The 57,671-nt window shown below is 54.8% G+C and carries 53 protein-coding genes and 1 pseudogene (1 of these 54 running past the window's edge); 27 read left to right on the top strand and 27 right to left on the bottom strand.

Features of this window, described 5'->3' with window-relative positions:
• Positions 1–2,663, top strand: the 3' portion of a protein-coding gene (locus IGW03_RS18740; protein WP_194724092.1) for a PDDEXK-like endonuclease domain-containing protein. Its footprint begins 1,858 nt before the window's first position; only the last 2,663 of its 4,521 coding nucleotides appear in the window; the start codon falls outside the window, past its left edge; its stop codon occupies positions 2,661–2,663.
• A gap of 14 nt (positions 2,664–2,677) precedes the next feature.
• Positions 2,678–3,301 (top strand): J domain-containing protein, encoded by a 624-nt coding sequence (locus IGW03_RS18735; RefSeq protein ID WP_228535768.1) that lies wholly within the window; start codon positions 2,678–2,680, stop codon positions 3,299–3,301.
• Between the two features lie 245 nt (positions 3,302–3,546).
• Here IGW03_RS18735 and IGW03_RS18730 read toward each other — a convergent pair whose 3' ends face one another.
• Positions 3,547–3,834, bottom strand: a complete 288-nt coding sequence (locus IGW03_RS18730; protein ID WP_194724090.1) for an HU family DNA-binding protein — start codon at positions 3,832–3,834, stop codon at positions 3,547–3,549.
• A gap of 1,053 nt (positions 3,835–4,887) precedes the next feature.
• Here IGW03_RS18730 and IGW03_RS18725 point away from each other — a divergent pair.
• The gene (locus IGW03_RS18725) at positions 4,888–6,078 is read left to right on the top strand and encodes an AAA family ATPase (protein ID WP_194724089.1); all 1,191 of its coding nucleotides are present in this window, start codon (positions 4,888–4,890) and stop codon (positions 6,076–6,078) included.
• Between the two features lie 108 nt (positions 6,079–6,186).
• On the opposite strand, the gene IGW03_RS18720 is transcribed toward IGW03_RS18725, so the two are convergent.
• The 9 genes from IGW03_RS18720 to IGW03_RS18680 form a co-directional block, all read right to left on the bottom strand.
• Entirely contained in the window at positions 6,187–6,624 is a 438-nt protein-coding gene (locus IGW03_RS18720) for a PACE efflux transporter (RefSeq protein ID WP_194724088.1), read from the bottom strand.
• Between the two features lie 219 nt (positions 6,625–6,843).
• The gene (locus IGW03_RS18715) at positions 6,844–9,999 is read right to left on the bottom strand and encodes an error-prone DNA polymerase (protein ID WP_194724087.1); all 3,156 of its coding nucleotides are present in this window, start codon (positions 9,997–9,999) and stop codon (positions 6,844–6,846) included.
• 11 nt (positions 10,000–10,010) lie between these two features.
• On the bottom strand, positions 10,011–11,504 hold the full coding sequence (locus IGW03_RS18710) for a Y-family DNA polymerase (RefSeq protein WP_228535766.1): 1,494 nt from the start codon (positions 11,502–11,504) through the stop codon (positions 10,011–10,013).
• Positions 11,443–12,294, bottom strand: a complete 852-nt coding sequence (imuA, locus tag IGW03_RS18705; protein WP_194724086.1) for a translesion DNA synthesis-associated protein ImuA — start codon at positions 12,292–12,294, stop codon at positions 11,443–11,445. Before imuA ends, IGW03_RS18710 begins: the two co-directional genes overlap by 62 nt.
• Positions 12,295–12,815: 521 nt before the next feature.
• Entirely contained in the window at positions 12,816–13,667 is an 852-nt protein-coding gene (dsbG, locus tag IGW03_RS18700; RefSeq protein ID WP_194724085.1) for a thiol:disulfide interchange protein DsbG, read from the bottom strand.
• Positions 13,668–13,717: 50 nt separating this feature from the next.
• Positions 13,718–15,460, bottom strand: coding sequence for a protein-disulfide reductase DsbD (gene dsbD, locus IGW03_RS18695; RefSeq protein ID WP_194724108.1), 1,743 nt, complete (start codon positions 15,458–15,460; stop codon positions 13,718–13,720).
• Between the two features lie 74 nt (positions 15,461–15,534).
• Positions 15,535–15,849, bottom strand: a complete 315-nt coding sequence (locus tag IGW03_RS18690; protein ID WP_194724084.1) for a DsrE family protein — start codon at positions 15,847–15,849, stop codon at positions 15,535–15,537.
• Complete coding sequence (locus IGW03_RS18685; protein ID WP_323744997.1) at positions 15,816–17,303, bottom strand: dihydrolipoyl dehydrogenase; 1,488 nt, start codon at positions 17,301–17,303, stop codon at positions 15,816–15,818. The genes IGW03_RS18690 and IGW03_RS18685 overlap by 34 nt, the downstream gene beginning before the upstream one ends.
• 52 nt (positions 17,304–17,355) lie before the next feature.
• Positions 17,356–18,168, bottom strand: coding sequence for a TlpA disulfide reductase family protein (locus IGW03_RS18680; protein WP_194724082.1), 813 nt, complete (start codon positions 18,166–18,168; stop codon positions 17,356–17,358).
• Positions 18,169–18,434: 266 nt separating this feature from the next.
• Here IGW03_RS18680 and IGW03_RS18675 point away from each other — a divergent pair, with 266 nt between their 5' ends.
• The 4 genes from IGW03_RS18675 to IGW03_RS18660 all read left to right on the top strand — a co-directional run bounded on the left by IGW03_RS18675 (position 18,435) and on the right by IGW03_RS18660 (position 21,321).
• A complete protein-coding gene (locus IGW03_RS18675) occupies positions 18,435–19,100 on the top strand; it encodes a response regulator (RefSeq protein WP_194724081.1) in 666 nt (221 codons plus the stop codon).
• Positions 19,097–20,446 carry an ATP-binding protein gene (locus tag IGW03_RS18670; RefSeq protein ID WP_194724080.1) on the top strand — a complete coding sequence of 450 codons (1,350 nt, stop codon included), beginning with the start codon at positions 19,097–19,099 and terminating at the stop codon, positions 20,444–20,446. Before IGW03_RS18675 ends, IGW03_RS18670 begins: the two co-directional genes overlap by 4 nt.
• Positions 20,447–20,572: 126 nt before the next feature.
• Positions 20,573–20,965, top strand: coding sequence for a DUF302 domain-containing protein (locus IGW03_RS18665; protein WP_194724079.1), 393 nt, complete (start codon positions 20,573–20,575; stop codon positions 20,963–20,965).
• A gap of 59 nt (positions 20,966–21,024) precedes the next feature.
• A complete protein-coding gene (locus IGW03_RS18660) occupies positions 21,025–21,321 on the top strand; it encodes an EF-hand domain-containing protein (protein ID WP_194724078.1) in 297 nt (98 codons plus the stop codon).
• Between the two features lie 21 nt (positions 21,322–21,342).
• Here IGW03_RS18660 and IGW03_RS18655 read toward each other — a convergent pair whose 3' ends face one another.
• The 5 genes from IGW03_RS18655 to IGW03_RS18635 all read right to left on the bottom strand — a co-directional run bounded on the left by IGW03_RS18655 (position 21,343) and on the right by IGW03_RS18635 (position 24,179).
• A complete protein-coding gene (locus IGW03_RS18655; RefSeq protein ID WP_194724077.1) occupies positions 21,343–22,038 on the bottom strand; it encodes an MBL fold metallo-hydrolase in 696 nt (231 codons plus the stop codon).
• A 36-nt stretch (positions 22,039–22,074) separates the two neighbouring features.
• Positions 22,075–22,875, bottom strand: a complete 801-nt coding sequence (locus tag IGW03_RS18650; protein WP_194724076.1) for a sulfite exporter TauE/SafE family protein — start codon at positions 22,873–22,875, stop codon at positions 22,075–22,077.
• Positions 22,876–22,958: 83 nt separating this feature from the next.
• Positions 22,959–23,396, bottom strand: a complete 438-nt coding sequence (locus IGW03_RS18645) for a YeeE/YedE family protein (RefSeq protein ID WP_194724075.1) — start codon at positions 23,394–23,396, stop codon at positions 22,959–22,961.
• Positions 23,397–23,406: 10 nt separating this feature from the next.
• Positions 23,407–23,838: a YeeE/YedE family protein gene (locus IGW03_RS18640; RefSeq protein WP_194724074.1), complete on the bottom strand. Its 432-nt coding sequence runs from the start codon at positions 23,836–23,838 to the stop codon at positions 23,407–23,409.
• Complete coding sequence (locus IGW03_RS18635) at positions 23,835–24,179, bottom strand: ArsR/SmtB family transcription factor (RefSeq protein WP_194724073.1); 345 nt, start codon at positions 24,177–24,179, stop codon at positions 23,835–23,837. Before IGW03_RS18635 ends, IGW03_RS18640 begins: the two co-directional genes overlap by 4 nt.
• A gap of 600 nt (positions 24,180–24,779) precedes the next feature.
• On the opposite strand from IGW03_RS18635, the gene IGW03_RS18630 reads away from it, so the two are divergent.
• The 9 genes from IGW03_RS18630 (at position 24,780) to IGW03_RS18590 (ending at position 30,378) form a co-directional block, all read left to right on the top strand.
• Entirely contained in the window at positions 24,780–25,580 is an 801-nt protein-coding gene (locus IGW03_RS18630; RefSeq protein ID WP_194724072.1) for a substrate-binding domain-containing protein, read from the top strand.
• A 45-nt stretch (positions 25,581–25,625) separates the two neighbouring features.
• On the top strand, positions 25,626–26,456 hold the full coding sequence (locus IGW03_RS18625) for a c-type cytochrome (RefSeq protein ID WP_194724071.1): 831 nt from the start codon (positions 25,626–25,628) through the stop codon (positions 26,454–26,456).
• 55 nt (positions 26,457–26,511) lie between these two features.
• Positions 26,512–26,724: a YgaP family membrane protein gene (locus IGW03_RS18620; protein WP_194724070.1), complete on the top strand. Its 213-nt coding sequence runs from the start codon at positions 26,512–26,514 to the stop codon at positions 26,722–26,724.
• A gap of 214 nt (positions 26,725–26,938) precedes the next feature.
• On the top strand, positions 26,939–27,361 hold the full coding sequence (locus tag IGW03_RS18615) for a DUF2892 domain-containing protein (protein WP_194724069.1): 423 nt from the start codon (positions 26,939–26,941) through the stop codon (positions 27,359–27,361).
• A 10-nt stretch (positions 27,362–27,371) separates the two neighbouring features.
• A complete protein-coding gene (locus IGW03_RS18610; protein ID WP_228535764.1) occupies positions 27,372–27,821 on the top strand; it encodes a hypothetical protein in 450 nt (149 codons plus the stop codon).
• A gap of 59 nt (positions 27,822–27,880) precedes the next feature.
• Positions 27,881–28,630 carry an MBL fold metallo-hydrolase gene (locus IGW03_RS18605; protein ID WP_194724106.1) on the top strand — a complete coding sequence of 250 codons (750 nt, stop codon included), beginning with the start codon at positions 27,881–27,883 and terminating at the stop codon, positions 28,628–28,630.
• Positions 28,631–28,648: 18 nt separating this feature from the next.
• Positions 28,649–29,077, top strand: coding sequence for a protein tyrosine phosphatase family protein (locus IGW03_RS18600; protein WP_194724068.1), 429 nt, complete (start codon positions 28,649–28,651; stop codon positions 29,075–29,077).
• Between the two features lie 21 nt (positions 29,078–29,098).
• Entirely contained in the window at positions 29,099–29,551 is a 453-nt protein-coding gene (locus tag IGW03_RS18595; RefSeq protein WP_194724067.1) for a methyltransferase family protein, read from the top strand.
• Positions 29,552–29,565: 14 nt separating this feature from the next.
• Positions 29,566–30,378 carry a DUF2243 domain-containing protein gene (locus IGW03_RS18590; protein ID WP_194724066.1) on the top strand — a complete coding sequence of 271 codons (813 nt, stop codon included), beginning with the start codon at positions 29,566–29,568 and terminating at the stop codon, positions 30,376–30,378.
• A gap of 1,620 nt (positions 30,379–31,998) precedes the next feature.
• Here IGW03_RS18590 and IGW03_RS18585 read toward each other — a convergent pair.
• The 8 genes from IGW03_RS18585 to IGW03_RS18550 form a co-directional block, all read right to left on the bottom strand.
• Positions 31,999–33,018: an ATP-binding protein gene (locus IGW03_RS18585; RefSeq protein WP_194724065.1), complete on the bottom strand. Its 1,020-nt coding sequence runs from the start codon at positions 33,016–33,018 to the stop codon at positions 31,999–32,001.
• A gap of 157 nt (positions 33,019–33,175) precedes the next feature.
• Positions 33,176–34,918 carry a Mu transposase C-terminal domain-containing protein gene (locus tag IGW03_RS18580; RefSeq protein WP_194724064.1) on the bottom strand — a complete coding sequence of 581 codons (1,743 nt, stop codon included), beginning with the start codon at positions 34,916–34,918 and terminating at the stop codon, positions 33,176–33,178.
• A gap of 223 nt (positions 34,919–35,141) precedes the next feature.
• Positions 35,142–35,846, bottom strand: coding sequence for a hypothetical protein (locus IGW03_RS18575; protein ID WP_194724063.1), 705 nt, complete (start codon positions 35,844–35,846; stop codon positions 35,142–35,144).
• Between the two features lie 676 nt (positions 35,847–36,522).
• Positions 36,523–37,323: a hypothetical protein gene (locus IGW03_RS18570; protein ID WP_194724062.1), complete on the bottom strand. Its 801-nt coding sequence runs from the start codon at positions 37,321–37,323 to the stop codon at positions 36,523–36,525.
• Between the two features lie 497 nt (positions 37,324–37,820).
• Positions 37,821–38,135 carry a hypothetical protein gene (locus tag IGW03_RS18565; RefSeq protein ID WP_194724061.1) on the bottom strand — a complete coding sequence of 105 codons (315 nt, stop codon included), beginning with the start codon at positions 38,133–38,135 and terminating at the stop codon, positions 37,821–37,823.
• 27 nt (positions 38,136–38,162) lie between these two features.
• Positions 38,163–38,501: a hypothetical protein gene (locus IGW03_RS18560; protein ID WP_194724111.1), complete on the bottom strand. Its 339-nt coding sequence runs from the start codon at positions 38,499–38,501 to the stop codon at positions 38,163–38,165.
• A gap of 559 nt (positions 38,502–39,060) precedes the next feature.
• Positions 39,061–39,369 (bottom strand): hypothetical protein, encoded by a 309-nt coding sequence (locus IGW03_RS18555; RefSeq protein WP_194724060.1) that lies wholly within the window; start codon positions 39,367–39,369, stop codon positions 39,061–39,063.
• A 562-nt stretch (positions 39,370–39,931) separates the two neighbouring features.
• Complete coding sequence (locus IGW03_RS18550) at positions 39,932–40,351, bottom strand: hypothetical protein (RefSeq protein WP_194724059.1); 420 nt, start codon at positions 40,349–40,351, stop codon at positions 39,932–39,934.
• A gap of 291 nt (positions 40,352–40,642) precedes the next feature.
• On the opposite strand from IGW03_RS18550, the gene IGW03_RS18545 reads away from it, so the two are divergent.
• Entirely contained in the window at positions 40,643–41,068 is a 426-nt protein-coding gene (locus tag IGW03_RS18545) for a hypothetical protein (RefSeq protein ID WP_194724058.1), read from the top strand.
• Positions 41,069–41,278: 210 nt separating this feature from the next.
• On the opposite strand, the gene IGW03_RS18540 is transcribed toward IGW03_RS18545, so the two are convergent.
• Complete coding sequence (locus tag IGW03_RS18540; protein ID WP_194724057.1) at positions 41,279–42,301, bottom strand: site-specific integrase; 1,023 nt, start codon at positions 42,299–42,301, stop codon at positions 41,279–41,281.
• A 171-nt stretch (positions 42,302–42,472) separates the two neighbouring features.
• Here IGW03_RS18540 and IGW03_RS18535 point away from each other — a divergent pair, with 171 nt between their 5' ends.
• On the top strand, positions 42,473–43,531 hold the full coding sequence (locus IGW03_RS18535) for a DNA-binding protein (protein WP_194724056.1): 1,059 nt from the start codon (positions 42,473–42,475) through the stop codon (positions 43,529–43,531).
• Between the two features lie 47 nt (positions 43,532–43,578).
• Here the strand turns inward: IGW03_RS18535 and IGW03_RS18530 are convergent, their stop codons facing one another.
• Complete coding sequence (locus IGW03_RS18530; RefSeq protein WP_194724055.1) at positions 43,579–44,082, bottom strand: hypothetical protein; 504 nt, start codon at positions 44,080–44,082, stop codon at positions 43,579–43,581.
• A 626-nt stretch (positions 44,083–44,708) separates the two neighbouring features.
• On the bottom strand, positions 44,709–45,701 hold the full coding sequence (locus tag IGW03_RS18525; protein WP_194724054.1) for a phospholipase D family protein: 993 nt from the start codon (positions 45,699–45,701) through the stop codon (positions 44,709–44,711).
• A gap of 591 nt (positions 45,702–46,292) precedes the next feature.
• On the opposite strand from IGW03_RS18525, the gene IGW03_RS18520 reads away from it, so the two are divergent.
• The 6 genes from IGW03_RS18520 (at position 46,293) to IGW03_RS18495 (ending at position 53,241) form a co-directional block, all read left to right on the top strand.
• Positions 46,293–47,471 (top strand): hypothetical protein, encoded by a 1,179-nt coding sequence (locus tag IGW03_RS18520; RefSeq protein WP_194724053.1) that lies wholly within the window; start codon positions 46,293–46,295, stop codon positions 47,469–47,471.
• Entirely contained in the window at positions 47,471–49,729 is a 2,259-nt protein-coding gene (locus tag IGW03_RS18515; protein WP_194724052.1) for a hypothetical protein, read from the top strand. Before IGW03_RS18520 ends, IGW03_RS18515 begins: the two co-directional genes overlap by 1 nt.
• Before the next feature lie 295 nt (positions 49,730–50,024).
• The gene (locus IGW03_RS18510; RefSeq protein WP_194724051.1) at positions 50,025–50,861 is read left to right on the top strand and encodes an abortive infection family protein; all 837 of its coding nucleotides are present in this window, start codon (positions 50,025–50,027) and stop codon (positions 50,859–50,861) included.
• A 16-nt stretch (positions 50,862–50,877) separates the two neighbouring features.
• Complete coding sequence (locus IGW03_RS18505) at positions 50,878–51,858, top strand: hypothetical protein (protein ID WP_194724050.1); 981 nt, start codon at positions 50,878–50,880, stop codon at positions 51,856–51,858.
• Between the two features lie 423 nt (positions 51,859–52,281).
• Complete coding sequence (locus IGW03_RS18500; protein WP_194724049.1) at positions 52,282–52,620, top strand: hypothetical protein; 339 nt, start codon at positions 52,282–52,284, stop codon at positions 52,618–52,620.
• 78 nt (positions 52,621–52,698) lie between these two features.
• A complete protein-coding gene (locus IGW03_RS18495) occupies positions 52,699–53,241 on the top strand; it encodes a hypothetical protein (RefSeq protein WP_194724048.1) in 543 nt (180 codons plus the stop codon).
• A gap of 440 nt (positions 53,242–53,681) precedes the next feature.
• On the opposite strand, the gene IGW03_RS18490 is transcribed toward IGW03_RS18495, so the two are convergent.
• Positions 53,682–54,413, bottom strand: a complete 732-nt coding sequence (locus IGW03_RS18490; RefSeq protein ID WP_194724047.1) for a hypothetical protein — start codon at positions 54,411–54,413, stop codon at positions 53,682–53,684.
• A gap of 556 nt (positions 54,414–54,969) precedes the next feature.
• Here IGW03_RS18490 and IGW03_RS38185 point away from each other — a divergent pair.
• The 3 genes and pseudogenes from IGW03_RS38185 to IGW03_RS18480 form a co-directional block, all read left to right on the top strand.
• Positions 54,970–55,152: pseudogene (locus IGW03_RS38185) on the top strand (IS6 family transposase); the annotation flags it as partial.
• A 444-nt stretch (positions 55,153–55,596) separates the two neighbouring features.
• Positions 55,597–55,851, top strand: coding sequence for a hypothetical protein (locus IGW03_RS18485; RefSeq protein ID WP_194724046.1), 255 nt, complete (start codon positions 55,597–55,599; stop codon positions 55,849–55,851).
• A gap of 181 nt (positions 55,852–56,032) precedes the next feature.
• Positions 56,033–57,079, top strand: coding sequence for an IS110 family RNA-guided transposase (locus IGW03_RS18480; RefSeq protein ID WP_228535761.1), 1,047 nt, complete (start codon positions 56,033–56,035; stop codon positions 57,077–57,079).
• The last annotated feature ends 592 nt before the right edge of the window (positions 57,080–57,671 follow it).

The following is a 57,671-nucleotide window of genomic DNA, read 5'->3' as shown; positions in this document are numbered from 1 at the left end:
CCCGAGCGCTCGTCACGTTCCTGGAGGACCGGGCCGAACTCAAGCAAGCGCTTGCAAGCACGAACCAGCGCTGGATTTCGGCTTTCACGAGGCGCCTTTCCCAAATGCTTCCGGACGACCCGCTCCTAACGGCGCTACAGCAGTTGATGGCGGACGTGCGCGTGCTCGACAGTACCAGAAAGGAACTGCTCGCCAGAGCCGTGGAAGTGCCTGCGGGAGCAGAATCGCACGAGGACTTCAATGACGCCCTTACGCGTCTGGTAGCAGGAAAAAGCGCATTCTCTCTTCCGTTCGGAAAAGGTGACGCACGAAAGCTTGTGGCTGCAGTGACGACCCTTGGAGTGCCGCCGGCGGCCAAGGAAGACTGGGAATGTGTCCGCCGGCTCTGTGCATGGCGCATTGACGCGCGCAAGGCCATCGCGCGGTGGAACGCACTGGCAGGTGAGTTCGGGCTGGAGCCTGCAGCTGACACGACCGACGGGACATTCAAGATCATCGTGGCAACACAGGAACATATCGAGACCGCACACCGGCTCGTGTTCGAGTTCAACGGGAAACTGCACGGGCGCCTGACCGAAGTTTTTGGAAAACAGACGGCGGACCGCATGAACAACGGCGGAGAGGCAACTCTGTGCATTGTCCTCGAAAGCCTGCATGCCCATGCCGACAAGGAGCGTCTGGCCTATGCCATGAAACGCCATCGGGAGTTATTGCAAAAGCTGGAAAGCCACAGTGCAGACATTGTGACCAACCTGCGTATTTTCTTGTCAAAGACCATCGGGCAGGCCTCCACTGATGAGGCAGCACTGGAAGTGACGTGGGCTGCAATGTATGAAGATCTTGCCCGCGTGTTCAAGCTGCAACCGGCACTGGGCGACATCAAGCGTGTCACGGCGGTCATCGACGCTGCTGGTGCGACTAACTGGGCCAATCGTCTGCGCACACAGCCCGCCGGGTGCGACAGTGACCCGGTGACGCCAGTGCGATGGATGGAAGCATGGCAATGGCGGCAAGCCGTCATGTTTCTCGAGCAAATCGACGAGCACAAGAAGCTGCGGACGCTATTCGAAGAGCGACGAAAACTTACTGCTGCCCTGGCGCGGACTTACCAAGACCTCATCGCCGAAAAAACTTGGCTGGGTGTCCATAACAACTCGCCCGTCAGTGTGCGCCAGGCGCTGCAGGCCTATCTCAACGCCGTCCAGGCAATCGGCGCTGGCACGGGTGTCAAGGCGGTCCGATTCCGAAAGGATGCACGTGAAGCGATGCAGCGCGCATATCAAGCCGTTCCCTGCTGGGTGCTTCCACAATGGCGCGTTTCCGAGACCATTCCACCTATCGTAGGTCTGTTTGATCTGGTGGTGGTCGATGAGGCGTCGCAGTCCGACATCTGGGCGTTGCCTTCGCTGTTGCGTGGCAAAAAGCTGCTGGTCGTTGGCGATGATAAACAGGTTTCACCTTCCGCCGTAGGTGTTGCGAACGCGCATATCATGACGCTCATCAGTCGCTTCTTGCGCCACCAGCCACACGGCGCCCAAATGACCCCGGACAAGTCGATCTATGACTTGGCCAAGGTAGTGTTTGCTGGTAATTCAGTGATGCTGAAAGAGCATTTTCGTTGTGTGCCAGCCATCATTGAATTCTCAAACCGTGAATTCTATAAGGGTGACATCAAGCCATTGCGCTTACCAAAAGCAAACGAGCGGCTTGATCCGCCTCTGATCGACGTTTTCGTCAAAGGCGGATACAGGAAAGGCGATGTCAACCCTGCCGAGGCTGAGGCGATTTTGGCTGAAATCGAGGCGATCCTCGCAGATAAGCAGCTTGCCGGCCGCAGCCTCGGTGTGGTCACTCTGCTAGGCACTGCACAGGCAGCCCATATTCAGGAGCTAGTCAGCAGGCGGATCGCTCCAGCCGATGTACTGGAGCGTAAGATTGCCGTCGGGCCTCCACCCGTCTTCCAAGGGCGCGAGCGAGACATCATGATGATTTCCATGGTGCTCGCGCCTGGGGACCGTGCCGCACCAAACAGGCCAGACATGAATCAACGATTTAACGTAGCGTTGTCACGTGCCCGTGACCGGATGTACTTATTCAGGTCGGTACCGGAAAGTAGCTTCAACGACGACACATTGAACTCGCGACTCATCCGGCATTTCCGTCAACCCTTCCATCAGGACAGCGTCAAGGTACAGGTACTGCGCGAAAAATGCCAATCCGGTTTTGAACTTGAAATGTTCGATGAACTAGTCAAACGAGGATACCGTGTGCAGCCGCAGGTACCGTGCGGGGGATACCACATCGATTTTGTCGTGGAGGGTAACGAGGGAAGACGCCTTGCCATCGAGTGCGACGGAGACCGATTCCATGGACCCGGGAAATGGTCTGACGACATGTTGCGCCAGCGCGTCTTAGAGCGTGCCGGCTGGACTTTCTGGCGGTGTTTCGCCTCAAGCTTCGTGCGTCGCCGAAACGAAGTGCTTGAGGACCTCGAACAAACTCTGGAGCGACTCGGCATTGAGCCACTTGGCGCAGAGTCGGTCGACAACACGATCTGGGTCCACTACAAGGAAGTAGATCCGTTCGGCGTCGACGAAGGCCAAGATAACGAGCAGATAACGGGGATCGATGAGCCCAACGAAGAGTCGGAGGTCGCCGAATAATGCCGCGTCCGCTGATGCAACTCAAAATAACGGACCTCGAAGCGATGTTCGCCGAAGCGGGTACCGATACGAAACAGTTAAAAAAGTTGGAGGCCGAGCTCCAGTACCGCAATGTTCCGCGGGCTATTGCTTTACTTGACAAGGTACAGAAGGCGATCAAGCTCGCCAAGACTGCTTCCCTGGCATCGCCGGCCCCATGCAAAGCGGCGCCCGACTTGGAGCAGCCGTTAACGCCACCTCCAGGGCGACAGCCTCAATTATGGGATGAGCCCAAGTCTCCCCTGCCCGTTGCCGCTCCGGTATCGTCAGCGCCCGCTCACGCTGTTGCGAAACCTTCAACCAGCCTGCCGCCTGCAGCAGCGCTTCATCCTGCAAAACCGGCGACGCCCGTCACCACAGTCGAGGACGATGATGTCGAACAGGTACCTTGGCCGCTACCAGAGGAGGCCTACAAGATATTGAAGGTCGCTCCAAGCGCGAATTGGGAATTGATAGAAAAGGCGCGGCGGCAATTAGTACAACACTCGCATCCCGATAATCTTGCCACCTTAAGCCCGGATCGGCGCGCCCAGGTCCGTTATGAAGCGAAGCGAGCCAACGCTGCCTGCCAGGTTATATGGCAAAGCAGACAAGGATAACGGCGTAGTACAGCCCCTCAACACAGTGCTCTATGCCGGCTCCGTGCACTCAGTCAGTCCCACGCTTAACGCTACACGCAGACCCCGCCCCCGATGCGAGCACAAGCGGACATGGTGGTCTGCCGTAACTGCTGCGGACCGTGGAGATGGCTCCCGCCAGGGACGGGGCGCGTCCAGCAAGAGCGAGGATGCATTGTCATGAAACGAGATAAAGGACAACGGGCGCCGCCCGTCGGCTAGCTGCTTTATTTCACTTTGACCTTGGCAACGAGTTCTTTAAGGGCTGGGGCAGCCTTGAAACGCACGTTCTTCGACGCTTTAATTTTGATGGACTCTCCGGTCGCCGGGTTGCGGCCTGTACGGGCTGCACGCTGCGACACTGTAAAAGTCCCCAGATCTGGAAAGGAAAAGCGTCCTTCCTTCTTCAGGTTGGTGCCGACAAAGCCAAAAAGTTGTTCCACGATTTCTTTCGCTTTCACCTTGGTCAGCTCATGGTCGCCTGCAACTTTGTCGATGATTTCAGCCTTGTTCACTTCATTCTCCAGTCATAATTTTGAAATGGGTACCGTAAACAATGGTCGTTTTACGATCCGGTATCTGCGCACAAGTCATTGTAGGGTGAGTTTTAGCAACTGGCAATAGTGCCTGATCGTACGCGCGTCCCCGAAAGCACGCTGCCTGTCGTTGGCGGACGTCTTCAGTGCATAGCAAGGACTTAAAGCGTCCACAGTGACCTGCGTCGCCGATTCAAAGCAAGCTTAATTGTACGGTCGCCAGCTCAGCCTGTTCGCCTACCCACCTTTTAGCAACGCGTAACGAAACCGTTTTGTGTAGAAGCGAGCCGGCCTCACACCAATAGACTGTGTTACCCAACTCTCTGACGACCCGTATACGTCCGATACATATGGATCCACGCCATAAGGTATGACCGCGATACCCTCGCTGCCATACCGGCGATGTCCTGGCGCCGTTACGCTTGATTGTCCTGCGCTTTCGGATCGAATTGCCAACAGCAAGTTGGATTGCACTTGATCGCTCTTCCTCTCCACCTAATGTGAGAAAACCCGCTAGTTGCGTCTGCATGGGATTGGCATGGAAAGGTTCAAAAGAGGAATGGTGTTCACGATGACCTGTGGAGTTCGATATTGCTGTGCTGCCTTCCGCGGCATCAAAGCAATACCGCCATCCCTTGCAATATACCGTAACACACGGGACAGCGCATGATGAAACCGTTAGCTCGCGATCCGAGTAAATTGGGACGCAATTGAGATGGCTGGCGTTTTGTCTCGAGGCGGTTCCGTACAGATATGCCGTCGGTATGTCATTAGTGGATGACATACCTTCTTGCGTGCTTGATCAACAAGGTAGAAAGAGGGAGCGGTGCCCATGACGTTTGATAAGCGACGAGGTGCATGAACCGGCAAGTCGTCTCCATCTATCGAAAGGGACGAGGGTGGAATGGTCTTGGGGTATGCCATTTGTCCTTGACGTTTTAAAGTCGGTGAATAAACTGAAGCGCACATAACGGCCTCGAATCATGCCAGGCCATTCCCCCTGTATCGCCTATGGCTTATTGGAGATTGTGCATGAACGCAGCACCGCCTCACCAACCAGTGGAGTTGCACCTGAATTCTTATGATCAGGACGACCTGCCATTCGACTTCGATCCTACTCCTCAGACAATCGAGGAAAGCACATCAAACACCGAGATCGAAGACAGCGCGACCGATGGTACTACCGCAGAAGACGTAGATACGGCGTCACCGTTATTCGACGATGCCGTTGTGCCGACTGGGTACGATCGTGATGACAATCTGCCCTCTTTTAAACTGTATAGTGAAGAAGATCTACAAACACTGGGCAACTCATGCGCGACGATGAAGGAAGAAGAGGAATTAAACCGCGCACGCCGTCTGTTGGTGCAGTTAAGGACTTCCGGACCTGATCGAAAACTCATCACGTTGCCCGCTGACTGGGAGCGTAATCTCGACGCTCTGGCCTATACAATGCCGAATTTTGAGGAAGTCATTGATATCGTGCGAAGCGCATTGATGATCCAGGCGGCGAACACCCGGATCGTTCAGTTCGACCCGCTACTCTTAGTGTCGCGACCAGGTGCAGGCAAGACGCTCTTCGTCGAACGGCTTGCTCAGGCATTGCAATTACCGATGTCGGTGCACCGTATGCAAGACGCTCAAAGCGCATCCGGGTTATCGGGTTCGGAAGCACATTGGAGCAACGCTAAACCTGGTCTGGTAATGCAGAACCTCGTCAACGGTCAACACGGAAATTTCCTGCTCTTTATCGACGAGCTTGATAAAGCGAACAATGGGTCCAATGGGTACAACCCGACCAGCCCGCTGATTACCCTACTCGAGCCTTACACAGCACAAAGTTTCACCGATTTGTGCTTCCCGCAATTGCGTCTGAATGCAAGTCACGTTTGCTATATCTCTGCTGTGAACAACGTGCATTTGCTTTCCGAGCCGATTCTCAGCCGTTTCAGAATCGTCCACGTTCCACTGCCTACGCCACAGCAGGCAGTACAGATCGCACAAACGCTGATTGCAGCATTGCAGCGCGACTTACTCGGCGAGCGTCTGCACATTCAGTTTTCAGAAAGTGCATTAAATCGACTAAGCACCGAGTCGCCGCGACGCATGCGATTGCTTGTCAAGGAGGCGATTGGCCGCGCGCTGTGCGCCCAGCGTACCGTAGTCCAAGCCGAGGACATCGCAATTGGCGAAGCACCCCGCAGGTCGATCGGGTTTATGTGAGTGCTTGTGCCAGGCGTTGCAAGCGCCCTACATTTGCCCGGTGTCTGGCGCCCCTGCCATTTGTTTCAATAGGCTTTACCAGCAACGGGGACAAGTCGCGCGCCAAGGCTAGGGACGTGTGGGATCAGCGCGCGCTGATACCGTTAATCCAAAGACCCTGTCGAAAGCCCAGTTGAAAATGAATGTATAGCAGAGGAAAAAAGCAGCCAGCCCAAGATTCATCGCGAACGCCTGCCCCAGGCTGACGTTCAACCACCAGGTAATTGTAGGCACCAGGATGATGAGTAGGCCGCTTTCGAAGCCCACGGCATGCCCAATACGGCGTGTGATACTACGGCCGTGCCTGGCTTGCCGAGACTCCCACGCTTCGAATACGCTAGTGAAGAAATAATTCCAGGTTACCGCGATAGTGGAGGTGATCATTGACAGAATGGTCGCTGACGCCAGACTGCTGTTGGAGAGCGTTGAAAGGCTCAGGCTGCAGATGGCAATGGCGATCGTTTCAAAGACACCCACATAGACGATTTTGCGTTTGTAGCCCTGCACTGTTACATTCCATTCCTCTGTACGAAAAGACTATTCTACGCGAGCAGTCGGCGCGAACTAAAGTGCTCGACGGCACTTCGACGTTTCGCGCGTCGTATATAAGACGAGCATCAGACATCGAAAGCCCAGTGATTTCGCACTCATGTTCGACGTATAGCGTGAATGGATTGCCATTCGGTTTTTCCGGCAGTATGCAACCCTTGGCAGAACTCACGGACGTCAATGAAAATCCCGGCTTTTGACCGTATTCAGCGCTCCCAGCAGTGCTGTGTGATCAACGAGTCGTTTGGCGATCAGGTGCATTGAGGCGCCATCGCGCTGCCAGACGCCATAGACAGTCAGCAGCTTGGCGTCGAGCACTTCCCTCTTCTGCTTGTCAACCAGACTCGGCCAGACAATCACCTGCGTCGTCCCGGTCTCATCCTCGATGGTCACGAACATGACACCGTTGGCCGTGCCTGGGCGCTGGCGACCCGTGACGATGCCGGTGGTTCGGGCTAGCTTGCGGTCCGGAAAGGTCTGCAGCTCTTCGGCCGTATGAAGATTCATTGCAGTGAACCGCTCACGCAACAACGCCAGTGGATGCCGCCGCAGCGTCAGGCCGGTGCTGTGGTAGTCGGCGACGATCTCCTCGCCTTCAGTTGGCGCCGGCAGCTCGAGCGGTTCATCCTGGATGGGAGCGTCCCGTAACAGTGCAGGCATCGGCCGCATGCCTGCGACTTCCCATGCTGCCTGCCGCCGGTGGCCGGCCAGTCCGATTAGCGCATTGGCTTTGGCCAACGCTTGAAGATCGTGTGTGGACAAATTCGCGCGCCTGGCCATGTCGTCGACGCTGGAAAACGGCCGCATCGCGCGTGCCATCGTGATGTCATCGGCCCCCTTGATCGACAATCCTTTCACGAGCCGCAGCCCTAAGCGTACGATTGGCTGCCCGCTGCCATCGCCAGAGTAACCCTCTCGTTCTTCGAGCGTGGCGTCCCATTGGCTGACCATAACATCGATCGGGCGCACCTTGACCCCGAAGCGTTTCGCATCCTGGATCAGTTGGCTTGGCGTATAAAAGCCCATTGGTTGCGAGTTCAGTAACGAAGCGAGAAAGATCGCCGGCTCATGACACTTGAGCCATGCACTCACATAGACCAATAGGGCAAAGCTTGCGCTGTGGCTCAATGGAAAACTGTAGGACGCAAAGGCTTCACCGAATTTGGCCATGCGCCTCGCATAGTCTTCCGAGTAGCCTCGCTCCAGCATGCCGGTGACGAGCTTGCCGGTATATTCCTCGAGCTGTCCTTTCTTCTTCCACGAACCGAGCGCCCGACGAAGCTGGTCTGCCTCGTCTGCACTGAAGCCGCCGCAAGCCATTGCCAGCTGCATCAGCTGTTCCTGGAAGATCGGTATGCCCAGTGTTGGCCCCAGGATCTCGCGCACTTCCTCGCTGGGGTAGTCGATCGGCTCCAGACCCTGGCGCCTGCGCAGATAAGGGTGCACCATCTCGCCATGGATTGGCCCCGGCCGAACCAGCGCAACTTCAACGACCAGATCAAAGAACGAACGTGGCTGCATGCGGAGAAGCATCGAGCGCTGCGCGCGTGACTCGATCTGGAAAACGCCGACCGTTTCGCTCCGACATATCATCTCGTACGTTGCCGGATCTTCGCTGGGAACGTCCTGCATCGTAAAGATTTCACCGCGGCGCTCGCTGATCATGTCCAGCGCCCGCCGAATTGCCGAGAGAATGCCGAGGGCCAGGATATCAACCTTGATGAACCTGAGGTGCTCTATGTCGTCTTTATCGAATTCGATGACCGTGCGGTCTGTCATTGCGGCATTCTCAATCGGCACCAGTCGGCATAGACTGTCCTGCGCGATCACAAAGCCGCCGACGTGCTGCGATAGCTGGCGTGGAAAGCCCAGCAGGGTTTCGCTGAGGGACACCAGCTTCTTGACGACCGGTGAATCGGGGTCAAGGCCGTGCTCACGCAGGCCTTCCTGATCAATCGTCTTGCCATTCCACCAGTGCTGCGATGACGTCAGCGCGTTCAGCTGGGTGAAGTCCATCCCCAATGCTTTGCCGACATCCTTGATCGCCGAGCGTGGCCGGAACGTAATGACCGCGCCGGTGAGCGCAGCACGATGGCGGCCGTAACGCCGGTAGATTTCTTGAATCACAATCTCGCGCTTTTCGTGCTCGAAATCGATGTCAATGTCAGGCGGCTCGCTTTTCCGGCTACGACTGACAAACCGCTCGAACAGTAGGTTCATGCGTGACGGATCGACCTCCGTGATGCATAGGCAATAGGCGACGACCGAATTCGCGGCACTGCCGCGTCCTTGACACAAGATCTCCTGCCGGCGCGCAAACGCCACAATATCGCCTGCCACGAGAAAGTACATGTCGAACTCGAGTTCAGCGATCAGGGCCAGTTCGTGTTCGATGAGTTCCTGAATTTTTGTGGGAATGCCATTGGGATAGCGCTGGAATGCGCCCTGGTAAGTCAACTTGCGCAGATGGCTGGTCGGCGTCTCGCCGATTGGGACGATGTCATCGGGGTAACGGTAGCTGACCTCGTCTAGCGAGAAGGTGCACCGCGCGGCAATGTCCAATGTCTGCTCCAGAAGCGGTCGCGCATAAACCTGTGCAAGGCGGATGCGCTGTCGCAGATGCTGTTCGGCGTTGGGGTGCAGCTCCAGCCCGCATTCGGCAATGGACTTGCCAAGGCGGATCGCTGTGATCGTGTCATGCAGTGGCTTGCGCGAGCGCACATGCATGTGTACATCGCCGGCGGCGACCATCGGCAGCTGCGTCAATTTGGCCACGGTGGCAAGTCGCTCCTGCCACATATCATCATCAGGCATCTGCTGCAGTTCAACGGCGATCGCGACACGGTCGTGAAATGCCGCTGCGACCCACTCCGCCTGTTCTTGGATCGCCTCGTCCGGCTGCGTGCGGTCACCGATGTACAGAACATAGCAGCCCATTAAGTTTCGCAAATGCGCAGCATCGTGCCGAGGTTTGCCGTTGAAGACGATGTCGTCGCGCCGGAGAAGGTAAGTCCCCTTTGGCGCGCGGCGTCGTCCGACCGTCAGTAACTCGGCGATGTTTCCATAGCCGTCACGATTCATGGCCAGCAGCACCAGCTTGAGGCCGCACTCCAGCGTGATCTCGGTGCCGATGATCAGGTGCAGCCCGTACTTCTTTGCTTCCACGTGAGCGCGCACAACGCCGGCAAGTGAACCTTCGTCAGTAACGGCCAATGCGGTGTATCCAAGCCTGGCGGCGCGTGCCACTAATTCTTCAGGATGCGAAGCGCCACGCAGGAAACTGAAACAGGAGACAACATGCAACTCGGCATAGGCCGGTAGGATACTCAACATGTCTGGCCACGCTATGCAAAAAAACCATGCAGGTACCAGCCGGGTTCCTCGTCGTCGATGCTAATGCGGGCGCGGAAGACCCATAGCACCAAATGGCAGGATTCATTGAGCGCAACAAAATAGTCACGCTGAATCACTTCATCATCCCACCAGCCCGTCTCGATTCGCTCAGGTCCTATCAGCAGGCGCAACTCTGCCCCATAAAACGGCCGGTTGTGGCGGGTGATCAGCGGAATCGGATCTTTCAGTAGCCATGTCGGGCGCGGCGGGAATGACGCGCCGGATAATGGGCTCGGTGGCCGTGCTCCCTTGACCGGGACAGGCGCGGCATGGACGGTGCACTTCTCGGGCCGGTGATCCGCACTGATAGCGATCCTGGTAACCGCGTCGGGCCCGAGGCGGCTGGTCAACCGCTCGATCAGGCGGCCGAGCATTTCCGACTGGCTGGTAGCAGTCGGGAACAGTTCATTATTCGGCGCGGCGCGCTCTTCCAGTGCATCCGCCGACAACGTCATCTCAACCACAGACGACTCGAGAACGAGTTTCGCCAAGTGCTCTTTCATCAGCAGCGTCAGGTGTTCGAGGTCACGGCTGGGAGCGCCTAACTTGATGTCGATGCGGGTCGTCGGACTCTTGCCGAGGCGCACGGTTTCATGGTGCAGCGACAGGGAAAACTGGGTCACTGCGCAAAATCGCGCTGACAGAAAGCCTGTCATTTGCAGCAGTAATCGGCGGGCCGAGTGCAGCAGCAACTCCGTGGTCTCAATCCGGGCCCCTAGCTCGATGCGCTGGCAGAACCGCTCCGGCGCCTCGTACCAGGTGAACAACTCGGGCTCGCTGCCGAAGCAGCGATCGAGTTCGGTCAAAACGGCCTTGCCGAACCGTTTGACGATGCCACTGCGTGGCAGGCGGCGGAACTGACCGATGGTCCTGCAGCCGATAGCCTTCAAGGACTCGGCATGTGGCATCAGCGGCTCGATTAGCGTGGGCGGCAGGCTGTCGACAAGGTCGGCATACTGAGCATCGCCGGCGATGATGCCGTCGTGGCTTTGCGCGAGCCACCATGCTGCTGTTGCTGTTGGCGCCGCCGCGATATTGGCAGTTAATCCAAGCTCATCGAGCCCGTTCCTTAGTCGCTGTGCGATCGTTTCCACACCGCCAAACAGGCGCAGGCTCGCCGCTACGTTGAGGATCAAGCCAGAATGGCGTACTGCAACCTCGGGCGTGAAGTGCAGCGCCCACAATGCCGCTTCGGTGACCGCCCTGCCTTCGGCCTCGATGTCGCGCGACACCGGTATGACGCTGGCCGATCGTGTACGCGCGCCCGACTCTGACATGCCGGGCACGATGCCGGCTTGCCCCGCGCCGGCGCTTACCCACCCTACCCGCCCGGATTCGATGATGACGATCGGGAGCGTGGACCGCAGGTTGTCCTGCAGCGCCTCAGGCCAGCGTCGGAATGCCAGGTCGAGCGGCAGCTGGGGAAGGAACGAGGCGATCCACATGGGAACTTTCTACTGGTGGTGCGACGGCATTGCGCTGCGCCCGGTCGAGCGCGCGCTTCATGGAAGGTGAAAACAATGCTGGCAGCAGCACGGGCGCGGCGGCAGCAGGACCGCGACGCTTGAAGACGTCAACGGACAGCTGCCCGTAAGGCGCCGGCTCGCAATGCAGGCGCAACGGCGACGGCGACGGCTCAACCTTGGTACTGGCCGGACGCAGGATGAACGTTAGACTATCGACTGCGGCGGCGGCCACCTGCAGGCGGCGCAAATGCTCCGCTTTGACCGCTGGGTGCCAGCTGACCAGCGCTCCTGCACTCGCGCTTCTGAGGATCTGTTCTGCCGTCCACAGACGGTCGGCAGGCTTGTCCGCATGCACGATCAGGAGGTGTTTGATATCAATGCCATACTGGTCGAGAGCAGGCGCACTCAGCTCATGTGGAGAACCCAGCAGGACGACGGTCTTACCTGCCTGGGACACCATTTTCAGTGCTGGTGCCAAAACGCGGAACTCTCCGCCACCCTGGTATGCCCAGAGAAGCTCGGTCAAAACGGAGACGTTCCAGCCCTGGCCAGGTAACTCAGTATCTAGTGCGGCATAACCAGTGGAGATAGCCGATACTCTGGACCGTCCGAGGGCGTCAGCCCGCCAGATTGAATCGCGCAGAGTCTCCGCCAGTGCAAAAAACCGGTCACGCTTCTCTGATGCCGTGCTGTCGCTGCCCGATAAAATTGCCAAGTCTGCCTCTTCGATGTTTATTTGTACACGTTGCCACGTGTACACGAAACCCATGTATATTTATACAGTGTTTACGGCAGTATAGCGACGGTATGAAAGAAGTAAACTGTTGACCGCCTCAACGCTGGCGACATATTAGCGCTCGGAACTAAAAGTTGATCATTCTGCGAACTAAAACCTGTCCAATTAGCTGTAGCACTACCCGGGCATCATTTAGTTCATGGTCGAACTAGAACTCGATTCGCGTAGCTTTTTAGCCACATGTCTACATTGGGCGAGTGGCGAGCATAAGAATTTGCATAGCGGCGCGTTCAAAAAAGCGGGGCCACTGAGTGAAAAGAAATGATTGACCGCACTCACGCTCTGCAGATGACGTGGCAAATCGTTCCGATCAGTTAATTCGCGCCGATATCACCTATACTCTTCTGACGAAACGCGGCTTTGTGTACCCGTTTGCGATGATGGACCGAACCAGCTTGCCGGCGCTGTCATGGCTCTACTTACCGCAATCGGATTTCTATCCGTATAAACGGTAGCACCTCTTTTTTTACACGATCCCATCGCAGCATTACAGGTTAGCGAAACTTTGCAAGGGCAGGATCATCCATTCTCTGTTCAGGCAATCCAGTTATCTGCGGGATTTCGGAAAGGCGCGGCATGCCCGCCTTAACGTTGACTTTGCCTTGTCTGTCTTTCCAGATAATTCCCGGCGTTCCGCCGATTCCAAATGCACTCATGATTTCCCCATTACTCCGGATTTTGTCGGCGATATCCGGCTTGGCAGTTGCCGAAAATTGCGGCGACGCTATCCAGGCTTTGCCGTGGTTTTCTTCCATCTTACGGAATGCAGCAGTTTGGTCCGCCGTGGCGAGCACTTCTATCGCTTTGGGCATGCTGGTCGGCCCAAGAGTGTCTACGAGGATCCAACGCACCTGCAGGCCTGCCTTTTCATAAGGCTGCAAGGCTTTCCATGTGTAATGGCAGAATGGGCAATTGGCGTCAACAAACACATAGAGCAAACTCTTCGGGTCAGACGTGGTGCCTTCGACTACGTAGGATGATTTTTCCAGTGTCTGAAAGACCGCTGCCATATCTGGCTTTGGGACAAACTGCGCTTCATATTGCTCAGACAGGTTCTCCCCGTTTTCCCCGATCAAGGCGCCGGCCAACAGCGTCTTCTTGTCCGCAGTGGTGAAAACGATCGAATGACGTCCACTCTGCGACAACACCCAACCGGTCAAGCCGGATGCCGCAGGAAAGGTTTTGACGACTTTTAAGCCAGCGTCTACGGCTTCTTGTATCGCTTTCGGGTATTTCTCCGTCGAGCAGGCGCTTAATGAGGTGGTTGCCAGCACAGCAGCCATGGCAAGGCGGGAAACCAGAGTGAATCCGGTTTTTTTCTGATTAGAGGTTATGTTTGACAGCATGCAGGTACCCAAGTAGCAGTTAAGTGATTAGATTGGTTGATCTTATGTGCCTACTTCTGGCGGGCACGCGCCAAAGATTGAAGAAACTTTGCCGGGTCCTGATACCCGATGACGCGGGCGCCGGTGACTTCGCTCCCGGTCTGATCGAAAAAGACAATGCCGGGCGGCCCAAACAGCTTGAACCGCTTGAGCAAGGCCTTGTCGTCGGCATTATTGGCCGTCACATCAGCCTGCAGCAGAAGCATCTCGGCGAACTGCGTTCTCACCCGTGGATCGGAAAAGGTGAATCTTTCCATCTCCTTGCATGACACGCACCAGTCGGCGTAGAAATCAAGCATCACTGCCTTGCCGGGACTCGAGGATAAAATGGCATCGAGCTCCCCGATCGACCGGATCCGCTTGAACTCTGTGGCATGAGGCGCTTGGCCAGTGAAATGGGCAAAAGGTGCCAAGGCATCCCGGCCACCTGTCGCCACTCCGACAAACTGAACCAGGCCAGCCACCGCGAACACTAGTGCCCAGGCCTTCGCCAACCAGCCACCACGACCCCGCGAGAACAGCCAAACAGCGTATCCCACGCCAAGTGCGCCCCAAGCCAGCATTTGCAATGCCGCCGGAATCACTGGCGATAGCATCCACAGCGCCGTCGCTAGCATCAGTACGCCAAAGAAGCGCTTCACGGAATCCATCCATGCGCCTGCCCGCGGCAGCAACACACCCGCAGACGCGCCGACCAAAAGCAACGGAATGCTCATGCCGACCGCCATTGCAAATAACGCACTCCCGCCGATCAAAATGTCGCGTGTATGGCTTATGTAGACGAGCACACCTGCCAGCGGCGCGGCCACGCAAGGGCCTACGATAAGCGCCGAGAGCGCGCCCATAATAAAAACGCCGACCAGCTTTCCGGCCGCCTGTCGTTCCGAGACTTGCAGAAGCTTTGATTGGATGGCGGATGGCATCTGCAACTGGTAGACACCAAACATCGACAGCGACAGCAGCACCATTAGCAATGCGAAGGTGCTGAGCACCCAGGGGTTTTGCAAACTAGCGGCCAATCCTTCTCCTGCAAGCCCAGCCGCAACACCGAAAAGTGTGTACACGATCGCCATCCCAAGCGCGTAAACTGCTGCTAGCAGCAATCCGCGTGCACGGCTCACCTTCGCCTGGTCGCCCACGATAATTGACGACAGGATCGGGACCATTGGCAGTACGCAGGGCGTGAACGACAAGCCAAGGCCAAGTAGCAGAAACAACGGCAATATGACCAGCAGGCGCCCGCTATTAAGCGATCCTTCAATCCTTCCCATTTCCGTGTCCACCGATGGGCTGGCGTTCGCGGACGTAGCACCGGTGACCGGAGTCAACCGAGCGGTGGACTCCATCGGCGAGTAGCACAACCCCTGATCGGCGCATCCCTGGGACGTGGCCCTTAAGCTGAAAGGCCCGTGCGCTTCTACCGGTATCCGGATCGTGATCGTTTTGCGGTAAGTCTCGACCTCCTTCTGGAACGTCTCGTCGAACTTTACCTTTCCTGCCGGGAGATGGGGTGCGCCGAGCTGCGCGCCCACTGCGGTGAAGTTGAACCGCTCACGGTACATGTAGTAGCCGTCAGCGATGGCGTAAGTAACTTCTGCTGTCCCTGCATCGACCATTCGTGCAGAAAACCTGAAGGCCACTTCTGGCGCAAGATAGTCATCCTCGGCGTACGCGACTGGCGACAGCAATAAGACGATGACTGCAAGCAGCATAATCACCATACCAAGCAGACTTTGTCCGTCTCTTTTTTTCATGATGCCGATAAAAAACGTTCTGCTTACTTTTGTTATCAAACTCATCCCACATGGGTCGGCGCTAGCATTGAGCATCAGGCACGCACGTAGCACCAGCCGTCACGCTGCATCTCTGCAAGCGCCAGAATCGATGCCGGTACCGTCTGCAACGGGCTAGGAGCGATTCGCTGGATGCGCTTTAGCGTGTTTTCACATATCAGGGTCAGGCAATCCGTGTCAGGCCGTGGTGTGTCCAGCACCGCAGCCACGCCATCGGCATTGACAAGAATTCGCACCTCCGCACCAGGAGCGGCTTGTCGCAGGTTGGCAGCATTGTTTCTGGCTCGATTAACAGCTTCTGCAGTTGGCGCATGAATCAGGACGCGTAGCGGTTGGGATGTTGGTTCCATATATTGTGATCGAAATTTTTAGTTGAGCTGTTCAAGTCTTCCCGATCCAGATGGCGTACGCCTAGCGGCTCTGCCCTTCTGACGCCTTGCTGGGCGACGATGTCGGAAAGGGCCGACTGCACCATTTCCTCAATCGTCGGATGGTAAAACGGCATTTCGAGCAGGCTTTCTGCTGTCTCGTTTCTTTGCATTGCCCATGCCAATAAATGCGCAATGTGTTCGCCATGGACAGCAAAAATGCTCGCCCCCAGCAAGTTGCCGTTGATGCGATCCGCGTAGATCCGGACAAGGTTGTCTTCCGTGCCCATTACACGGGAACGTCCATTGCTCTGGCCGGACGCGGAACCGATGATGATGTCCTCCGGGTCGAGCTGGTCAAACGGCGTGCCGACGAAAGCGATGTCCGGATCGGAAAAGACGATTGATAGAGACACACGCCGTTGGAACCGGATTGCTGCACCGTGTCGCGCGGCATTGAAGCCTGCGATCATCCCTCCATCGGCAGCCTCATGCTGCAGAGGTCGGTCTGCGGTGACATCTCCCGCGAAATATAAAGCGGATTGTCCTGCGCGCAGGGTGGCTGGATCAATTTGCGGCTGCCCATGTTCGTCGAGCGCAACACCTGCGGCTTCGAGATGCAGGCTATCGAGTGCCGGCTTCCGGCCAAGCGCAGCCAGAATCCAGTCGACCTGTTCAGTCGCCACACCATTTGAAATTCCTATACCAACCGCCGTCCGAGTCACATTGATAGGCTGTCCCAGCCACATGGTCAATCCCTTGGCGTGCTTGAAATGCTGTACCGCTCGGGCGCCGATCTCGGGATCGGTAATGCCAGCAGGCATGCTTTTGAGATCACCAGCGACGATTCGCACGCCAAGCCTTGACAGCGCCAAACCGATCTCCAGGCCGATGGCACCGACCCCCAGAATGCCGACTGCGCGCGGCAATGTTTCAAGTTCGAATAAGGAATCGGTAGTCAAAATCCGTGCCTGAATGTCGCGCAGGAACGCCGGCACGATCGGCGTGGACCCGGTTGCGATCACGAATGCTTTAGCCCTTACCGTTCGGCCGCCTACGGTTACGGCATCGGGAGCAATAAAGCGTGCCTGGCCCATCAGTAGTCGTTCCCCTGCGGCGGCGACAGTTCTGGTTGCCGCCCCACTGGCGAGCGCGTCACGCGTGCTTCGCGCGGCGCGCCAGAGATCATCTGGCCCGGTGACATCCAGCATTTGCCGCACGCCGCCGCCGATAAAGGCCTGTCCCTGCCATAACCCCCCAGCATGCAGCACAGCCTTGCTAGGCATGCAACCGACTCGCGCGCAACTTGTGCCAAGTGGTCCATGATCGATCAAGACATAGGTTTTACCGGCACGTTTGATCTCTTTTAATGCACTCAGCCCTGCAGTCCCAGCACCGATAATTGCGACATCAACGTCAATATCAGTATTTCGCACCGTATCTCCTAAGTGAGTTGACATGTATCGGGAATGACGTCATCGACTATCGCTACTCCGGGTTGCGCAGCAATTTGATGCGCTGTTCCAGAGTGGCAGCAGATAGTTCGCCAAGACGCCGATCAACAAGTCTTCCCTGCGCGTTAAAAAACAAAGTGGTTGGCATTGCAACTGATCCGAGTTGCTGGCCTACTTGCAGACGCGCGTCGAGCAAGACATTTTTGAGGTCCAGCCGTTCAGACTCCAGGTAATGCCGCACCGCCTCCGCCGCTTCCCCTTGATTGGCGAAAATGAAATTCACGTCGGGATGACGGACCTGCGCGTCACGCAAGACAGGCATTTCGCGACGGCACGGGGGGCACCAGGTTGCCCATAGATTAAGCACAATCGGCTTGCCCGTTAGCGTCTGTAGTGGTACTGGCGTACCATCAAGGCGCGTCAACGTGACTTGAGGCATCTGCGCCGGCGGCGTGTACCACACTGCTGTGGCCACCGTTGCGGCCACCCAGAACGACGCGCCGGCGGTCACGGCAAGGAGTACTCCTTTTCTTTTTCCCCGCTCGCGCCAGGCATACCATGCGGTCACGGCGAAAGCGATGAGCAAACCCACCGGGACAACAAACCCGCCATCACGGATGTCGAGCATGCTCAATAGGTTTGTCTTGTAGATGTCGATATATAACAGTACGAACGCAAGTCTCGCGCTGAAAAGGCTGGCTAGCGCAATCTTCCAAAGCAGCGGCTCAATATCGATTTGTCCGGACCGTCCAGCCCACTTTCCTACAGCCACGCCAATCACTCCAGAGCCAAGCAGCACGAGGGGAGGAATCGGAAGGGCGAGCGGCCCAATGTTAATCACGTCCATTTTTATTCGCTGTCATTTTAGTCGTGGACAGGGCGCAGCATGGCGTGACCCTGAACTCCTATGAAAACGCAATCGACATGGCGAGTTCACTCATATACGAGGGTCGCCGCTCCCTAACACCAGCTCAACCGCGCTCTGTGCTATGGGAAACTTCAATTACAGTACGCGATGCTACGCCTTGTACGTTAAGGAAGCGTTAACGCCCATTTAATCGCGAGGTCTTATACTGAGCTTCTTTTTTGAACCTGTTTCACCTCGTTTGAACCATGCGTATTCTATTGATCGAAGATGATGCTCTGGTAGCAAGTGGAATTGTTGCCGGATTGCGTTTGCATGCGATGACCGTTGACCACGTCACTACTGCCAAAGCGGCCAGAACTGCGCTTGATACAGGTCATTTCGATGTTGTTGTGCTTGATCTCGGCCTGCCGGATGAGGATGGCATGGCCTTTCTAACGCGGTTGCGCGGCGCAGGGAATTCCCTGCCGGTTCTGATACTCACTGCGCGCGATGCGATCGAGCATCGGGTGGCAGGCCTGCAGACAGGAGCCGACGACTACCTGCTCAAACCTTTTGATCTCAGCGAGCTAGTTGCCCGGCTACACGCGTTGCAAAGACGCATGGTAGGGCGCAGCACAAACTTGATTCGGCATGGCTCGCTTTGCTTTGATCCTGCGAGCCGCATTGTGACGCTGGACGGTGTGCCTGTCGAGCTGTCTCGACGAGAATTGGCTCTGCTCCAGGCATTACTGAACCATCCCAGGCGCGTACTGACCACAGAGCAGGTCAATGACAGCTTGTATGGTTTTGAAGAAAACGTAGAGAGTAATGCGATTAGCGTCCATATCCATCACTTGCGGCGCAAGCTGGGGCCGGGGATCGTCGAGACGGTTCGTGGGGTAGGCTATCGGCTTGGGGAAGCCGGGCCATGACGTTACGTTTGCGGCTGATGGTGATCATTGGCGTGTCCTTCACGCTACTGTGGAGCGTGACGTCGGTATGGATGTTCCTGGATGTCCGGGCGGAATTTCGTGACGCCCTGGATGAACGCTTGGCAGCGTCTGCGCGTATGGTCGCCGGTCTGGTTTCACAGTTACCGGAGGTTCAGGGAGCGCCGTCCTCTGTGCCGCAAGCCATGCTTGACGTGGCTACCAGGGACGGCGTCGCGTGCGAAGTCAGAATGCAACGCGGTGGACTTATTGCCCGTACGCACAATAGCCCGCAGGGACTCGGCATGGTCACGTCCGGGTATAGCACTCGTACTATCGATGGGTTGGAATGGCGAAGTTACACCCTTGAGCAAGGTGGTAAGCGTGTTACGACTGCCGACCGAGTCGACAAGCGCTTGGCCTTGTTGCGCAATATTATGCTCGCAACAGTGGTCCCCTTTATCGTCGCCATGCTGGGCAGCCTTGTTGTGCTATGGTTTGGCATTCGGAGGGGATTGGAGCCACTTGAGTTTATCCGGCAGGCTTTGGCCGATCGTAAGCCTGATGCAGCGACGCCCCTTCCAGCGGCGAAGTTACCGGCAGAACTGGTGCCCTTGATTGAAACTATCAACTTACTGCTCGGCCGTACGCAGAGCGCGATTGAACGGGAGCGCCGATTCACGGGTGACGCAGCTCATGAATTGAGGACTCCTCTTACCGCAGTCAAGACGCATATTCAGGTAGCCCGGCTCACAACGAACGATGAGCAAACTGCCATGTCTCTTGAGCATGCGGAGGAAGGCGTGCAGCGGCTGCAGCATACGCTGGAGCAACTATTGACCCTCGCACGCGTCGAAGGCCCGTTTTCCTTTGAGGGCGAGAAAACCGCAAGCGCCTTTGAAATCGCGCAGATTGCCTTGAATGAAATTCCGCCCGAGCCTAGGAAACGCATCGTCATCGACACGGTAAATGAGCAAAACGGACTGGCACTGCCACCGGTGCTCGTGGTAACGGCGCTGCGCAATCTCTTGGACAATGCCCTGCGTTACTCTCCGTCGGATTCGCCGGTTATCCTCCGCCTAAGCAGTTCAAAGGACACCTTCTGCTTTTCAGTGCTGGACTTGGGGCCGGGGATGGACGAACTTGACCGTGATCGTGCAGCACATCGCTTCTGGCGTAAGGGAACTGGCCAAGGGAGTGGACTCGGTTTGTCCATCGTGGAAGCCATTGCCAGGCGCTTTGGTGGCAGCTTCCGTTTAGTTAAACGCATGGAGGACGGGATGATGGCGCAAATCGAGCTGCCCTTGGTGAAATCGCCAAGGGCTTCAAGCACGACGCTTCAGCACTAACGTATATTGCACTGATGCAGTTTCGACCATTCCCGTCGTGCCTTTTGCTTTATCACAGTGGAGCATGAACACATGTCCGCATGGCCTGTCTAAACCAAAAGTTTTTAAGGTGAAGGCAGGCCCACTATGGCAATTAAATATGGTTTTGGAAAAATGGTTGACTTCTCTTTCGCACAAACAATCGACCGGGTTACCCATGTCTTGCAAGAGGAAGGCTTTGGCATACTGAGCGATATTGATGTGGCAGCTGCACTGAAAAAGAAGCTCAACAAGGACATTCCTCCGTACCGTATTCTCGGCGCGTGCAATCCACCGTTGGCCGACCGCGCCATCGCGGCCGAGCCATCCATCGGCTTGCTTTTGCCCTGCAATGTGGTGGTGCGTGAAGACGGAACCGGAGCCGTGCACGTCGAATTCATGAACACTGACGCGGTCCTGCAGCTCGTAGACAAACCCGGCATCGCTGAACTGGCAAGCGATGTACGACAGCGTCTTGAACGCGTCATGGCAGCCGTCTAGGTAACTTGGCTTAAGCGTATTTATTGTCGGTAAAAAAGCATACCTTTGAAGAGTCTCTTATGAACAAACTTGTCTTCGCTATGGGCGTGGCAGTCGTATTCGCAACTGGTTGCGCTGGTATGAGTGGCCAGCACGAGCCAGGTGGACCTCATGAAATGCAGGCACAATCCGGCCATCGCGGAATGGATGGCATGATGTCGAGGATGGACGGTAATGGTGATGGCATGATCTCAAAGGAAGAGTTCATGAAAGCGCACGAAGCCATGTTCGATCAAATGAAGGGCTCCAATGGCATGATCTCACTGCAGGATATGCAAATGCGCCGGCAAAGGATGATGGAGCAAAGAACGAAATAGCCGACCTGTTTTGGTCTGGTCTCAAGCACCTTGCGGCAGCCCCAGGTTTTGATTGGCCGGGACCGCGATGTCGATCAGTTTCGGCCTGGGCAGGTTCAGGTTGCCCATCAGTTCGATAAAGCTCTGCTTGTCCCGATTGGCCAGGCGACTGTTATTTCGCTTTTCCCAGCCTATAGTCGACACCGATTGCCCACTGTAATCGTGCCCAGGCCAGACCAGGTTCTCGTCGGGCAAGGTAAACAACTCGTTCGTGACACTGCCATACAGCGCACCCGCGCTACCGCTTTGGAAATCGGTGCGGCCACAGCCATTGATCAACAGCGTGTCGCCCGTAAAGACGTTGCCGTGCCAGACAAAGGACATGCTGCCGGCGGTGTGTCCGGGCGTATGTAACACCTTAATTTCCTCGTTGTCGCCGAAGCGCAGCACATCGCCGTGATGGAGTTGCACATCGGCTGGAGGAATGCAGCAACCGCTCGGCACTGCTGCCTTCGCGCCCGTCATCTCACGCAGCTTGCCTGCTGAAGTGACATGATCCGCGTGGGCATGCGTTTCCAATACATAGGCAAGCTTAAGTCCCAACCTATCCAGCTGAAGCGTATCGCGTTCCCATTGCTTATCGACCGGGTCAATGATCACGGCTTCCCTGCCGCTTGCCGCACGCAGGATGTAAGTGAAGGTGGACGATTCCGGGTCAAACAACTGAATCGGATGCATGCTTCATTCCTTTCAAATAAACAAACCAGTCGGCGATCATGCAAGGCTCTTCACAATCATGCCAATTGCCACCATGCCAGATACGCCTGCAAAGCCCTTTTGCAATTGAGGACCAGCCAGGTATACGGAGACACGGCGTCCGGCCAGCATGCCGGCGAGCGCGCCGCCAGTAAAAGGCATGGCAGCGTCCCAGTTCAGGCTGCCCGCCAAGGCACTGGAAGACACGCCGCTGATCGAAACCAGTGCAATGACGGCCAGCGAGGTGGCGACAATTGATTGCATGGCCAGATCGGTGCTGCGCTTTAGCGCTGGCACGATCACAAAGCCGCCGCCGACTCCGAGCAAGCCAGACAACAGCCCGGCGACCGTGCCTGACACGGCGAGCGCACGGGCGCAGCGGGTCGTCCAGATAAACCGACCTGTATCGCTGCTCCGAATGCACGGCAGCGCCGGATCATCTTTCACCCCACTGTTGGCCTCATCTGTACCCGCTTGGCGGAAAGTCCTGTATGCAACGATAAGCAGGATGAATGCAAACAAGACGCTCAGCCAACGGTTGTCGATCAGGCCACCGAGCCAGACCCCCGCAGGAGCAAGCAGCATGCCGGTCGCTGCCATGAGCAGTGCCGCCTTATAGCGCACGACGCCCGCCTTTAGACCAAGCGCGGCGCCCAAGGCGGCCGATATACCGACCGCCAATAGGCCGATTGGGGCGGCCTGTGACAATCCCAGGCCAGCGCCGAAAATCAGCAAAGGAACGGCCAGTATGCCACCGCCGGCACCGGTCAGAGCCATGATCGCACCTACCAGCAGCCCCAGTCCCAGCATCAGTACCATGATAAAGATCCGATTAATGCATCAATGTGGAAGCACACTTGGAGCGCATTGTCGCGAGATGTGCATACGCCTCATCTGCGGAATTAAGCCGCCTTTTGTTGCCGCTGAGCGGCCAACCGATCTTGGATTTCATAAATCGCCATGCCTGCAAGCATGGCCGTCACAAAAATCAGCGGCTTGCTACCGCCTTGGGCAAGTGACGCCAATGCAGGGCCTGGACAATATCCGGCGAGTCCCCAGCCAGTACCGAATGCCAATCCACCCAGCACGAGCCGCTTGTCAATCTGTGTCGCGGTCGGCAGCCGCATCACATCGCCCAGCCATGCCTTGGTGCGCCCCTTGGCAAATTGAAAGGCAATACTGCCAACCAGGACAGCTCCTCCCATGACAAATGCCAGTGATGGATCCCAGTTGCCTGCCAGGTCAAGAAATCCGATTACCTTGGACGGATCCGTCATACCAGAAAGAATGAGACCTAGGCTAAATACCAGACCGGTGATGAACGACATAACGACTTGCATGATGTGCTCCTTAGCCAAGCAGGTGACGAACAACATAAACCGTCACAAAGCCAGCCAACATGAAGGACGCGGTGGCCACAAATGAGCGTGGCGAACGGCGCGACAAGCCACAAACGCCGTGACCGCTCGTGCATCCCGACCCATAGCGCGTACCGACACCGACTAACAAACCGGCGGCAATCAAAGTCACTGTGCCAGCGTCGATCTGCACCTCCGGTAGCGGCGCAACCAACCCAAAAGCCAGCGGTGCGACCACTATCCCGAGGACAAAAGCGACACGCCAGGCGACGTCACCGGTGGCAGGGCGCAGTAGCCCTCCAACGACACCACTAATGCCGGCAATTCGCCCGTTAAACAGGAGAAACATAGCCGTCGCCATTCCGATCAGTAGACCGCCTGCAAGCGAGGACCATGGGGTAAAGTTTGTCCAATCAATCGTCATTTCCTGCCTCCTTTACTTCCCTTGCCGTCCCCGCAATACAGTTCATAGAGGACTTTCATAACCGCTAACGCTTCCTTGCTCGTGATGCTGTAGAAGATTTGCTTGCCCTCGCGCCGCGTGCTGACCATCTGCTCATCGCGCAAGACGGTTAACTGCTGTGAAAGCGTCGGTTGCCTGATGCCGGTAAGTTCTTCCAAGTCGCTTACGCAATACTCGCCCTGACTCATCTGACATAACAGCAGCAGACGGTCTGGATTGGCCAATACCTTCAGCAAGCCGCAGGCTTGTAAGGCAGCCTTTTGCAGTGCTTCCAAATCAATTTTCTCTGTCGACAGTGCCATGTCTCCATTTCCACGCTGATTCAACCCAATACATTATATTATTCTTGAATATATTATTCAATATTTTGTTCCTGCTTTTTGCGCGGGGCGTGTCCTCAAAACGATGCCTACCTAGGTTGAGCATAAAGCGTTCCAAGCCACACAAAGGAGAAATCATGCCTAGATGAACAATAGTTGGTGTTTAGCACCATCTGGTCTTAGCGTAATTACTTTCGTTCTGCGAGCGTTGATCCATGCCCGCTCTACTCGGACTGGCGATGCGGTAGAGAAAGCTAATCGACAGGCCCAATCACGTCAGTTCTTGCGCTGCATGTTAGTTCTCAAAAATTTCCGGGCAACCAAGTGCTTTTCCGCATACACGTTCCAGAGGAGTGCTATTCAAGCCGCGCTCATGTTGCAGTCACCCCATGAAATAAACAGTACCTGTTTAAAAAAGGTATAGAACTTTCGACAATCGCTAAGAGTCACAGTTTCAATAGTTATAGATTGTGTTTGGTGAGAGTTTTGGCAGCATCGTGTTTGGCACGTGAGTGGCAAGTTAATTAAGCCCGTATAGCTGACGATTACCATACTGGCTTCTTCCAGGAAGGCGCAACGACCATGAACAAATTTACACACCCGTTTGTTGCTGCGATATTTTTTCTGTGTAGTGCATTGTCCATGGGCACCGCGTCAGCGCAGTCCGCAGTGGGATTGAAGATATACGGCCCTGGTGGCCCCGCCCCGGCAATGAAAGAGGCCGCAAAGACGTTTGAACAAAAAATCGGTACTGCAGTTGTTGTCACATCCGGCCCCACGCCAGAGTGGATCGACAGTGCCAAGAATGATGCGGACATCATTTATAGCGGGTCGGAAACGATGATGACCGATTTCGCACAGGCAATGGAAGGTCGCTTCGACGAAACGAAGGCTGAACCTCTGTTTCTGCGACCCTTGGCGATCCTGGTTCGTCCAGGCAATCCAAAGAAGATCACAGGATTAGCAACCTTGTTCAAACCGGGTTACCGCGTGCTTGTTGTCAATGGGGCAGGCCAGAATGGAGTCTGGGAAGATGCGGCTGGTCGCAAGGGTGACATCGCTTCTGTCCGGGCACTCCGCAAAAACATTGTGAAGTACGCGAAAAACAGTGCAGCGGCGAAGCAGGAATGGACCAGCGACCCTTCACTGGATGCCTGGCTGATCTGGAACATCTGGCAGGTTGCCAACCCTACGTTGGCCGACGTGGTGCCTGTTGAAAAGGATTATGTCATCTACCGCGACACAGGCATTGTGGTGACCAAAAAGGGCGAGCAAAATGCGGCCGCGAAACAGTTCGTCGAGTTTATCAAGTCTGCCGAAGGCACGGCACTCTTCCAGAAATGGGGCTGGATGACCACTTCAGAAAACGGGAAGAAGAAATGATGTCATGCATATAGGTAGGACATAACGTGACCTCAGGAGACAATCATGAGAAAACTAGCAGGCTTGGTATTTGTCACGGCTGGATGTATTGCTTTGCCGAGCGTTCATGCCCAATCAGCAGCCGTGCGCCCGACTGCCGAATTCAAGGTGCCGGCCGAATCCACGATTCCCAGCGGTCCACAGGGCGACGCGATCCGTAATGGCAAGCTCCTGCTCACCGAAACGCATCAGCGCCTGCCCAACAATGTTGGCAATAAACTGACCTGCGCAAACTGTCACATTGGTGCTGGCACAACGCCGAACGCGTCACCGTGGGTGGGTATCTGGGGCGTCTTTCCGGAATATCGGTCCCGGGGTGGTCAGATCAACTCCTTGCAGCAACGGGTGAATGACTGCTTTCAACGCTCGATGAACGGCAAGGCACTGCCATACGATTCCAAGGAAATGAACGACATCCTGGCATACATGCAGTGGTTGTCGACTGGTGTGCCGACCGGTGTCAGTGTCAAGGGGCGCGGCTTTGGGCCGATCAATCGCGAGTTAAAGCCCAATGCTGACAATGGCAAAGCCGTGTACGCAGCAAAATGTGCCAGCTGCCATGGCGTTAACGGCGAGGGCATGAAGGATGCGAAGGGTGCCTATACCTTCCCCGCCTTATGGGGCAAGGATTCATTTAACGTCGGCGCCGGGATGGCGCGCACCTACACCGCTGCCGCATTTGTCAAGCACAACATGCCGCTGGGGCAGCCAAATACGCTAACCGACCAGGAAGCTGTCGATGTGGCTGAGTTTTTCACGCATCAGCCTCGACCTGACTATGCGCCAAAAGTCAAAGACTGGCCGAAAGGTGACAAACCGAAGGATGCACGAAGCTGAAGTCTTAAAGAAGGTCAGACGAAGTTGTCGTCAAACATCCATTGAGGAGAACGCCATGTCCTTAGATTGCAATGTTGGAGGCGCAGATAAAACCCTGCGCATCATCATCGGTATCGCGCTGGTGGCATTTGTCGTGCTGGCACAAGTCGAAACTTTATGGAAGGTGATTGCTGGCGTCGCGGCCGCTATCGCGCTCGTTACAGCTTTTGTGGGATTCTGCCCTTTGAACCGTCTGATAGGCGTGGACACCTGCAAGAGGCGCGTATAAAAGATTTTGTCAGATTCAAATTTATACGCCTTGACACTCTTCCTGGTGCTCGCGCCGATCTTTCCAGCACTCAGGTTCCAGTACCTCCAGCAAAAAATTGCCTGCTAAACGGCCGCCAGTGTCCCCTGGTACACGGACATCAGCCGATGAGGCTGGTCTAGCAGTTATAGAGCTGCGCAATGTAGTCATTACACGAAACAAATCTCAAGGAGCCATGATGCTTTCAGACACTACCCGACGAGTCGAACTCAATACATCACCCGTTCTTACCCAAGAATTTGAATCTCAGTTAAAGGAGAACCTTTCGAGATTTGTTGGGGCAGATCGGCAAGCCATTGATCAACGCTTGCAAGAACTCGACCGCGAGTGGGATATCGAAAGGGCCATTGAGAGCGAAGCGCCCACGATGATCGGCTTGGGAATCGCATTGGGCATATTTCATAACCGAAAGTGGTTCGCGGTGTCGGCGATGGCAGCAAGCATGGTCATCCTGCATAGCCTGCAAGGCTGGTACCCGCTGCTGCCGCTTTTCCGGCGTCTTGGGTTGCGCTCGCAGCAAGAGATTGAGCAGGAACGCATGGCTTTGAAAGTGCTGCGCGGCGACCACGAAGCCTATCAGGTTCGTACCATTCATTGAGGAGGCATCCATGATTTCCGATACTGCGACACGAGTGGAACAACACACTGCGCCACAAATCAACGAGCTTATCCACCATGAAACTCAGGAGCGCATTGCCGCATTCGAAAGCAATAACAGAAACGCCCTGATCACCCAACGACTAAAGCAACTCGATTCCGAGTGGGATGTTGAACGAACGCTGCAAACGAACTTTGCGATTCTGTCCCTGGTCGGATTGGCGCTGGCAACCAAAGTCAACAAGCGCTGGTTCGCCTTGGCGCTCGGCGTTCCTGCCTTTATGGTGCAGCATTCGGTACAAGGCTGGTGCCCGCCGCTTCCTGTATTGAGGCGGCTCGGCCTGCGCACAGCTAGGGAAATCAACGAGGAGCGTTTTGCGTTGAAATCTTTGCGTGGCGATTTCAGTCAGTTCTCCGACTCAAATGATCCTGACGCGTTATTCAAAGCAGTCAGGTCGTAAAACGTCAAATCGATACAGATGATTCTTTCCAGTTGAAATCTTCATACAGCGTGACAACCATGATTTTCCGTCAATTGTTTGAGCCTTTATCCAGTACCTATACGTATTTATTGGGATGTGAAGAAACCGGCCAGGCGGTGCTGATTGATCCGGTGATTGCATCTATGGACCGTGATCTGACAGAGCTGCAAAGGCTGGGATTGACGCTCGCCTACAGCGTGGATACGCATGTCCATGCCGACCACATTACCGCTGCACTGGAATTGAAAAAGAAAGTCGGCAGCCAGATCGCCGCGCCTGCCGCCGAACAGGTACCGTGTGCGGACTTCAATCTCGAAGAAGGCAAGCCGTTCCAGGTGGGCACAATCGTTCTCCACCCCCTGCATACCCCGGGTCATACCTCCGGGCATTTCGCCTACAGCTTCAATGACAGGGTGTTTACCGGCGATGCACTATTAATCGAAGGATGCGGACGCACCGACTTTCAGCAGGGCGATGCTGACGCGCTCTACAGGAGCGTCAGAGAAAAATTGTTCGCTTTGCCGGACGATACCTTGGTATATCCGGCGCACGATTATAAAGACCGGTATGTATCCACCATCGCGCAGGAAAAAAAGCGCAACCCTCGTCTTGGACAGGAAAAGACCTTGGAGGAGTTCAGGGAAATCATGGCTAACCTGAACTTGCCATATCCGAAGTTCATCGACTACGCCGTGCCGGGCAATAAGCAATGCGGTGTTTGCCCATGTGACCTCCCCGAAAACCTGGAGAAGTACTGCCAGCAAATGACAGAAAGCCCTCAAGGCTAAATAACGAGGTAACGCATCATGGATCGTTTCAAACAATTGGAAGACAGCATGCTGCTCGGCCCCCAGCCGACCGAGCAGGATTTGGAGCAAGCCAAGCAGCTAGGCATCAAAACGGTGATTGATTTCCGTCTACCGAGTGAGACGCCAATGCCTAACGCCGAGGTAGCGGCACGATGCGGCCTCGGCTATGCCAATATCCTGGTCAACAAGGCAAGCCTGTCCAAGGAACAGATTGATGAACTGGACCGTGTCATGCGGGAAAAGGAGGGGCCGTTCCTCATTCATTGTGCCAGCGGCGCGCGTGCGGCCATGTTGTTGGCGCTGAGCCGGGCAAAGAAAAACAATTGGACGGCGGAACGCACGTTCGAAGAAGCTCGGAGCATGGGATTCGACTTGCAGACTTCACCGGAATTTGCCAAGTTCGTGGTCGAGGCGACGACAAAATGAACGACGCCAGATAGAAGCAGCATGGGAAAGCGTGGTGAGATTTGGGTGCTGATGCAGGCGTTGTTGCTGGTGTCATTCATCGCTCTGCCTTCAGATGCGGTCCCCTGGTCCTATTCCAAGGAATTTGGTATTGCAGGCTGGATCTGTGTCGCATTTGGCTTGCTGTTGCTGTCATGGAGCGCGCTCAACCTCGGACGCTCGTTGACACCATTTCCCCGCCCCACAGAAAATGGCGAACTGATCACCAGCGGCGCCTATCGAATAGTCCGTCATTCTATCTATCTCGGCGTTCTGCTTACCTGCCTCGGGTTTGCGCTGGCGACCGCTAGTTCCGCCCGTCTAGGCCTGACTCTTGTTTTGTTCGTCTTTTTTGATATGAAGGCGCGCCGGGAGGAATTTTGGCTAAAAGAACGCTATCCAGATTATGGGCTCTACCAACAACGCGTGAAGAGATTGATTCCGTGGCTTTACTGAAAAGGAGATGATCGATGGCAGCTGCAATAGACCTGAATAACGCCCGCCGTTTTTCCGGACGGTTATCGTGGGCCGGGTATCTATTGGGCTTTGGCCTGGGCGGCTTCTTTGACGGCATCCTGCTGCATCAGGTTTTGCAATGGCATCATCTGCTGATCAACGTAGAAGGGCCGGTCTTCGAGGACATGAAGGTACAAATCCTTGCCGACGGCCTGTTCCATGTACTGATGTACATCATTGCCATAACTGGCCTATGGCTGTTATGGAAAGCGCGGAAAGAATACGCCGAACGCGCGGCGGACCGCCTGCTGTTGGCGAATGCGTTTATTGGATTTGGTGTTTGGCACATCCTGGACAGTGTCCTGTCACATTGGATTCTGGGGATTCATCGTATTCGGGTCGATGCTGACAACGTCCTGTTCTGGGATCTCCTGTGGTTCGTTGTGTTTGGCTTGATTCCAGTTGCTATCGGCATCATGCTCAAAAAGCGCACACAAACCGGTGGTAGCTCTGGCTACCGAAGTAAAGCAACCGCACTGAGCCTGGCTCTGGCGGTGACAATCGCCGGACCCATTGCCGCTTTGCCGCCATCGGACGTAACGACCGTCATGGTGTTCTTCAAGTCAGGGACTTCTCCCAATGAGATATTCAAAGCAATTGATGCTGTGGACGGTCGTATCCTATGGGCAGCGGGTTCAGGGGACGTCTGGGCACTCGATGTAAAGGATAGGTCTCAAACCAACGTGTTTTACAAGCATGGAGCTTATCTGGTGAGCAATTCGGCGTTGGCCATTGGTTGTCTCGCATGGTCTTCTGTTGGCTCCTAACTTACCTTTACGTTCTAGGAAGTTTGGTTTTTATTGCAAAACGCCAGCCGCGGTTGACGATCTTGCCGACTTAGTCCATTGATAGATAACGATGAGGGTTGCGTTCTGCAAAGACATTCAAGTTTAGAAAAGGAAGGGATTAGATTTCGATGCAGGTTCGCCCCGTTAGATTGCCTGCTTCAGTCCTTCGAAGCAAAACATAGTATTGACGCCATTGATAGGTTGTATCGTCAAAGGCATCTATAGGGCGGTACGGCCGATCACCGGACACCAACACTTGCCGTAACCGAGTCTTTGAGCATAGATTTTCCCGTTCGGACGGAGCCGTCATTGGCACCATTGCTATTACGTCAGCGATTACCGGTTCGCTGAAATTTCGTTCTACGTCACCCTGAGCAAATTTGATCCTCGTCTGTAAATAAATCTTGCTCTGGTCGGTGAACGAAATAATTATTGTGCACTTTCGTAGTGCTGTATACAGCTGGTCGAGAATGCCGAAAAAGTTAAGGTAACTTATACGTATCCGACTTGAGTTTTCCATATTCGTACCGGGTGCGGAAGCGAATTTCAAATTAGCCGAGGAAAGCGTAGCCCTTGTGCCCACGCATCGCCTAGGTCCCTCAATCGATGTCTTCCAGGACAGGTAGGTCAACGCCACTGGGCAGACCGCATCCGCATTTAATGAAAGCCTTTCATTGGCGGTCAGCTGTTGCAAAGCAGTGAGACATCTTTCGTGTCCCTTGAGGTACCGTTTTAAAATTTGGCGCCGGATGCTCCGGTAGCTTCTTCCCAAATCAGAGGCCATTAAAACTGGCTGCGCTATGCCGGGGTATGGAGCCAACTCTGCTTTCCAAACTGCCACTTTATATGTCTTGTTGCTTCTTCCTCTGGTCCATTGCGAAATAACGGGCCACAGCGCTCTCGCGTATGCAAGATTCTGTTCCCGCTGCCTTCGCTCCAATGTTCCGCCTGATCTGGGTTCGCATATCCTTTCAATCACATCAGCGAATGGATTTCTACTTTCCGACACTATTTTCCACCAACTTAAGAAAGCGTTACAGGAAGTATCTACAGCTGCGCATTTCGTAGCGGTGAACCAGGCATGGGCATGTGGCAGTGTATGTATGGGCGGTTTGAAACCACAACGAGAGCACATCGTCCCTCGTTGCATTAGATATGGACTTGCGCAGAGCCGGCATCCGCGACTTAATGAAACATTATGCCATGGACATACTTGAATAATGGCCAAGTCAAAAAGTGAACAATGATAGCCAAGGGAGAGGCATGCTGGGCAGTGACGGACGGCATAGTGAGGCTTGCGTGTTTTGGTATGTACTTGAAATCCAAGCCGGTCCAAGAAGCCCGTTTGCAGTTGAGTGACCTCAACGCCGAGCAACTCTGAAAATTTTGAGAAGTCGACCCAATCACTCTTCAAAAATAAGCGCGGATGCACATGTTCGACGCGACCATCCGACTTTTGAATGAGCCTCACCAACTCGATGAACGAGATGTGATTTAACGCCAGCACCTTGGCTATGATTGACCAGGACGATTCGAATGGTAGTGGGCCACTTTGGTGCCAAGTTAGTCGGTTTTTCAAAAAATGATCTCATTATCAGTTTAGACAGAGACCTTCGGTCCCTGCAAGATCGCGCTAAACGAGGCAAGGTTCGATGCGTCTACGGCCGCCTCGATGTCCGGATCACTCAAAGTGAAACTTGTGCAATCCTGATCTCTACTAGCTAACAGGAGAAATTCCACGCTGAGACAAATGTGTTCCATCGGAATGGCGCATTTGCCACCGAAACCAGCAACATTTGTCAATTCCTCCCATATGCGCCGGTAATATCTACTTAGTCGAAATCCTGCGCTATATGCGAGTGGAAGAAAGAATCGCGTATAACTCCAGTTCGAGCCTTCCGGAAAATCAGAGAGGTCATCATACGCCACCAACAAGTCTTTCAATTCAGTGGCAGATGAGCATCCTTCGAACGCAATTGGCTCACTGAGAAATCGAGCAATTATCTGTAACTGTGACGCGGTCAGTAACGCCGTTCTGCGGTGCAGTATCTCCGGTTGTGCAAACGCAATCGTCGTCATCTTGATTTGCCTAGCAGTCAAGGCATTGTGAAAGACGACCAGCTGCTGGAGGTCTGTTTGGCTCAATAGATGGGCTTCATCGATAATGAGCACAAACTGAGACCCGCCTCGTTTAGATATTTGCAATACAACGTCCGTGGTGGCATTCCTGAACAAGAGATCGGCTCCGGAGCGGCTTGCCAAAACGTGATGCGAAGCTTCTAGGAGTAAGCGAAACATGTGCATTTCCGATGCTCTTGCCGAAGCACGAGCACTGACGAAAAGGGTATACACACTCGGAAACTCCTCGATCAAAGTCGCCTGTATTTCTAATGCGGATTTCGTCTTCCCCATCCGCGGAGGAGCATAGAAGACTACGCTAGTGCGGCGAGCCCAAACGCGTTCCCGAACGATGTTGTAGGTTCTGTTCATCATGGGCGTGGGCAGTGTGTACTCCCTCTGAACGACCGGATGAGTATCTATTGCCGCAGGGCGCACATCAAAGGAACTGCATGCATCGTTAGGCGATTCCTGGTCTGAATTCAGTCCTATCTGCGACATTACATCTCCCGGCTAGATTTTTTCGTACCAACCTTAAGCATGTTCAGCCTGCGCAACCACTTCTTGCCTAGCTATTCCACCGCCAACAAACTTCCATCGATGTCAGTGCATTTTACGTATAGACACCCTTTTCTCTAGAATTTGAGATGTTTTCAAATCACGTACGGTTGCGCACTTTCCCTATGAACGGTACCGAGCTCGCCAGCAATGAGCGTCGTGTGCTGACATCGCTTACGGTTGGAGTCACAACAGTTCCTCCCGACGCTGGCTCAATCCGTAAAACGGCCGGCTTTTCCATCTCGCTCGAAATTCTTGCCGCCTCAGTGACCTGGCGTTTATTGATCTGGGGTTGCCCCTTTTTCAATGGCTTTGTCGGCGTGGACAGATAGCGTAGGTAAGCCTGCACAGGATCATCAAACTCAGCTAACACCAGGGTGCGTCGATACAGGAGACTATTAATGGCCTGCCGGGTACGGCGACTATGCTTCGTATTTGACCATTTCCCTTGTGCTGTCAAAAATCCTAGCTCTGCGCCGTTATCCAGAAATACCTTTACTTGGCGCATATCATCTTCGTCGATATGCACGACCAATTTTCTACCAATCAGTTGAGCGCTATCAGCCAATACTGGGCTTGTGTATCGAACGCGATCAATTTGTATATACGGTCTTTTACCGGTTTTTGGATTGCCACGCACGACCGCAGTTCTACGGCAGACCAGTAGCTTTACTAAATCACGTGCCGCATCCGGCAAATGCCGTGGCCAGCTGAGAGGCTCGGGGCCCTCTAGAAAGTAACGCAAGTATTCAAGGGGCGATCGGTAGGACAAGGCAGCCGTTGGTGTAGCGTTTTTCTGTGCAATTAGAACATCCAAATATTCTTCGATTTCCGACGCCCGGATCCTGAAGCGTGTAGCATTGATCTCTGGGGTGGCTGCGCGCCCGTTATCGGGACTCACTCCCGTAGTGGAAGGCAGGCGTTGGAAAAACGTTCTCGCAACTTCGCCGAAGGCGCGCTCGACATTAGGCCTTCGCTCAAAGTGGCCTACGGGCCCCCAATTGATGACGAATCCAATGGTGCAGCGGGCGCGCTGATGGATGGCGTTTGCCAGATGGGCAAGTGCTCCATCAAGAAAAGTCACACTCCACACCGCGCCAAAGGCGTTCGGAATACAGCCACTGGGTAGTCCGGACTGCGGTGGATAGCGTAGTGCCTGGTCAGTCAGATTAAGTGGCGACCATTTTCCAACTGCAGCTGTTTTGATAACGTCGAGAACATCGTCAGCAGTAACTTCGCTTCGATATACTACTTTATATGCCAGAATCGCCTTGGATACTCTGTCGACTGCGGCTATCAACCATATTCGTTCAAGAAGTAGATCGGTCTCGCCTCCCTCGGGTGTCAAGAAAGGGACTGAAAGAAAGCAGTCTTGAAAATAGGCGTCTATCTCGACAGCGTCATACGGATCCACAAACTGAAGAAACGGTGAATATCCTGTAGAAACATTAGACTGCGCTACCGCATCTTTCTTTCCTTTTGAGACAACCAACCGGGAAAATTCTTGTTCCACAAAGTTGCGCATGTATTTTTGGATGGTACGAAGCCCGAGATATTTAGTATTGAAAGGCCATTCGCATTTTGACGCCCCACATTCGTGGAGGGTGCGTACAAAAATGCGATGCAGCACTGTTGCGGACATGCGGTGCTCTGCAATTTTTAACTGTTTTGCGTTCTGACTGATATGCCTGATGAGCAGACTCTCCAGATTCGGCATTGCTATCAACAGCGCGCTTAAGGCGCCGGATTGCCCACCCTGCTGCTCTGGCCGTTTTGGTGACGTCTGCTTATTACGGACATACTCTTTGGTGTGCAGATAAGCACGGAGTCCACGAAAGCCCATTATCTTCCCGTCTGGGGCCAACCGCAGACATCGACGTACTGTACGGGCGACCTTGTGGCGTCCGACGCCGGTTAAGCGCTCTACCGACGTGCTAGTGTGACCCTGGACATATAGAACAACGGCTCGACGCAGGCATTCGAAATTTTCCTGCTCTTCGGCCTTAAGTGTTCCACCATCGAGCTCCGGCCATTGCTCCAGGGACGGCGCCAACGCCAACTCGGCCCTAAGCGTCCACATCGCTTGCCCCGGCTGTCAGTTGCCATTCCGTAGCTGGGCCGAAACTTACCTTGTCCATGCTGAGCTTGAGACGACCTCTGATCGCGACCCGTGCAGCCAGACCTAACACAATTGCAGAATCATAGGACGACAATGATTCGACTACTTGCCGTAGTTGTCCACTCTGTATCGAACGAATACAGGATATCAGTGCGCCTGTCTCTACAACATATTCCCGGTCGCGAATAGCCGACGCATAGGCAATCGCCTTCAACCACCTTAGTGATGTAGCTGCATGTGGCATCAGGTCTACATCTGTGAAGATTTTGTATTGCACTCCTGCTGCTTGGGCGGCATATGCTTGAGCAGACAACTGAGACTCAACGCGGTCCTCGTCCAGACTTGCTTTGACCTCATGCCATTCTTGGATGCCATTTGCGCGGTGAACCACAGCGTCAAGTTCGGTGCACCGAGGTCGTACACCGTCATGTGAGGCGACGGGATCTGGCGTAAGGTCAAAGTCGTGAACTGCGTGGTCGGTTTCCAGGTAGTGGATCCAATGCACGAGTTGTCGATCACTAGGAAGAATCCAATCACAGTTAGTCTTTACGCTATACACCAGCCACAAATTGCTGTTGTGATCTGCACGCGCACGATACGCATCCAAGACATTTCTACGTTGGCGAGCCCGTATAGACGTTATTGCTGTCATCCAGTTCTCCTAAGCACCTTACGCTTGCATCCACCAGCTGATGAGAAACGCATTGTCACATATGCAACATATGCTTGTCGCTTGTAGCTTCACTGATTTTTCGCAATATTTTAGTTTGAGTGAATTGACGCATCCACAAACCAGACTAGGAAAGGATACTAAGCGGTAAAGCATAAGTGCAAGACAGCAATACATCAGCACTGAGCAGCTTTTAGTACCTGATCCTTCATTGGACAACTTTTAGTTCCGGAAGGACGAACTAAATGGCAACCGAGATATGCCGTTTGAAGCCAGGAGCTTCCTTATCTAGCTGATTTTCTTCAAATTTCTATACAGGAAGAAGCGCATCTTTTAGTTCCGAGCGCTATATTTTTACGAAAACGCGGTTTTTACGAAGGTATAGGCCAAAAAATGACTCGTTTTCTGGCTTTTCTGATTAGTTTTGAGGTTGATAATTTTTTTGTTGTTGGCAAAACTATGTCTTAAACGCAACGCGTACCAACGCGGGGCCGGTTGACGAAGTCAGCGGGTGTGAGTGGCTCATCCGTTTGAACGTCACCTGATCTGCCTATGCAAAAGAACGCGTCGCAAAGCCCTCCTTGGAGCGAAGGATTCCCTCACAGTGCATTCGGTCGGACACAGGATGTCCGTTTCCTCTTTCTAGTTCAATGTACCGTTAGTCTGGCTTGAACACATTGGATCCCTTGCGCCACTTATTATCTTTATATCGCCACGCCGCGCCGGGCGGGGACAACAAAGCGCCGTCGTCGAGCCGACGTCGCCTGCAGAGGTCATTTCGGTCATGCACGAAACGGAGGTACACCGTAGGTGAATCGAGTCTGGCTACCGAATAACCGAGCAGGCAGTCGCCGGTAAAGGGGGCCGGCATGTAGGGATCATTGCCTAGCCAGGCATAAAGCGCCGCCAAACTTGAATCGAAGTGGAGCCCGCTGGGTGGATTCACGGTGGCGGCACTGTTGCACACCGCTTCCCCTGCGTAGCGGTCATCCAGGTATGCGGCTAGATCTCTAGCGTTCCAGCGGTGCTTCACTGCCAGGCTGATGACGCGCCGTAAGTTGAATCTGTCGACGAGGTAATCAAGATCGTATATTGACCGCAGATCGGTGAACGGCCGCTCTGGCTCTTCTGGTCCACGGTACCGCTTCCACTCGGCGCTTTTCTGGCGCTGTTGCTTGACCAGGGCATACATGTCACCCCAGCATGCCAGCATCGCACGGCGCAGCGTTTCCGTCTGTTCCAGCGTCAATGGTGACGTCGTAGCCGCTGTAGCAATCGCTTCGTCGATCAGTGCAGCCAGACTGCAACTGCCGATATCACGCGCAGGCTCTTCTGCCGCTGCATGCAGCCGATCAAATGTATGTAGCAGATGGATCGCCGTCGACAACGCCGGACGACCCAATTGCGCTTGCCGGTACTGCAGCCATAAATCAACCAGAAAGGTATTGAGTTTATCCATGCAGCTTCTCCGATAGATAGGCCAGTTCATCTCTTGAAGAGATTTCATCCGAAAGGTACTGACTTACGGTAACCGAGAACAAAGTGGAAATTGTCGTCCTGATCGTTCAAAAACTGTTGAATCAACAGGAATGGTGAAGAAACTGAACAGACTACCTCGTCGAGGAAGTGCGGCAATAGATAAAGAGCCCTTACCTACATAGGTTGCCGAGCACTATGGAGCATTAGGGTCAGCGACATTGTGGACGTTGAACCATCACTTCCGGATTGAACCGCTCGACCGTACGGCCATCTTCGGCAACTACGCTGTCCCTATCAATGTTTCCAAGATAGATTCTTGCAGCGTTTCCTCCGCGGCGATGCGAAGAGCGGAGATGTTGGGGACGCTGTCCAACCCGCAGAAAGCGAGCAGAGCATCGAACGGGCGCCGCCCTTTCCCATGGTCTAGCACGGCCTGAATCTCGTCCGTGACATCTTCGCTTGGCAAAGGTATCGACGTCATTTCGACGAGCGCCGCGTGACTAGTCGTTCTGCGCCTGGCCAATAGCGCGTCGATTTGGTATTCACGTCGAGCTGCGCATAGAATCGGGCCGCCACTCGTTGATACGCTTCGACCGCCTTGGTAAGCCAGTGGTGCCGGACAATGGCGCCGTCACCTTGGTCGGCCTGCAGCGCGATCGCGTCGGCCGCCAGTGACAGCATTGTGGCGTTCAGTTCCCGGTCACGTGCCCAGTCATACCATTCGGCCGCCGCCTCGAAATAATCCAGGGCTACGAAAGTTGGAGGAGCAATTCGATATCGTTTCTTACTCATGCATGCGGTTAGCTCCTCCAGACACTGTTACTTCGCCAGCTTCAAGCAGGTGCGTACCATGCGTGCGACGACCTCCGCCTGGCTGTTCAGGCCGTAAAGAGCTTTGAGCTTGTGTAAGCCCGCCCGCGTGGCTTTTGTTACGCCGACATTGATATGTCCATCCGAGGTAGTCGCCGGCGTTGATTGCCGCCCCGCTCCGGAGCGTACACGCGTTACCTGCTCAGCGCCGGTCGTGCGTTTGCGCTTCGGCTCCGCTATGTCTTGCTCGTTTGAAGACGTGTTTTTGACGCGCTTGACTGCTGCCTTTTGCGCGATCTTTTTCGACGCGCGTTTTGGCTGTGGCATGCTCATCGATGTTCGTGCCATTTTTAGCTTTTCCTTCCCGAGTAAATTCAGACGATTGCCCTACGTGCGGACGCTGGCCAGTGCTACATGATTGGCCGCACTACAATCATGTTATGTTGCTCCACTTGCGGCACATTGCGATTGCTGCGCGTCGTTGATCATGCCCAATCTCATCACGGTCCTGGCAAGTCAAAGGCCATCAGGCCTGCGAGTTTGCATTCCAGTCTTCAATCAGACTACCGCTTGCAGACCAACGCCAACAGTCACACGAATTGTACGCGCACGCTGACGGTGGCTTGCAGTATTTTCCCGTAGCGGGAGAAGTACGGCATTGCTGCTCTTTCCTCACATAGTCGTTACGGCGACGTGTGTTATCCAGTGCATGCAATTGCCATGTCGCCGAGGCCCCCATTCTATGCTCCGCTTAAATTTGCACAAGGTGACAAACGTCATCTGTCTTTCTCGACATTGAGTCCGGTAACTTCCTGCACGCTCTGTGCCAGCTTGGCGGCCTGGTGCACGGGCTTTTGTTTTTCTTGACACGATTGCGCCGAATTCCACGTCGAGCTGCTCACTATTTCTACACGTGCGCCGCGAGCCATGCCCGAATTAGAGTCGCCTCCGCCTCGACGGTCGGCATTTTTGGCTGAGGTAGATCAGACAACATCTGGGCCATGAACTCGATTTTTGCGAAGCTGATGTGCGGCTTCTGTAGCACCACCACGCCGGCTCCGGCAAAACCCAACCTCCGAACAGTATTGGCGGCCTGTGCCAAGCGAATCTTCAAGTCAGCCGGAACCGTGGATTGCTCTGCCAGCTTTTCGCCAGCGTCCGCCCACCGACGCAGAATACTGCCAATTTCATCAGGGATCTCTGGCATCACATGCATGACGAACCTCGTAGTAGAGAAGGTGATGCTTTAAGTCTAACGCCAGAAATCCTCATTCGGTGCTCGATCACAAGCTTTTTACGCCGGTTAATTTAGCCAAACCGTATCCAAAATGCCGCGAGCAATCTTACTGGTGTCCTGATCGTTGCTCTAATCAGCAATGCGATTTGATGCGAACAAGTCGGACGTTTCTCCCCTACCCCATCAAACGCCCACCTTTTCCTCCTCGCCCCGGAAAAACTCGCCATTGATAATGACGCAGCCATCCCGACGCTGGACGAGTATCGCGATCAACATGCTCCGCATGAGTTTTACAGCGAAGACGAACTGATCGCCCTTTTTAACGACGAGACAAGATTGCTAAAAAAGCCGAAAATTTCCAGGTGGCATGTACAACAGCTACATAATGCCGTCGACATGAAAAAAGCCCGCGACGGGCGATCTGCAGCGGGCCAAATCCGAATGAGAGGTATAAAAGGAACGACATTATCCGCTTGGGGCCATCCGGTTTCTTATTGTCGAATTGGTCCTTTGTACAGATGGGAGATGACCTCTGCCGATTCTATTGCGCAGCAGTTTTCACGGAACCTGAGGCGCTGGCGCCGACATTGACGCTTGATGCGGCTCTTTGGGCGTGACTATGTGCAGAGGCGGCCTGCTTGTTTGCTTCTGCAGCCACAGCGTGCTTCGTCTGTGCTGCTTGCTCGGCTGCCAGCGTAGGGCCTGTGCGTGCTTTCGCTTGGGTTTTTGCGACAGCATCAGTGCCAGTGTGAACAGAACCTTGTTCACGGATCTGGCCTGCGGCACGCGCCATGTCTTTTCCTGAACTGAGCGCATCATTGCCATTTACGTTCATTTGGCCAGAAGTATTCAGATTGACCCCTGTGTTAGCTTGCACTCCAAGGGCAGTAACGCCAACTCCCGCGCCTACTCCAACACCGGTGCCCGCTCCGAGTCCGATCGACCCTGCTTGTGCAGACAAGCTAGCTCCAGCGAGCAAAAATCTGCCGACTAAACTGCCCCTATGCCGTATGTAATGCCGGTGCTAAGAACGATGCTGAGTGGGATGCCAAATTTAAGCGGTCATTCGATGCCTGGATGCACGGCTTCGTCAACGATCCATTCAGCCAGGGTCGCACTTACCATTTCGATGAGAATGGGAAGATCCGCATGGAAAAGCTGCAATAATGTCGATGCGCGCCTATACTGATAGGCGCAACACCCCTTTAACCTAAGAAACCGGCCAACCGGCACGGTATGCAAGGAGAAAGTCATGCAAGACACCCCTCAAGGTGGCGTCACGGCCACAATTTCCTCTATGGCAAACAAGAAGAGCATCTATATCGGGCCTGAGCTCGAAGAGGCGATCGGCAAGGACGCCGAAATCACGGGCTTGTCACATCGCATCAATCAGATTGGCGATCGATATGCGCAGATCATGAAAAGCATCGACATCGGGCCAAGGTTTTCCGAAGCCGAATGGAATCTGGTGCGCGACTCCCTGAATGGCACCAGCCACGAACCGGCCGCGATGATCCAGGCGGTATGGCACGGGATTTCAGACAGCATCGGGCTCGATCAACTGGATGAGAAATGGGAGGTCGATGGCCCCGCCCTGCTCAAGAAGCTCCAGGCACTTTCCTACGTCGAGCAAGTCGCCCTGGTGGAAGCGGTCGAGCAATGGTGGGCAGACAAGTGACGGAGCTCAACATTACAATCCCCCAAGACGTGGACTATGCCGACCTGAAGATGCGACGTGACAAAGACACCGGCATGGTGACGTTCGACCATAACGTAATACGGGGCATTTGGGCGTCCAGCGGCGTTGATCCCTAATTGTATGTCCGCTAGCGAAGAAGCAACCAAACAGTAGATTTCGGACTTGCGCTTTTTAGACTTGACAAGCCAGCTATTTCTTTCGCTTTCGGCGAAGTAGTGCTGCTGCCGCATTCTCCTCGAACTGGCCAGCCTCTTCGATATAGCCCTGCACAGTTCCATCGTGGCGCCACCCGCCTTGGCGCTTGATGTCCCTTGGGGTCGCGCCGGCCCGATAGGCACTGGTCGCCATGCCGCGGCGAAGACTGTGACTCGACAGCATCGGCACGTAGTCGAGTTTGGCGAGCTTGGCGCCGCGTTCGAGAATGTCGTTGACGCTTGCCGGATGCAGCGCAACGGCACTAATGAGGCCTGCCTTGTTGATCGGGCGGAACAGTGGTCCGGATTCGATCCCGGCCGCCTGCAGCCATGCCTTGAGTGCTGTTACTGGACAAAACGTTTCATCCCCATAGGGAATTGCCTTAACCATCCCGTGCCCTTCCTGATCGGTCTTCGACCGTGGCAAGGTAATGACTAGGCCTTCGCGATCCCAGACCAAGTTTTCCACCGTGAGTTGCACCAGTTCGCTGCGGCGGAAGCCACCAAAAAAGCCGATTTGTAGCAGAGCGCTATCTCTTGTCGCACTTAGCGTCGGCTGACCCGCCAGCGCTGAAACAATCAATTCCAGGTCTTCAATTGGCAAAGCCTTGGCTTTGGCCTTGGGTTTGCCGTAAGTCCGCAGGATGCCGGATAGGGTTTTGCGCACGGTCGGCGTCGCAGCCGGATTCGGAAAACCTTGGTGAAGATGCCACTGGGAGAGCGCGGTCAGTCGCAATGCCAACGTGCGCGGGTTGAGCGACTCGGCATAGGCCAATAAATACCGAATGATCATCGTTTCGTCGCAGGGCAGTCTGCCACCCCACGCCAGGAAATGACTGACGCTCGATCGGTACGCGCGACGGGTATTGTCGGAGGTCGCTGCCGCGAGCAACTGCTGGTGCTGATGCGTCAGTTCCGCATTCAATGATGTACCAGCGGTACGCAATGTGGGTGGGCCGCTACCGTCTTCGTTCGGGTGTTCAGGCAGTTGGGAGATGGAGTAAAGCGCTGCTTTCATGCTTTTTCGGGAATTCGTACCGGTCAATACAGAGCATAGCACCTTCAAAGGCGTGTTAGGTCGCGATAAACCCATTTATCACAGCCTAATTTAACAGGAATCGACGGTACGCCGCGGCGTTATTTAATGTACTATTACGTTTAACGTAATACAACGCAAAGGAACTTGGCCATGGCACGAACCGGCATTCAATATTCCGATGTCGCCCGCGCGGCGGCCCAGCTCATCGCCGCCGGCAAAAGCCCGACCGTCGACAGTGTCCGCGAAGCGCTGGGCGGCACCGGCAGTAAAAGCACGATCGCGCCGTTCGTCAAACGCTGGCGAGCTGAACAGGAGGACACCGCCGTCGCCGAAGCCGCCTTGCCTAGTCCATTGCTCAGCGCCGTGCGAGGCCTGCATGAGCATATGCAGGCCGAGTTTTCGCAACAGCGGGAAGCTCTCGAGCAGAAGCACAGTCAGGCCATACAGGCATTGCAAGTCCAAGCCAAGCAGCTGCAGGCCGATAAGGACAAGGCGCTGGCAGAGAACCTCGTCGTGCAAGAAGAACTGGTGAATACAAAACAGGCACTGGCGGAATTGCAGGAGCGATTTCATGCGCAGAACGTCGCCATGGCCGCCTTGCAGGCGGAGCAAGCCGGCTTGCAGCAAAGATTGACAGACCGGGCAACTGAGATTGCGACGTTGACAGTCCAGTTGTCGCAAACGCGCGAACAGTTCGCGCACTACCAGGAGGCGACAGCCGCGCAGCGTGAGGCCGAAAGACGCAATTACGAGCAGCGCATTGCGCGGCACGAACATGATCTGATATCGGCAAATAGGGAGATTGCAGGATTACAGGCGACTCTGACGCAACGCGACTCGGCCCTGTCCTCTCTGGCCAGTAAGCATGGCGGTCTGCAGGATGAGTTCGGCTCGCTCCGTCAGGAACTCCAGACGATACAGTTCGCCCGGGATCGCTTAGTCGAGCAACTGGACGAAAGTAGACAGGCCCGGAACGATGCATCTTCCAAGGTCCAGCAATTGGAGCAGGCGGTACTGGAAGCTCGTCTGACCGAAGCGTCACATGCGCGTGAAGCCGCCATCAGGGCGGACCAGCTTCGCAATGCGCTGGTGCAGATCGACGCACTTGGTCAGGAGAAGCTAGGCTGGATTCAGGAACGCACGATACTGGAACAGCAATTACAGGCTGCAAAGCAAGCGATGCTGGATCAGGACAGAGCCGAAAGGTAATGCAGATCGGCTGCCAGCACATCACAGGAGTCAGGCAGGGACCTTAGTCAAAGCGCGCCGTCACTAACGATCTCGAGTGCTGATGCCGAAATGGACTGCGAGCCGCCAAGCCCAGGAATGCACAACTGATAGATTTCTAATACACCCTGCATTGGAGTCATTCGCGGAAGATCCCGAGCGTCGCGTTTCGCAGGATCAGAATCTTGTTCAACTTGCTTACCTCGTCCTTTCCAAGCTTTCAAAGGCACCCTAACTCGGCACGCTACAAATGCATCGACCTCACTCCACTCGTAAAGAATCGCTGCAAAAAGGCGAGCGGCATAACTATGCGCGTGGCCATTGCGTGCCGCGAAGTGTTTGATTTGCTGAAAATACTCGAACTCGATCCACCATGGGCCGTGTGTTCCTCCTTGTGGAGAGCCTGCACGGGTTGAATCATAGTACCGATAAATGACAACATCTTTCTGAATCTCGTATGGACGAATCATGCTCATGCCCTCTCTTGCCTTGGAGATCCCCTTGTCATAAAAGGCATTGTTTGCAAAGTCCATGGCAATTCCCTCCATTTTTCGATAAAGAGATTCACGAGCCTAACTAGATTTATACGTCACGGTCTGACTGATAAACCGGAACACTGATTGATAAAACCATGTACTGAATCGTATCAAAGCCTTGTCCGCCAAGGCTTGCGGTCAATAACAACCCCTATATACAAATAACTGTGTAACGTGTCACTCTGGATGCTGACACGGGAAAGTAGGCCAAGCAATACTACTTAGGGATAAGCGGAACAAGCCATCGATTTTCGGATTTAAGGGGAATTGACCGAGGCCAATCCACGAATCAACATGTTCAGTCCGTTTTTCATCGTTCTTACGTGCTTGCTCTCGCCCGGGCGTGTTCCGCCCGCATTTGCCCATTACGGGTGCACCTGTGGCTTCGAGGAATGACGCGGCAGGTTAATGTTCGCTAAGGCCAGCGCGGTAAAAGCATGGCATGCGTTCAATGACTCAGTTTGAACTCAGTAAGAACCATTAGATATTGCATGGGAGTTTTTCAACAGTATCGGTTGAACTCGGACGTTTGCAATCTGACACATCCTTTCAGATCAAGTCACACCTTGCACAGATAAACAGCTACATGTCCCTGAACATATAGCGTTACGGCTTACATGGGGTCAATCCAACCAAGGTTTTGATACCAGAACTTGTCTCGCCGCGCGCCGTATGTCTTTCGAGAATTCGGTATCCCGGGTCATAACTTCTAAGAATCGCTGAACGTTTTCAACCGTATCATCTTTCTTGTCCGTCCCAAACCGCCCAACAATCCAATGGTCGGTAGCAGGTCCTTGCCCTTCCCCATTTCCAGATGAATGGTCTAACACAATGCCTGCTTGGTTAAGGAGCAGGTGACACGCCCAAGTTGCGATTTTCCCTTGCCGGCGATGGTCGACATGCGGGAGCGCATCCCTGAGCTGATTGAATACCATTGGCTTAACCGCTCGAAGACGGTCCGCAGGATCGATCCGTTCCTCAAGCAAGGTGAAAGGATTGATGTGGTAAGGTTCACTTTCACTCTGCGGCTCCGGCGTACCCGCCACGGGCATCTCGCGATTGCGGAAGTCCCATTTCTGCTGTGCCTTGGCAAGGTCGGATTCCGTGATCTCGCTCGCCTTTTCCCAAACGCTCTTGAACCAAGAAACAATCCGCTCATACTGCGACTCTTTCTCCGAAACAAAATAGCCTGCTTCAATGGTTCCGCTGGCGTCCGCGCCTTCCGCTCCCAGTCCGTTTGTGGACATGTTCGCAGACGACACGACGGCGCCGGTAGAGCCGATCACTACCTTCGCATGCAATCCGTCCAATTTCAGTACGACACAGTTGTCTCGCTGAAGAAGAGCGCGGATCACCGCTGGATTGCAGGCACCAGAATCCAGATCACATATCAATTCGCATCGTCCACGCAGCTTGTAATCGGCACCGGCCCCCCAGAATGCCACTGCCATCCTGACCGGCTGATAAACTTCTTCATCAATCAACTCTTGAATCTTCTCCGCAATCGCTCTGCCTGAATCCAGGAACATTATGCGTGCCCATGAAGTTGTAAAAAAGATTGACATGATACTGTTATTCTCAGCCAGAGATCCATGTGTCAGGAAAGGCATACCCATGCGGCAGCATTTCCAAGGTGGACTACGTCCACTCGATCGATTGCGTTGAACCAGTTAAAGATGATAGCGATTGTAGTGACGTGCGGTTAGCTGACTCTGGTATGTGGAGTACGCCCGAAATGCGGTGACGTCCTTTGCGCCCGCCCGCTTAGTATGGCTGCCTTGACGAAAACTGGGCGCGTCAGTCAACGATGCCGGGAGCAGTCTTCGAGTCTTTATAGGCGAAGGAAGGAATAGCAGCGGCTCTACGCTGCATTCCGGTCACCGGCACTACGACTTCGAAGCGCCGGACGTGCTGCCTAACGTACGCTGCTCAACCCGAAAAGCTGATGTTCACGCACCAAATTTCAGCAAAGGAACACTTGCACAGACCTGCAGTAATGCCGCTCCAGATCATCGCCACATCGGACTGCATAGCCTATTTATTCAATGTTCGCGTCGCGACTATCGAAACAGTCCTTCAACTGCGAAATAGTCGTACTTTGGGCTCGATCCCTTGGGCTAGCGAAAGCGCCCGCAGGGTTTTCACCTGCAAAAGGCTATACATGCAATTTTGTAATATCCTATACGATATTGAATGTAAGGCCCATCATGAAATTGCCCACCCGCGTTGCTGACATTGAACAATCGCTTGTGCGGTTTTATACCAATCGGGTCGACGGTGAACTTGATCTCGCTTCCGTCCTGACATCGTCCCCCTTTCCGTTAGAGGATATCTCGCGGGCTCAGGCATTCAATACCTGGTTGACCATGGTGCCCGAGCTGGAACGACGGGTTGCATTGCCAGAACATGGTACGGTGGCCGAATTGTTCAAATCGATCAGTTCCACGCCGCTCGGCTTGATCACTCTAGCGCGGACGCGGGACTGGTTCAATTCAGAGCACAGGAAGGCTCTCCTAAACATTCGCAACAGCTATTTTCAGCAGCTCAAAAACTGGCCGGATCTGGCGGTTACTGATCAAACTTTCATCATGTGCGACGACGCATACAGCAAAGGATTGCCTTGGCCATTGTATGACGCACGTGGGACGCTTCGTACCGACAATTACTTTGAGACTTTCGCGCCGAAGCTGATTAGTAGTGTGATGCGTTCGGATGAGTTACGAGGAGCCATTCTGCAAGCAGACCAGTCCTCATTGCTCACTACGCTCTTATACGAGCTAATCAAGAATACTCAGGACCATGCTCTGTTCACCGCCACCAACGAACGCATTGATGACTCCGTGCGATTGGTGCTGGCACGCTTCTACGATTTAGATGCTTTGGACGTGCCGGCGCCAGCCTCACCCGATATGCCCCTGGAGCCCCACATGGCCTATGTGCAGGCGTTAAAGGAACGCTCGGTAAGCGGCATGCGGGGAGCGAAAGACAAGCGGTTCTGCGGGATTCTCGAATTTTCAGTGCTCGACAGTGGCCCCGGCTTCGTTGGTCGCAAGCTCCAGCGGGAGGTCAACCCTCAGGAAGATATCGAGATCGAGTACAAGGCCGTGCTGGCCTGTCTACGGGCGGGGCATACAACGGCCAGTAATCCAAATCGAGGCCTCGGCTTGAACGATGTCTTGCGCGCCCTCAGGAAGATGAACGGCTTCTTGCGCATCCGCACAAATCGCTTGTCTGGCTATCGGGAATTCAAGGTATTTCGAGAGCAGCAGGACACTGACGTTACGCCGGTCCTGCATGATTGGAAAAGAGGCTATTCAACGCGGGCAAGCGCATTTGCGAATGTGCGCGGCGCGGCTGTCTCGGTACTGTTGCCGGTGGAGGTCTGATGTCAACGCTGGCATTGTACGAACATTTTTGTCCTGATCAATCTGGAGCCCATGGCCATCGCCAAGTAACGATCGTTCTCCACAATGGTTTTTGCGATCACGAAGCCTTGGCTCGCAGCCTGGCCCGGCATCTCCGCGTCCGCCCGGCACCGGCCAAGGTTGTGCTGTTTGGCTTGGATAGCCATGGCCCCTTCATTGAAGAAGCCCTTTCCCATGGCTCATCATTCCGTACCCGTTTGGCGGCCGCTTGGGGCGCAGCCGCCCATCAAAATCTGTGCTTTGGGATTGTGCTCGAGAGCAAGCATCTAGTGTTTCATTCGCTTGGCGCGCAGCTGGATGAAGCGAAAATCGCTGCTGAGGTGCGCCTCGCCACGACCATGACGGCACAAGCTATCTTTATCGAGTCAAAGTGCATGCAGATCGCTCCTCCTGGCGTCCATTACAGCAAGACATCGAAGGCCCACTCCGTCGGCTTCATCCGAGCCTCGAACGCACTTGTCAAGTCGCGGCACACTCTTACCCTTGCCTATTGGTTATTGCCATTTGTTGGCCAGCCTGCACGGCGCATTCTGGTCGATACATCCGCGATCGCGTCGCTCATCTATGCGGCATGCCAAGTGGCAGTCGAGACGGGTATGAGACCAGCGATGCCTATAATCGACTCTTTTCAGTCTTACGAGGGACTTTCCGACGCTGACCTTGAGGACGTCGACAATACGCTGTTTGTCATTTCAGCCAGCACCTCCGGTAACTTGGCACGGCGAGCGTTTACCCGCGGCGTGGACCGCCGTCGGCTCTGCACGCTATATCTTCTCTCGCAAGAGCAGGAGGACCAAGAGGCCGTATGTCAGCTCCGTAAGCATGACCACAATCCGGACGGGCTCGATCTACTTGAGAGCTGGCCGGAGCCGCAATGTCCGTTCTGTCGCAAGGGATCTGCTGCCGTCCAGATTGGTGGCGATCTTTTCCTCACCGCTCTGCCCGAGACCGACAGCGTCCTCCTTGCCAAGCGGCATTTATTAGAGCATCAGCGCGATATCATTTCACTGTTTGCCGGACTAGGGGTTTTTTGCGTCTACCGCCGTATTGGCGACCGAACCGCAGAGATTTCGGTTGATCTCGCTCCGGCATTCCAAAGTCCCGATGCGTCCGATGGGATTATGGCATTCCGTCAGGCCTGGCAACATTTGTTGCGCCGGTATGCACCGGCAAACTTGACACACATCGTTTATCCGACCTATCCCTATGCTCAAGAGCTCGCGCAGGAGGTTGCGGATTTTGTTTCCAAACATGTGCAATCGGCACCCGCCTTAACGTCGGGAAGCGAGCTGCTCGAAACAGCGACTCGATCCGAAGGATGTGCAATTGTCACAACGCCGTGTGTCCACGATCCGAATGAGATGATGGGAATTAACCGAGATCTGCGTACGACGATTCCTGGTGGAACTGCGACCTATCTGTTTCCATTGGTACGTGCCCAGTCTGAGGCGCAGGCAAAAGGCATGATTACCAACATCACATTCGGCGACCGCGGTGCCGGAACATACTCGCATCACGCATTGCACATGCTGTTCCTGCCAGAAGATCGTGATATCAGTCCATGGGACCGCGAGCTCGACTGCATCATGGTCCTGTTGGACTGGCTGGAAACGCTGGACGAGACAGTGCCGCCACAGCTGCTGGCGCGACGTAAGCACTTGAATGAGGTGACGGCCACCGGCATGGTTAACACGCTGTTCTGGCCGGACTGCAGTGAACAGGCATTAGCCATCCGATCGAATTTCGTGCTGCTTCCCACGGAAGACGGTCGGCGACCGCTCAGCCAAGCGGACATCTTCGTCGTAGTGTCGGCACTACTCAATAATCTACGGCTAATGGAGCAAGGCGACACGCTGCGCAGTAGCCAGTACCAACATCGCATTCTCGCGCCGGGAAATTTCGTACGCTTCAACGATGGAATTATCCAGGCCGCGTTGCTGCGCGCGGCACGTGGCAGCGAGCTCAACTATGTTGCGACTGACACGGAAAGACATAGTGCCGACATGGCGGACCACATCGAGGAGATGATCCGTAAGGCGAGTGCACAAGAAGGAGAGGCGCTGACGGAGTTTATCTTGGCGATCGCGATGGGCACGCTTCGTTTGGCCGACAGGGACTTGGAGTCGGTCATCAGTACGGTTTGCAGTAGTGCCGAGCGAGTGCCCCCAGTCGTTTTCTTACTAGCCAGGGCTATCAAGGCCAAAGTGCTACCCCTGTAACTAGGCGGCACATCCGTTACTGACACTAGAGGCTGGCGAGGCAACATGTATATCTGACGTTCCTGGTAATTACCGACTGCGAGGCAGTCGCAGCTATTCGTCCAGTACCAGAATTTGGTTAGCCGAGGGCAAACTAGGACCCCCGATCCATTGCCATCATTTACCATTCGACGGCCAATGCCTACTTCCAAGCAAGTCGTTAGCAGATAGCAGCAGCCTGGCTACCACCGATGCCTGATGTGGCCACTTTCTGTCACAGTATTGCTTCATTGGAACAACTAAAGAAAGAGAAGTGATGCCGAACATTCCAATTACTGACATGGTCGTACACGCATTTTCCCAGTTGGTAGACGACTCGGGGAATAGCGGAAGCTATCGTGAGCCATCACATTCGGACATAGAATTTCAAATCAATGCGTGCGGGCTGGCGACCTTCGATCCCAAGCAACAGGGGCAAGTGATCGGAAAGGCCAAGCGGGTCAGAGCTGTGCTGTATGAGGCGATGACAGCCAATCCCATCGCCGCCTCGCGGTTCGCCATGGGTCTCCTGGGGAAGATTCGTGCGTGTGGCGGCTTCCGCGCTGGCGCACCAAATTTTGTAGGCTCTGAGGCGATTGCGAACGCCAAGTCGGCCTGCGACAGCGTTGGCTTTGTCCTCACAGATGATGGGACGCTTTCCCCGAAAGTGCTTACAAGTCTTCATGGCCCGGAACTGACCGATGCACTGCTGGGCTACGCGCGGCGTGCACAGCGAGGTGCCGAAGACGCAGCCCTTGTCGCTGGAACGGGCAAAGACCTGCTTGAGGCCACAGCCGCCCACGTGCTCATGACAATACGGGGCAACTATCCCACGGGAGCTAACTTTCAGGCCTTGTTGGGTATGGCCTTCATTGCGCTGGATCTTGCGGTGCCGGAGATGCCTGAAGTTCACGGCGAGTCGCCTGTTCGCGCTATGGAGCGAGGCCTGTTCACCACCGCGCTCGGTGTTAACCGTGTCCGGAACAAGCAGGGCTCTGGCCACGGCCGCCCGTGGTTGCCAACAATTACCGATGCTGAAGCCAAAGCAGCGATTGAGTCTGTTGGCACGGTCGCCAGCTACTTGCTAGCAAAGCTAGCTACACACAGAAGGTAGTCTCTACCATCAAGCCATGATTGACCTGCTTCCCGTCTTAGTTCAAGCCACTGTAACAACCCGATTACAGCTGAAACAGTGGTTCGCTAGTTATCCGGCTGGCATGCCATGGTCAGTGATCTCGGACTACTGCATTGGGGACGTCAATAAGGGGAACGACGTCTTCAGCTTTGTAGTCGTCGCTCCCCATGACAAGGCGGAGAACATCTGCAAATACATAGCCAGCGTAGCGCCCAAGGACCTGAAGAACACAAGCAAGGTTCCGCTCGGTCTAATCCAATATTTGACCTGCGAGGTGCCTGTGACGTTCAGCGTCTCCTTCGCCATGAGGCGGGAGGCTGCGCTGCTGCGCGACTACCTGAGCATAGAGGCCATGAGTACACTGGTCGCGGGAGCCATATCTTTCATGGATGACCGCCTTGCGCTCTACCAGGATGCGCGTGACATCCACTATCACGAAAGCGCCATTAGGCGGTTGAAGGCCTTCGAACGAGAGCTGCGCCACAAGGGGGTGAACGCAAAGTTAGCCAGGCAGATTCATCTGGTGGCTGCGATGATAGCGACCCTCTGCAACATGCTCAACCATGCAGTGAGCGCCAGGGCAATCCGTTGGATATCTGACCGAGATGCACTCTTTGAGCGCCATGACGCGGTAGTGTCCGACCTGGCGTACGTGTACTACCTGACCCAGGCAGTCGAGTTTGCCAAACCGGAGCAGCGGAACGCCCAGTACCTTGGCGAACCTCTGGCTACCCTTGGCTTTGAAATTCCAGAAAAGACCGGCAAGCACCGCTTCGACGAACTGGTCAGGCTTCCGGACTATCTTGCTGGTACGCTGGCCGACCTGGACAGCGAAACCATGGCCGTATCGAAGGAGAAGTTCGACGTCGTGTTGAACAACGTCTTCATCAACTCCAGGAACAACTGGCTAGTGCAATTGGTGTCAACCGGCGAGCGCATCACAGCGCGCTCGGCGCTCTTTCGAGGCTGGAACTAGCATCGGCATCACGAACGGACGAACCTCTAGGCACTATGCTGGCGGTATTGAAACCCCCAACCCCAGTAAGCGACCAAGTTTAGCGCTCACGAATCACTTTGCCATGCTTTCATGTCCCCGTACATTCCTCCTGTTGGGCTTCTCTGCTGAAGAGCCGCAACGGCTTGGGGCATGAGCCCGCCACATGCACCGCGATGTCGCAAAAAAACGACTGCATAGTGCACGTGATATCTGATAAGCGATTCGGCTGGTAAATCAGATATTTCATAAACCACCGCTGTTTTACAACGGCTTTTGTTTGTGAGATGGTAGGTCTTCTTTCTATCTGGAGGCTACCGTGATCACCAACAACACAGACATTAAAACTCTGAATTACGCAAGCGCGCCTGAGGTTATATTGGCCTCAAATGCGACGCTCACAACATGAGCACCGACGACCTGCTGACAATCAAGCATTTGGCAAAGAGGGCATTGGCGCTACGCGACACGCATCGTAAGCGTTACAGCGAACTTCTTGTGGAGGCCTCTAGTGCGGCGCAGAGCATTCCCGTTACAGGCGGCTACCGCGCGCTGCGCAAAATCATCTTTGACCTGGAAGGTGACGGCCCGATCGAGGAATTGTTGCATGCGCTGGATACCTCCCGTTATCTTCAGGGCATGGAACTTCTGCGTAGGTTTCGAATGATCGGCACCAGCGAACCTTTCAACAGCCCGCACGCTAATGCACGCCAGGTCTCAGGAATACAAAATGCTGCGATTTGACTCCTGCATTGGCCCGAATGCATGCATCGGCCATGAAGAGAAGATCCCTGCCTAGTTTAACTTCATAGAGCGCTTACAATGACTTCTTACAAAACCAGATGCGGTGGCACAATCAACATCTCAGCAAAGGCAGAAAATCATCTGCTAGCGCACCCAGAAGTTTTCGACCGGCTCGAGAGTGCGATGGGAAAAATATCGCTTCCGCCCATCCCTAAGAAGCATGAGTGGGAAATTGACTTCGGGCAGATAATTGGGCGCGCTGGTGTCATAAACACATCCATGCTAAAGCTCACAGATGAAGCATTGTTCGCAATCCGCCAGAATCGAACGATGCCTTCTCGTGTTGCACCAATTGGGCACGTGGGCGAGGAAACGCAGAAAATGGTCGTAATAGCGCGGCCGAGCACTATGCTCAAGCAATACGAACTTGTAACCTCATGGATTGGCACGCTGTCCAAGAAAGAACCTTGGGATCCTTCTATAAGAAGCGCCGAAGAATTTAACGACTGCATGACTTATTGGCGGTCAACTGCATTAATTCATGACCCAAATGTGATGGGGCCTGCGTTTAAGAGTAGCTGGGCTGAGATACTTCGTGGAAACCAGTATTTACAGCTGTAGGAGCATCGCAAGCGCGGCCCCTTCAACTTGATGGTCGGCTTGAGCTGGCTTTTCGTAGTGAGCGCAGTGATCGGGTCGGAGGCACGCTCTTTGAGAATCTTGTTCTTGATCGGTCCACCGGTCTCCATTTCAGGTCGGAGCGTGGTCTTTTTTGCAGCGGCCGGTGCTGCCCATTTCTTGATCACCAGGTTCCGGGGTGAACCGGCGATGCGCTTATTCTGGCGCTCAACCATGCGCCGCCTCATGGCCACAGCGCGCTCATGTGATGCTGCCAGATCAGCCGCCAGCGCGCCTCATCAGCTCAAGCTTTGGGCAGCGGTCACAGACCTGGTCGATCTGCTCGGTTACGCGAATGCGTTTGCGGCACTGCGCGTACCAGTCACAGCCCCGCCGGCAGCGCCACAACCGTACACCGTTACTGCAGCCTGACTGCGGCCTGTTCAGTCATGGTGGTACTCGCCCGGATCGGGCCAGCGAAACTGCGTCGCGCTGGCAGTTTCAGGTGGCGCTCTGAAGGCGGGAGCATCGCGGCCAGTATCGTCGGTACGCACGGGAAAGCCCGTGATCCGCCAGTGATGGCGGCGCTCCTGCGGCGTGTCGGGATCGATCACCGCGATCACCGCATGGTTGGGTCCGCAGAAAAACAGCACCTTGTCGGTCGTGCTCATCCAGCTGCCCTCGATGGTACGCACCCGCATCAGCCGGTCGCTGCGCCGTGGGTTTTCCGGGTGGTGCACGACGCCGCCATAGGACCCTAGCTGCAGCCCTGTGATTCCATACTGCTCCAGCACTTCCCGCGCGGCGCCCTCAACATCGAGCATAGACGTGGGCCGCTCGTCTGCGGCTTCCCTCTCGGGGGTCACCGTACGCAGTCTTTCCTCGTCCAGAGCGATTTGCCACATTCCGACCTGGCCCTCCTCGCGATAGTAACCCTCCAGCACGTCACCATCACGGCTCAGATACAAGCGCGCAAAGCCGTCCATGCCTTCCGCGCGCAGTTCGAAACGGCCGGAGCCGTCGTTATCTCCGCGCCAGATGACCGCCCTGCCCTTGTCCCCCGGGTAGGAGACAACGACCTCTTTACTGCTGATGCGCACATCATACGGTTCCGTATCCTCCCATACCCCGTCACCGTTATACACAGTTGATGTGCACCCTACCCAGTGTTTCATCTCTTCAGTCCTTTCCGTATTGTCTGCGGCCGCACGCATAGCGCCTGATGGTCGATCCGCCAAGAGCCAAGCACAGCGGGGCTGCACATCCACCACATCGAATACTGCGCCTGCCAGCCCGGATGCCGCCGCAGCCAGCGGCTCCCCAACACGTGGAAGCGCTGCACAAAACGTTTGTATCGTTCGTGCAGATCCTTCCTCGCACGGCAATGGCTTGCCTGACCTCAGTGTCCGGCAATATAGCGCGTATACCGAATCACCGCCGTCACTGGTGACGCTCAGCATCGCCCGCACGCTGCGGGAATCATGTTTTAGAAGCTTCCCGTTCTGCCGTTACGCGAAGACCATCGTTCTGCCATGTCCAACTCTGCCGAAACTGCGCAACCCGGTAATGTTAGGACATTTGGAGAGCGTCGTGGGCACTAAATAACTTTGGCAAAACAGGGCCTTCTCACACATGTTCAGGTGGGCAGATGCATACGGCTCGCTCCGGCGCGCGCAGGTAGTATCGCCGCCGCCCGCTTTGCGCACAGGGGGATGCCGTCACCGTACCAACGGCGTGGTGGTCAGTTATGAGACGGTCTCACGTTGGTGCGACAAGTCTGGCCGGGAGTTCGCTCGTCGAGTGAAGGAGGCACGGCCCGCACCCGGCACGAATTGGCATCTGGACGAGATCTTCGTCAAAATCGACCATGAACCGTATCTACTGTGGCGCGCCTTCGATCAGCACGGGGCCGAGCATCGCCCAAAGTCCATCTACCGCAGGGTAAGCCCAAACAACCAGCGCTATCCTTCCTTCCGCGACGTTAGGTTGACATTGCCATTCAATGTGCCGAGTGCTCGTCAAAATACCAGAATCGGCGTTTTTTTCGGTGACTCCGGTACAGAACTGCTTAATTCTTGATTGGCCTAGACCCAAGGTTGCAAATAAAAGTTTCCTGCAGGCTATTTGCGATTTTGTCTCCCCGGATAACGTTGCCTTATCCCATCTGAGTACCTAAAAACTTGCTTTTTGGCGTTTGTGCAGTACAGTGGATCCGGCACTCATGCGCGCGTGAGCGCGGGGTGGCATGGGACGCCTGCCACTTGGGTACACGGTAAAACCCGACCCGGCCGGGCTCGTTACCTAGCCTGCCCGGTTCGACTCCGGCGTGTGCCGCCGTATATTGATGGGATAAAGCGCATGGACAAACTCCTCGACAGCACAGCAAAGCGTGGTATCAATCCTGCAACCGGCAAACCGTACCGATCTAAAGGCGGGAGCGATCCACGTAAGATGCGGTGGACCGCCGACCAGGGAAGCGTATTTACGGAAGAAATTGTCGAGAGCAAGGGCGAGTCGGGCGTGCCGGTGTTTGCACGCATCAGCATCGCATTCAATGTCGGGCCGGAGCTAGCCGCGCATATCGTCGAGCTGCATAACGAGAAGCTGGCGTAATGGGCATGTCAACTGTTCCTTTATCCACTCACCCTGACCCCATGCACGACCGCGAGGATTGGCGAGAGTACCAGCAGGCGCTAAAAACGGTCGCGGTAGCATTCGGCACTACTAATGAAATGGTCCGCTCCGCCCCCGAAAGGGGCAAACTGCTCATTCAACTTCTTCAAAGGAGATGATTATGCGCAACAAACCGATGGGCGCCACCGTATATGGCATCGACTTGGGCAAGAACACTTTCCATATTGTCGGAGTCGACCCTGCTGGCAAGCCAATTCAACGCATCACCCTGAGCCGTGCCACCATTTTCAACTTCTTTTCAAACGCTTCCAGGGCCTTGATCGGCATGGAAGCTTGTCCTGGTTCACAATGGCTGGCGCGAAAGCTCGAAGCCCTCGGACATCAGGTGCGGATCATCCCAGCACAGTTTGTCAAACCGTACGTCAAGTCAAATAAAAGTGACATCATAGATGCCGCGGCAATCGCTGAAGCCGTCGCCCGTCCCACCATGCGTTTCGTCAGGATCAAATCGACTGAACAAGCCGAACTGCAGGCGATGCATCGAATTCGAGACAGGCTGATGTCGTGCCGCACACAACTCATCAACCAAGTGCGCGCCTTTTGTCTGGAATTTGGCATTCCCATGCGGACCGGTCCCGGTCCCTTCAAGGCGGATCTGCCAAATGTTCTTGCGGACGAAGCAAACGACCTCACCCCGGTCATGCGCGAACTACTCGGCACAATGTCGACAGAGCTCGGCGCACTTGAAACACGTATCTCTCAAATCACCCGTCAGATCGATGCGGTTGCGACGCGCTCAGAACTGGCAATGCGACTTGCCACGATTCCCGGCATTGGCTATCTCAGTGCAACAGCCATCCTCGCAGCTGTCGGGGACGGCAAGCAGTTTGCTAAAGCAAGAGATCTGGCAGCGTGGCTCGGGCTGGTTCCGGCTCAGTACTCGACCGGCGGCAAGGCCAATCTACTTGGAGCAAGCAAGCGTGGCAACCCGTATGTGCGCCGATTGCTCATTCACGGTGCGCGTACCTGCGTTTTACACCTGAATCGTTCAACAGACCGATTAGGCGTCTGGATTGCCCGGCTCGAGAGCCGCATGCATATCAATAAGGTCGTTGTTGCCCTAGCCAACAAGTTGGCCAGGGTTGCCTGGATCGTTCTTACTCGGCCAGGGGCATGTTATCTACGTGACGCAAGTGTCAGGAGCTAAGCGAGGTCAGCTTGCTTTACAAATAGTCTTTTGTTCTTCCGAGGTTTGCTGGGTTCAAACACTGATGACGAAACAGCCGAACGACGCAAGGTAAGTCTTGGCAAAAAAACGGGTTATGTACCCGAACCACTATTTAGAAACCCTGCGTGCGTATTTCATCATGGCCTGGCTGTAACAACAGCCCACTCGCGAGAGGCCGGATACATTAGGGCAAACTGTTCACGTCGTCAGCAATGGGCCTTGCAAATGCGGGGCGGACCATACATTAGGGCAAACTGTTCACGTCGTCAGCAATGGGCCTTGCAAATGCGGGGCGGACCATACATTTTTGCAGCCAGACATTCGATTACATGCGGGTGCAGCCTCGATTTGATGGCCTGACACGCGAGCAATTTGATGCGCTTTCGACGCTTGCAACCCTGGTTGAATTGGTCAGTGGTTTTCCCGAAGGGTGCTTGGAACGCCTACAGCGATTTGCATGAAGGCATGTGGAATTAGTGCGGGCGTTAGTGTTCAAAGAGGTATTGTTGCTTTTACCGGAGGCAATCATGGCCTCGTCTTACTCACTGGATTTACGAGAGAAGATTCTGCA

Origin of the sequence: Noviherbaspirillum malthae, assembly GCF_015352985.1 — a bacterium.
Lineage (GTDB): Bacteria > Pseudomonadota > Gammaproteobacteria > Burkholderiales > Burkholderiaceae_D > Noviherbaspirillum > Noviherbaspirillum malthae.
Note: the sequence above shows the minus strand (reverse complement) of the source record. Positions and strands in the feature narration are given on the sequence as shown.

What these genes read in the sequence shown, in the direction of transcription:
- IGW03_RS18735 (WP_228535768.1), top strand. Translation starts at nt 2,678, where the DNA reads ATGCAACTCAAAATAACGGACCTCGAAGCGATGTTCGCCGAAGCGGGT.
- IGW03_RS18725 (WP_194724089.1), top strand. Translation starts at nt 4,888, where the DNA reads ATGAACGCAGCACCGCCTCACCAACCAGTGGAGTTGCACCTGAATTCT.
- IGW03_RS18715 (WP_194724087.1), bottom strand. Translation starts at nt 9,999, where the DNA reads ATGTTGAGTATCCTACCGGCCTATGCCGAGTTGCATGTTGTCTCCTGT.
- IGW03_RS18710 (WP_228535766.1), bottom strand. Translation starts at nt 11,504, where the DNA reads ATGTGGATCGCCTCGTTCCTTCCCCAGCTGCCGCTCGACCTGGCATTC.
- imuA (WP_194724086.1), bottom strand. Translation starts at nt 12,294, where the DNA reads ATGGGTTTCGTGTACACGTGGCAACGTGTACAAATAAACATCGAAGAG.
- dsbG (WP_194724085.1), bottom strand. Translation starts at nt 13,667, where the DNA reads ATGCTGTCAAACATAACCTCTAATCAGAAAAAAACCGGATTCACTCTG.
- dsbD (WP_194724108.1), bottom strand. Translation starts at nt 15,460, where the DNA reads ATGAAAAAAAGAGACGGACAAAGTCTGCTTGGTATGGTGATTATGCTG.
- IGW03_RS18690 (WP_194724084.1), bottom strand. Translation starts at nt 15,849, where the DNA reads ATGGAACCAACATCCCAACCGCTACGCGTCCTGATTCATGCGCCAACT.
- IGW03_RS18680 (WP_194724082.1), bottom strand. Translation starts at nt 18,168, where the DNA reads ATGGACGTGATTAACATTGGGCCGCTCGCCCTTCCGATTCCTCCCCTC.
- IGW03_RS18675 (WP_194724081.1), top strand. Translation starts at nt 18,435, where the DNA reads ATGCGTATTCTATTGATCGAAGATGATGCTCTGGTAGCAAGTGGAATT.
- IGW03_RS18670 (WP_194724080.1), top strand. Translation starts at nt 19,097, where the DNA reads ATGACGTTACGTTTGCGGCTGATGGTGATCATTGGCGTGTCCTTCACG.
- IGW03_RS18665 (WP_194724079.1), top strand. Translation starts at nt 20,573, where the DNA reads ATGGCAATTAAATATGGTTTTGGAAAAATGGTTGACTTCTCTTTCGCA.
- IGW03_RS18660 (WP_194724078.1), top strand. Translation starts at nt 21,025, where the DNA reads ATGAACAAACTTGTCTTCGCTATGGGCGTGGCAGTCGTATTCGCAACT.
- IGW03_RS18655 (WP_194724077.1), bottom strand. Translation starts at nt 22,038, where the DNA reads ATGCATCCGATTCAGTTGTTTGACCCGGAATCGTCCACCTTCACTTAC.
- IGW03_RS18650 (WP_194724076.1), bottom strand. Translation starts at nt 22,875, where the DNA reads ATGGTACTGATGCTGGGACTGGGGCTGCTGGTAGGTGCGATCATGGCT.
- IGW03_RS18645 (WP_194724075.1), bottom strand. Translation starts at nt 23,396, where the DNA reads ATGCAAGTCGTTATGTCGTTCATCACCGGTCTGGTATTTAGCCTAGGT.
- IGW03_RS18640 (WP_194724074.1), bottom strand. Translation starts at nt 23,838, where the DNA reads ATGACGATTGATTGGACAAACTTTACCCCATGGTCCTCGCTTGCAGGC.
- IGW03_RS18635 (WP_194724073.1), bottom strand. Translation starts at nt 24,179, where the DNA reads ATGGCACTGTCGACAGAGAAAATTGATTTGGAAGCACTGCAAAAGGCT.
- IGW03_RS18630 (WP_194724072.1), top strand. Translation starts at nt 24,780, where the DNA reads ATGAACAAATTTACACACCCGTTTGTTGCTGCGATATTTTTTCTGTGT.
- IGW03_RS18625 (WP_194724071.1), top strand. Translation starts at nt 25,626, where the DNA reads ATGAGAAAACTAGCAGGCTTGGTATTTGTCACGGCTGGATGTATTGCT.
- IGW03_RS18620 (WP_194724070.1), top strand. Translation starts at nt 26,512, where the DNA reads ATGTCCTTAGATTGCAATGTTGGAGGCGCAGATAAAACCCTGCGCATC.
- IGW03_RS18615 (WP_194724069.1), top strand. Translation starts at nt 26,939, where the DNA reads ATGATGCTTTCAGACACTACCCGACGAGTCGAACTCAATACATCACCC.
- IGW03_RS18610 (WP_228535764.1), top strand. Translation starts at nt 27,372, where the DNA reads ATGATTTCCGATACTGCGACACGAGTGGAACAACACACTGCGCCACAA.
- IGW03_RS18605 (WP_194724106.1), top strand. Translation starts at nt 27,881, where the DNA reads ATGATTTTCCGTCAATTGTTTGAGCCTTTATCCAGTACCTATACGTAT.
- IGW03_RS18600 (WP_194724068.1), top strand. Translation starts at nt 28,649, where the DNA reads ATGGATCGTTTCAAACAATTGGAAGACAGCATGCTGCTCGGCCCCCAG.
- IGW03_RS18595 (WP_194724067.1), top strand. Translation starts at nt 29,099, where the DNA reads ATGGGAAAGCGTGGTGAGATTTGGGTGCTGATGCAGGCGTTGTTGCTG.
- IGW03_RS18590 (WP_194724066.1), top strand. Translation starts at nt 29,566, where the DNA reads ATGGCAGCTGCAATAGACCTGAATAACGCCCGCCGTTTTTCCGGACGG.
- IGW03_RS18585 (WP_194724065.1), bottom strand. Translation starts at nt 33,018, where the DNA reads ATGTCGCAGATAGGACTGAATTCAGACCAGGAATCGCCTAACGATGCA.
- IGW03_RS18580 (WP_194724064.1), bottom strand. Translation starts at nt 34,918, where the DNA reads ATGGGCTTTCGTGGACTCCGTGCTTATCTGCACACCAAAGAGTATGTC.
- IGW03_RS18575 (WP_194724063.1), bottom strand. Translation starts at nt 35,846, where the DNA reads ATGACAGCAATAACGTCTATACGGGCTCGCCAACGTAGAAATGTCTTG.
- IGW03_RS18570 (WP_194724062.1), bottom strand. Translation starts at nt 37,323, where the DNA reads ATGGATAAACTCAATACCTTTCTGGTTGATTTATGGCTGCAGTACCGG.
- IGW03_RS18565 (WP_194724061.1), bottom strand. Translation starts at nt 38,135, where the DNA reads ATGAGTAAGAAACGATATCGAATTGCTCCTCCAACTTTCGTAGCCCTG.
- IGW03_RS18560 (WP_194724111.1), bottom strand. Translation starts at nt 38,501, where the DNA reads ATGGCACGAACATCGATGAGCATGCCACAGCCAAAACGCGCGTCGAAA.
- IGW03_RS18555 (WP_194724060.1), bottom strand. Translation starts at nt 39,369, where the DNA reads ATGCATGTGATGCCAGAGATCCCTGATGAAATTGGCAGTATTCTGCGT.
- IGW03_RS18545 (WP_194724058.1), top strand. Translation starts at nt 40,643, where the DNA reads ATGCAAGACACCCCTCAAGGTGGCGTCACGGCCACAATTTCCTCTATG.
- IGW03_RS18540 (WP_194724057.1), bottom strand. Translation starts at nt 42,301, where the DNA reads ATGAAAGCAGCGCTTTACTCCATCTCCCAACTGCCTGAACACCCGAAC.
- IGW03_RS18535 (WP_194724056.1), top strand. Translation starts at nt 42,473, where the DNA reads ATGGCACGAACCGGCATTCAATATTCCGATGTCGCCCGCGCGGCGGCC.
- IGW03_RS18530 (WP_194724055.1), bottom strand. Translation starts at nt 44,082, where the DNA reads ATGGACTTTGCAAACAATGCCTTTTATGACAAGGGGATCTCCAAGGCA.
- IGW03_RS18525 (WP_194724054.1), bottom strand. Translation starts at nt 45,701, where the DNA reads ATGGGTATGCCTTTCCTGACACATGGATCTCTGGCTGAGAATAACAGT.
- IGW03_RS18520 (WP_194724053.1), top strand. Translation starts at nt 46,293, where the DNA reads ATGAAATTGCCCACCCGCGTTGCTGACATTGAACAATCGCTTGTGCGG.
- IGW03_RS18515 (WP_194724052.1), top strand. Translation starts at nt 47,471, where the DNA reads ATGTCAACGCTGGCATTGTACGAACATTTTTGTCCTGATCAATCTGGA.
- IGW03_RS18510 (WP_194724051.1), top strand. Translation starts at nt 50,025, where the DNA reads ATGCCGAACATTCCAATTACTGACATGGTCGTACACGCATTTTCCCAG.
- IGW03_RS18505 (WP_194724050.1), top strand. Translation starts at nt 50,878, where the DNA reads ATGATTGACCTGCTTCCCGTCTTAGTTCAAGCCACTGTAACAACCCGA.
- IGW03_RS18500 (WP_194724049.1), top strand. Translation starts at nt 52,282, where the DNA reads ATGAGCACCGACGACCTGCTGACAATCAAGCATTTGGCAAAGAGGGCA.
- IGW03_RS18495 (WP_194724048.1), top strand. Translation starts at nt 52,699, where the DNA reads ATGACTTCTTACAAAACCAGATGCGGTGGCACAATCAACATCTCAGCA.
- IGW03_RS18490 (WP_194724047.1), bottom strand. Translation starts at nt 54,413, where the DNA reads ATGAAACACTGGGTAGGGTGCACATCAACTGTGTATAACGGTGACGGG.
- IGW03_RS18485 (WP_194724046.1), top strand. Translation starts at nt 55,597, where the DNA reads ATGGACAAACTCCTCGACAGCACAGCAAAGCGTGGTATCAATCCTGCA.
- IGW03_RS18480 (WP_228535761.1), top strand. Translation starts at nt 56,033, where the DNA reads ATGCGCAACAAACCGATGGGCGCCACCGTATATGGCATCGACTTGGGC.